This window comes from Stenotrophomonas sp. (assembly GCF_036662295.1).
Classification (GTDB): domain Bacteria; phylum Pseudomonadota; class Gammaproteobacteria; order Xanthomonadales; family Xanthomonadaceae; genus Stenotrophomonas.
This window is the reverse complement of record NZ_JAVWXA010000008.1, coordinates 1-54,532: the sequence shown is the minus strand read 5'-3', so window position 1 is coordinate 54,532 and position 54,532 is coordinate 1. Positions and strand designations below refer to the sequence as shown.

Here is a 54,532-nt window from a genome sequence, read left to right as displayed (position 1 = left end):
TCAGGAAAAAGGTTGAAACAGTCGCAGGTAATCGCGGGGGCCGCCCCCCCCCACCCTTGGGGGGGGGGCCGGCCCCCGCCCCCCCCCCGCCACTACCAGTGCTTGGCAGGCAGGGACCAGGTACGCCGTTCCCGCCAGCGCCCCGCACCGCCCGTCAGATCACCGCGATCTTCGCCTTCGCCAACGCCTCGCGCACCATCCCGTCGTTGGCCTCGGTCACCGGGCGGGTCAGGTCCCACAGGAACTTGACCCGGAACCCGCACTTCACTGCGTCCTGCGCGCTCCACAGCACGCAGTAGTCACGTGCCAGCCCGCATACGTGCACCTCGCGGATGCCGCGCTCGTGCAGCCAGCCGGCCAGGCCGGTGGCCGGGCGGGTGCCATCGGGGCCGTGGTTCTCGCGGAAGGCACTGTAGGAATCCACGCCGCGGCGGGTGCCCTTGCGCAGGATCAGGTCGGCGGCGGTCCAGTCCACGCCCGGGTGCAGGGCCGCGCCGGCGGTGCCCTGCACGCAATGGTCCGGCCACAGCGTCTGCGGCTGGGCGTGCAGCAGGATCGCCTCGAACGGCAGGTGGCCGGGGTGCTGGTGGGCGAAGGAGGCGTGGTCGGCCGGGTGCCAGTCCTGGGTGGCCACCACGGTGCGGTACCGGCGCTGCGCCAGCAGCGCGGCGATCGGCGGCACCAGCGCATCGCCTTCCTCGCAGGCCAGCGCGCCACCGGGCATGAAGTCCGGCTGCAGGTCGATCACCAGCAGGGCCACGTCGGCGGGCAGGGCGGCGGTCATGGCAGGTCCAGCACATATCCAGGGGGCGCCCAGCGTGGCCGCCCCCTGCGCGCGCGTCAATCGCCCTTGGGCGCGTCGTTGTCCTGCCCGTAATACAGCAGGCCGATCCTGATGCGCTCGCGACCGGTCTGCCGGCGGTGCCGGTTGGCATCGCGCAGCGAGTAAACGCAGCCGCAGTACTCCTGCTGGTAGAACTGCTCGCGCTTGCTGATCTCCACCATCCGCGCCGCGCCACCGCCCTTGCGCCAGTTGTAGTCCCAGTACTGGATGCCGGGGTAATGCGCGGCGGCGCGATGGCCGCAGTCGTTGATCTGGGCCATGTCCTTCCAGCGCGAGATCCCCAGCGAGCTGCTGATCACCGCAAAGCCGTGCTCGTGCGCATACAGCGCGGTGCGCACGAAACGCATGTCAAAGCACATCGTGCAGCGGATGCCGCGCTCGGGTTCGTTCTCCATGCCGCGCGCACGCGCGAACCAGTGGTCGGTGTCGTAGTCGGCGTCCACGAAGGGCACGCCGTGTTTCTCGGCGAAGCGGATGTTCTCCTGCTTGCGCAGCTCGTACTCCTTCACCGGGTGGATGTTCGGGTTGTAGAAGAAGATCGTGTAGTCGATGCCGGAGGCGGTGATCGCCTCCATCACTTCGCCCGAACAGGGCGCGCAGCACGAATGCAGCAGCAGCCGGGTGTGGCCGTCGGGCAGGGCCAGGGTGGGGCGGTCGATCGGGGTCACGGGAGGCGGGGTCATGCGGGTCTCGTCGGCCGCATCGCCGGCAACGGCGGCGATGCGGTCCCTGGGGTCATGTGCGGATGGTGGGCTCAGGCGGCGTTGGCGTCGGCCGTCTCCGCGCGCAGCTCTTGCGCGGCGGCCACCAGGGCTTCCAGTGCGGCACGGGTCTCTTTCCAGCCACGGGTCTTCAGGCCGCAGTCGGGGTTGACCCAGATCTGCTCCGGGCGCAGCACTTCCGCCGCCTTGCGCAGCAGCGCCAGCATCTCCTCCTTGTCCGGCACGCGCGGGGAGTGGATGTCGTACACGCCCGGGCCGATCTCGTTGGGGTACTGGAAACGCACGAAGGCCTCCAGCAGCTCCATGCGCGAGCGCGAGGTCTCGATCGAGATCACGTCGGCATCCATTGCCGCCACCGAGTGGATGATGTCGTTGAACTCGGCGTAGCACATGTGGGTGTGGATCTGGGTCGCATCGCGCACGCCGCTGGCACTGATCCGGAACGCCTCCACCGCCCAGTCCAGGTAGTTGCGCCACTGCGCGCGGCGCAGCGGCAGGCCCTCACGGAGGGCCGGCTCGTCGATCTGGATCACGCCGATGCCGGCCGCTTCCAGGTCCAGCACTTCATCGCGCAGGGCGAGCGCGATCTGCCGGCAGGTGTCCGCGCGCGACTGGTCATCGCGCACGAACGACCACTGCAGTACCGTCACCGGGCCGGTCAGCATGCCCTTCATTGGCCGCTCGGTCAGCGACTGGGCGTACCGCGACCAGCGCACCGTCATCGGCTGCGGGCGGGTCACATCGCCATAGATCACCGGCGGCTTCACGCAGCGCGAGCCGTAGCTCTGCACCCAACCGTTTTTAGTGAAGGCAAAGCCATCCAGCTGCTCGCCGAAGTACTCCACCATGTCGTTGCGCTCGAACTCGCCATGCACCAGCACGTCCAGCCCGATCTGCTCCTGCACGCGCACGCAGTGCTCGGTCTGGGTGGCCAGGAAGGCATCGTAGTCGGCGTCGGACAGCCTGCCGGACTTGTGCCGGGCGCGCGCCTCGCGCACCTCCAGCGTCTGCGGGAACGAGCCAATCGTGGTGGTGGGGAAGCGCGGCAGCTTCAGCGCGCCGGCCTGGGCCAGGTGCCGCTGCGGGTAGCGGCTGTGGCGCTGTGCATCGGCGGGGGTCAGCGCGGCCAGGCGGGCGGCCACGGCCGGCTTGTGCACGCGCGGCGACTGCCGGCGCGAGTCGATCCAGGCGCGCGAGGCGGCCAGCCCGGCATCGGCATCGGCATGGCCGTCCAGCGCATCGGCCAGCAGGCGCAGCTCCTGCAGCTTCTGTCGCGAGAACGCCAGCCAGCCGCGCAGCTCGTCGTCCAGTTTCGTTTCCAGGTCGAGGTCGACCGGGCTGTGCAGCAGCGAACACGACGGGGCCAGCCACAGCCGGTCGCCGAGGTGGCCGTGCGCGTAGCGGGCCAGCACCAGGGCGTTGTCCAGGTGGGTGCGCCAGATGTTGCGGCCATTGACCAGGCCGGCCGAGAGCACGCGGTCGGCCGGCAGCGCCTTCAGCACGGCATCCAACTGCTCCGGCGCGCGCACCAGGTCCACGTGCAGGCCCTCCACCGGCAAGGCCGCGGCCAGCGCGAGGTTGTCCTCCAGCGCGCCGAAATAGGTGGCCAGCAGCACCTTCGGCCGCGGCCCGGCCGCCAGCACCGCATAGGCGTGGTCGAACGCGGCGCGCGCGGTGGCGTCCAGGTCCTGCACCAGCACCGGCTCGTCCAGCTGCACCCAGTCCGCGCCTTCCTGCCTGAGGCGGTCCAGCAGCTCGGCATACACCGGCAGCAGGGCGTCGAGCAGGTCCAGCACGGGGCTGCCGTCCACGGTCTTGGACAGCAGCAGGAAGCTCACCGGCCCCAGCAGCACCGGTCGCGTCTGGATGCCCAGCGCCTTGGCTTCACGGTACTCGGCCAGTGGCTTGTCGCCACGCAGCGCGAAACCCTGGCCGGCCTGCAGTTCGGGCACCAGGTAGTGGTAGTTGGTGTCGAACCACTTGGTCATCTCCAGCGCGCGCAGGTCGTGCCCGTCGCGCTGCACCCCGCGGGCCAGCGCGAAATAGCCGGCCAGCGGGTCGGCATCGGCCAGCGCGCGGTAGCGGGCCGGGAGGGCATCGACCAGGAAGGCGGTGTCCAGCACCTGGTCGTAGAAGCTGAAGTCGTTGCTGGGCGGCACATCGACGCCGGCCTCGCGCTGCAGCGCCCAGTGGCGGGCACGCAGGGCCTTGGCGGTGTCCTGCAGCGACGCGGCGCTGCTTTCCCCGGCCCAGAAGGCTTCCAGCGCACGCTTGAGCTCGCGCTTGGCACCGATGCGGGGAAACCCCAGGTTGGTAACAGTGGTCATGGAACGTGTCCTCATTGCGTAGGGGCATTGAGGAACGAAGGAACTGCGGCCCGTCCACGGCAAGGTTGCCGTGCCCGCCCCGCCAGCGACCTTCGCCCCCGCGGGCGAACCGGATGCCACGAAGCGGACGCACGGGGGCAGCACCAGGCCGATGGCATGGCGGCAGGCCCCGGCAACCTCCCCGCGGACGTTCCAGGTCGAATCAGGGGACGGTCGTGTCCCCCGGCCGGGGCCGGTATTCGGGCTGATGGACACGGGCGCGAACGCCCACCTAATACCTGCCGCTTCCCAGGCGCAGGCCCAGTGCTGTTGGCAGGAGTCGTTTCCATTCACCGCTGCGGGGCAGCTCCGGAATGGGCGCGCAAGGCGCCTTCACCGGATTCCCGTTTAAATCCATCCCTTCATCTGCATGAAGCGATAGATACCTTCGGCGAACACAAGGTAGGCCGAAGGCGGGCGGTGGTCAAGGGGGTCTCAGTGATCGCTCAACCGCGCCGCGTCCGCCCGGTGGCGGATGTCGGCCAAGGTATCGTCCTGCAGCAGGCGTCCGTTTTCCCACACGGTGCGCATGGCGTCCTCATAGCCGGCCGGCAGGGCCGCCTCCTCCACGGCGACGGCGTCGGCGGGCACCGGCGCGGTGCGGAACTGGCCGTACTCGCGGTGGCGCAGCAGGCGCATGCGGCCGCGCTTGCTCTGCTTGCCGCTGTCGGTCACCGGGTCCTTGTAGACGTCGATCCACGTGCCATCCACGCGTGCGGCCGAGCACTTCAGCGCGAACTTCTGGGTATCGCGGTCCAGCCGCTGCAGCAGCGCGCCGCCCATGCCGAAGGCGAGGTTGTCGGCGGCGTAGCCGGCCTCGGTGATGCAGGCCAGGATCTGCCCGATGCTGGTCGGATTGACCCCGTCGCCCTGGATCACGCGCACGTGGTTGAGTACCCGGTAGCCCTTGCCGTTGACCACGTGGCCGAACGCTTCATCGAGCAGTTGCAGGCACTTGAGCACCACCGTCACCGGGTCGCCCGAGTCCGGGCGGATCACCACCGTGGCGCCCGAATCGATCACCTGCTGGCGCAGCGTGGTGCCCCAGTGCTCGCTGATGGCGTGGTAGATGTCGTAGCTGTCCGAGACCACCGCCACCAGCGCACCGGGTTTGGCGAACTGCGCCAGCATGTTGCGGTAGGCGTCCACTTCGCGCTCGCGGCCCCAGCTGGTGATGGTGCTGTGCTCGGCGGCGGGGATCGAGTAGCCGGCCATCGGCGCGTGGTAGAACGCTTTGGCGTACAGCAGGGCCGACACGGTGTCGGTGCCCAGGAAATTGACCAGGTGCGCGGCACCGCCGATGGCCGCCGACTCCAGGCTCGACACGCCGCGCGCGCCGAAGTCGTGCAGCTTGAACGGCAACTGGCCTTCCGGGTCGTCGCTGGTGCGCTGCAGGTACTGGCGAATCGTCTGCTTGGCCTGCCAGCTGGTGGTGGCCACCGTCACCGGGTACCACACGCGCAGCAGCATCGTCTCCAGGTAGGAGGGCACCCAGAACGCCTGCGGGTCGGTCGATTCGATGGTCATCAGCGCGTTGTGCACCGGCACCACCGTGCCCTCGGGCACCGCCCGGATGCGCACCGGCAGCAGGCCGCCGTGGGTGTCCACGATGTAGCGCCAGCCGGTCTCGTTGAACGGCTCGCCGTGGGCGGCGAAGAGGTCGCGCGCCACGTCGATGTCGGCGTGGGTGATCGGCGTGGTCAGGTACTGCTTGAGCAGCGCCTGCAGGCCGAAGAACAGCGTGCGGTCGTACACGCCACCGCGCGATTCCACGTAGAAGAAGGTGGCATCGGTGCCCGGCGGATACTGCAGCCAGTGGCTGGCCTTGTAGCTGTCGGTGTTGAGGAGAAGATTGTCGAGGTAATGCATGACGGGAAGCTCCTTCGCGTCGGGTGACGCCAGCGGTCTGTCCGCCGGCGGGAAGACCGGGATCAGCCCCGGCCCAGGAAGAACTCCAGGATGTGCAGGTGGTCTTCGTACAGCTTGGGGCCCATGTCCAGCGCTTCGCTGACCGGGATCCAGCGCGCCTTGTCGGCATCGTCGCCGCCGCGCACGGCGGGCAGTTCGCCGGCCGGGAAATCAAAGTGGAAGGCGTGGGTGATGGTGCGGCCGCGCTGGCTGCGTTCGGGGTGGTCGAACACATGCTGGCCCTTGAGCGAGCCCTTCAGCACCGGCGCGGGAATCTTCAGCCGGGTTTCCTCGCGCAGCTCGCGCAGGCAACTGTCCAGCAGCCCCTGCTGCGGGCCGACGAAGCCGCCGGGCAGCGCCCACAGGCCCTTGCCGGGCTCGGCACGGCGCCGCACCAGCAGCACGTGGCCCGAATGCACCACCACCGCATCGGTGGTGACGAAGGTGGGCGCGTACGGCGCGTCCTTCCAGGCCGCCTTGTACTGCTCGATGAACTGGTACTCGGCCACCAGCTGCGCATAGGCCGGCCCGCTCTTGCGGAACGCTTCGAGCATGGCGTACACCGGCGCCGGCACGTTGCCGCGCAGCATCAGCAGGGCGCCGTGGAAGTCCACGCTGCCGGCTTCGAACAGATAGCGCCGCAGCTCGGTGGCCGACAGCGTTTCGGTGTGCTGCACATCCACCAGCGGCCACTGCGGGAACTCGCGCAGGTAATAGCTGGAATCGTCCTTGTCCATCCCGACCAGGCCGATCGTCGGCACGCCTTCGTAGCCATCGGCACGCACCGCGTCGGCCACCGTGCGCTGCACGCCGGCGATCCACTGGGCTTCGTTGTACAGATGGTCCTTGAGCGGACGGATCAGCAGGCGATCGCCCGCCCCATCAAGCGCGGCCTGGATCATCACGGCGCGTTCGGCCACGGTCCAGGGATTGCGGAGGCTGCGGGGTGTATCGGCAGAACCGATCAGGAAGATCAGCTTGCGCGCCCGGCTCAGTGCGAGGCGGGCAACGGCGGCATGGCCGTTGTGGAAGGGCTCGAAGCGCCCGATGAATACCAGATAGTCATATTCCATGAGAATCCCCCATGTCGTTGCAGGTGCCGCGGGTCTATCCCTTGGCTGGTGCCAATGCTACTCCTTCGCCGGCACGCGTCAACCATGCCCAGCGTGGTCACCGAGCACGGCCAGCACCTGTGCCATGCGCTGTTCCAGCGTGCCGGACACCGCCGTAAACGGCATCGCGCGTGCCGCCAGTGCCTGTCGATACGCCCGGTGCTGCGCCTGGCGGAAGGCATCGTCGCGGCGGGTGCCATCCTGTACGAACGGGAAATCCGGCGCGCACAGGAACAGGTGCGTGTAGCGGCGCTGCGCCAGCACGTGCAGCGCTGGCTCGGCGCGGTCGAACATCGCATTGCAGTACAACAGCGTGGTCAGCGGCGTGGTATCGCAGACCAGCCACCGGTGGGCCTGCGCGGCCAGTGTGTCCTCGCGCCGCACCTGCACCTGGGCGATGTGCAGCAGGTCGTCGTAGCCGAGCGCGCCACCGCGCGCCTCCCAGTGCTCACGGCCGAACTCGGCGGCCCATGTTGTTTGCAGCCGCCCGGCCAGGGCGGCGGCGAGCGTGGTCTTGCCGCTGGATTCACCGCCGAGCAGGCCGATGCGGCCGACGAAATCAGCGTACACGCGCGGGTCGAGGTGGGCGCGCTGCGCATGCGGATCACGCCGCACGGCCGTGCCCGACACCGGCACGGTGCGGCGGGCCAGGTCCAGGCACACGTGGGCCACCGGCCACGACGTGCCGGCCTGCGCACTGAAGTGCGCGGCGAGGGCATCGGCAAAGCCATCGCCGTAGGCCTCGCTGGTGAACACCGCATCCACCCGGCACTGCCACAGCGTGCTGCACACCCAGGCCACGAACGCGCGCTGGCTGGCGTCGTCATCGCCGTTGTCCGGCAGCGGCCGCATCGGCACGCCGCGCTGGGCGCACAGCGCCGCCAGCCGCGCCGCATCCAGCACCAGCCGGTCCACCTGCGGGTACAGCGCCTGCAGCCACGCCTCGCGCCGGGCCGCCTCGCAGCCGGGCAGCTCGGGCTGGCTCCAGCTGAGCAGCAGCACGCGCTCGCAGCGGGCCAGGGCATGGTCGATCAGCGCCTGGTGGCCCCGGTGCAACGGGCTGAACTTGCCCACCACCAACCCGGTGCGGAAGCGCTCAGCCATGCGCGGTCTCGGCCGCCTGCGCGCGCATCAGCGCCCGCCAATGCCGCAGCGACACCAGCGCGTTGATCCAGAACACCGCGTACAGCACCGCGGTGAGGTGCAGCCCGCGGCTGGCATACAACGGCACCGCGATACTGTTGACCAGCAGCCAGAACCACCACGAATCCAGCTTGCGCCGCATCATCAGCAGCTGGGCCACCACGCTGAGCACCAGCACGGCCGAATCCAGGAACGGGGCGAAGGCATCGGTCCAGGTGTGCAGCAGCAGGCCGTAGCCGAGGCTGGCCAGCACCGCCGCCGGCAGCATCCAGGCCAGGCTGCGCGGCTGGACGCGGGTGATCGGCAGGGCATGGCCGTGGTCGCCGCGCAGCCACTGCCACCAGCCGATCACGCTGGTCAGCACGAACACGCCCTGCAGCACCACGTCGGCATACAGGCGCGCCTGGTAGAAGACCAGGCCGAACAAGGTGCAGCCGATGATGCCGGTCCACCAGGTATGCACGCTGTTGCGCCCGGCCAGCAGGATCGAGGCGGCCACGGTGAGGTTGGCGGCGATTTCCAGCGCGCTGGTCATGCCGGCGGGCCGGGCAGGGGCGGGGTCGGGTGGGGCATCGGCAGCGGGCAGCAGGCAACGGGGGCGCCAAGTCTACGCGGCGCCGCGCGGCTGCATCCGTCGCGCCGCTGGCTGCGTATCTGCTGGTGACCCCCACGCGGAGCCGGGCATGCGCCGATCCTTACTACCCTCGCTGTTGCTGCTGCTGTGCCCGGTGCTGCCGGCGACGGCCCAGCAGGTGCTGCGCCAGGAAGGCCGCGCCTACGCGCCGGCCAGCGGGCGCCTGCTCTACCGCGAGACCCACTGGCTGCAGGGCCCGCCCAGCGCGCGCTCGCGGCTGGTGCTGTACCGCTGCGCCGACGGCCGCCCCTTCGCGCGCAAGTGGATGACCCCGCAGGGCAGCGCGCAGACCCCGGACTTCGCCTTCGAGGACGCCCGCAGCGGCTATCAGGAGGGCCTGCAGGGCAGCGCCGCCACGCGCACGGTGTATGTGCGTGAAGACGCGCGCGCTGCGCGGGTCAGCCGTGCGCTGGCCATTCCACCGGACGCGGTGGTCGATGCCGGCTTCGACGCGGCCGTGCTGGGCCATTGGGATGCCCTGCAGGCCGGGCGCAGCGTGGCGTTCCAGTTCCTGCTGCCCAGCCGCCAGCGCCTGGTGCCGCTGCGCCTGCAGCGCAGTGGCGCGGTGACCTGGCAGGGCCAGCCAGCCGAGCAGCTGCAGATGCGCCTGGATGCTTGGTTCGGCTTCGCGGTGCCGGCGGTGACCCTGGTCTATGCCCGGCAGAGCCCGCGCCTGCTGCAGTTCACCGGCACCGGCAACGTGCGTGACGAGCGCGGGCGCTATCCGCAGGTGCGGATCGAATTCCCCGATGCGCCCACGCCGGCCAGCAGTGCCGACCTGCTCGGCGCGCGCCAGCAACCCCTGGTGGCCGCATGCGCCGGATGAAGGCCAACGGCCGCGCCCCCTTGCACCGGGCGCGCGCAGCGACGACGATGCGGGCTGTCTCCTTGCCGACGTTGAGCCTGCGATGCCTGAGCTGGACCCTGCCGACCCCGGCGCCGCACGGCGTCTGGACGCGCTGCTTGAGCAGGTCGCCACGGGCGACCGGCAGGCCTTCGAGGCGGTCTACCAGCTGGCCTCCGGGCGCCTGTTCGCGATCTGCCTGCATGTGCTGCGCGATCGCGGCGACGCCGAAGAGGTGCTGCAGGACGTCTTCACTACCGTCTGGCACAAGGCCGCGCAGTTCGATCGCGGCAAGGCTTCGGCCATGACCTGGTTGTCGATGGCCGCCCGCAACCGCGCGATCGACCGCCTGCGCGCCGCCCCGCCGCGGCCGCTGGAGGACATCGCCGTGGCCGAGGAGATCGCCGATTTCGCCCCGCAACCTGGCCAGGTGGCCGAACAGGCCTCCGACCGCGAGCGCCTGGACGACTGCTTGGACACCCTGGAGCCGCGCCGCCGTTCGCTGATCCGCCTGGCCTTCCTGGACGGGGCCAGTTATGAGGAACTGGCGCGCCGGATCGGCTCGCCGCTGGGCTCGGTGAAAAGCTGGATCCGCCGCGGCCTGGGGCAACTGCGGGTGTGCCTGGAACGATGAACATCCGCGACCTCCACGATCTGCAAGACGACGGCCAGCCGCCCAGCGCCGACATCCTGGCCGGCGAATACGTGCTGGGCGTGCTTGATGCCGCCCAGCGCCGCGAGGCCGAGCAGCGCATCGCCAGCGACCCCGGCTTTGCCCGGCTGGTGAACCAATGGGAGAACCGCCTGGCGCCCTTGCTGGCCTCGCTGGGCAGCGAACCGGTGCCGGCCCACCTGTGGCCGCGCATCCGCACCTCGCTGGGCTGGCCCTCGGTGGGCACGGCCACGCCGCGTGCGTGGCAGCGCACCGGGTTCTGGCAGGGCATGACCGCGCTGGCGGCCGTGGTGGCGCTGGTGGCAGTGTTCAGCCGGCGCGAGCTGGAGCCGGTGGCGCCGGTCGCCCCGCCGGTGGCGGTCACCCCGATCGCCCCGCCGACGCCGACCGAGCCCGAGCAGGCGACCAAGCCGGTCACCCCGCTGCTGCACGACGATGGCACGCCCGGTTGGCTGGCCTCGGTGGACAAGGCGCAGGGCAAGGTGCTGATGGTGCCGGTGCCGGCCGCCGCCGATGCGGCCGGGCGCGCGCCCGAGCTGTGGCTGATCCCGTCCGGCGGCGCGCCGCGCTCCCTGGGCCTGGTCTCCATCAACCGCGCCCACACCGTGACCGTGCCCGACGCGCTGCGTGAGGCCCTGGTGAATGGTTCTGTGCTGGCCATCACGCTGGAACCGTCCAGCGGCGCGCCGCAGGGCATTCCGACCGGCCCGATCATCGCCAAGGGCGACATCGCCACCCTGTAAGCGTTTTTTTTTCCGGATCCGTGCATCCGGAACGGCCCGCATCCCGTATCTCCTGACAAGAACGCCAGGAGATGCGCGATATGTCGGCCGGACCCGCCACTGCCCCCCCCCGCACCGCCCGACGTGGCCTGATGGCCACCGTGTGGCGCTGGTTCGACACCGGTGCCCAGGCCCCGGTCGCCGACGAGGCGGGCCAGCGCGTGGACTGGCTGCGGGCGATTCCGTTCGCGGCCATGCACCTGGCCTGCCTGGCGGTGATCTGGGTGGGCGTGTCCTGGGTGGCGGTGGGCGTGGCGGTGGCGCTGTATGCGGTGCGCATGTTCGCCATCACCGCCTTCTACCACCGCTATTTCGCGCACCGCACCTTCCGCACCTCGCGCGTGGTGCAGTTCGTGTTCGCGCTGATCGGCGCGTCCAGCGTGCAGCGCGGGCCGTTGTGGTGGGCCGCGCACCACCGCAACCACCATCGCCACACCGATACCGCCGCCGATCCGCATTCGCCGGGTGTGCATGGGTTCTGGTGGAGCCACATGGGCTGGTTCCTGACCACCGACGGTTTCCGCACCGACTGGGCGCGCATCCCGGACCTGGCCCGATTCCCCGAGCTGCGCTGGCTGGACCGCTTCGACACCCTCGTGCCGATCGTGCTGGCGGCCGCGCTGTTCGGGCTCGGTGCGCTGCTCGAACGCCTGGTCCCCGCCTGGGGCACCAGCGGCGGGCAGATGCTGGTGTGGGGCTTCTTCATCTCCACCGTGGTGCTGTTCCATGCCACGGTCACCATCAACTCGCTGGCGCACCGCTTCGGCCGGCAACGCTTCGCCACCGGCGATGACAGCCGCAACAACCTGTGGCTGGCGCTGCTCACCTTTGGCGAAGGCTGGCACAACAACCACCACTTCTTCCCGGGCACCGCGCGCCAGGGCTTCTACTGGTGGGAAATCGACGTGACCTGGTACGGCCTGCGCCTGATGGCGGCCCTGCGCCTGGTGCGCGACCTCAAACCCGTGCCGGCCTGGGTGCTGGCCAAGGCGGAGCACTGACATGCGCATCGCCGTGATCGGATCGGGCATCGCCGGCCTGGCCAGCGCCTGGTGGCTGGGCCAGCAGCACGAGGTGACCCTCTTCGAGGCCAACGACTACCTCGGCGGCCACACCCACACCCACCAGGTGCAGGTGGACGGGGCCAGCCACGCGGTGGACACCGGCTTCATCGTGTTCAACCCGCTGCACTACCCGCTGCTCACCGCGCTGTTCGACGAACTCAACGTGGCCTCCCAGCCCACCACCATGAGCTTCTCGGTGCACAGCGAGCGCAGCGGCCGCGAGTACAACGCCACCTCGCTGGACGGGCTGTTCTGCCAGCGCCGCAACCTGGTGTCGCCGCGTTTCTGGGGCATGCTGGCCGACCTGCGCCGCTTCTACCGCGAGGCGCCGACGCTGCTGCAGGGCGAGGACGAAGGCCCTTCACTGGGCGACTACCTGGCCGCTGGCCACTATGGCCGCACCTTCATCGACGAGCACCTCCTGCCCATGGCCTCGGCCCTGTGGTCCTCGCCCACGGCCAGCCTGGGCGCGTTTCCGGCGCGCTACCTGGTGCAGTTCATGGCCAACCACCAGATGCTGCAGGTGAGCGGGCGCGCGCCGTGGCGGGTCGTGCAGGGCGGGTCGGCCCGCTACATCGAGGCGATGCGCCGCCGCTGGCAGGTGCGTGAGCGGCTGGATTGCCGCGTGTTCGGCGTCGAGCGCCACGAACACGGCGTGCGCGTGCACAGCGCCGCCGGCCTGGAGGGTTTCGACCAGATGGTGCTGGCCTGCCACAGCGACCAGGCGCTGGCGCTGCTCTCCGATGCCGACCCCACCGAGCGCAGCGTGCTCGGGGCGATCCGCTACCAGCCCAACGAGGTGGTGCTGCACACCGATGCCAGCCTGCTGCCGCGCAACCGCAAGGCCTGGGCGGCATGGAACGCGCACGTGCCGGCCAATCCGCAGGCACCGTGCACGGTGAGCTACCTGATGAACCAGCTGCAGGGCATCGACACGCCCACGCCGCTGGTGGTCACCTTGAACCGCACCGATGCGATCGACCCGGACAAGGTGCTGCGCCGCCTGCAGTACGCCCATCCCGTGCACGACCATGCGATGGTGCGCGCGCAGCAGCGCTGGGCCGAGATCCAGGGCCGCCGCCGCACCTGGTTTGCCGGCGCGTACTGGGGCTGGGGCTTCCACGAGGACGGCATCCGCAGCGCGCGGCGCGTGGTGGATGCGTTGCAGGCACTGGATGCCGATGCCTACTGGCCGTTGGCGCAGGCGCAGCCGGCATGACCGCCAGCGCGCTCTACCGCGGCCGCATGCGCCACCGCCGGCACGCGCCGCAGCCGCATGCCTTCGGCTACCCGGTGGCGCAGCTGCTGCTGGACCTGGACGAGCTGGACACCGTGTTCCAGCGCCGCTGGCTGTGGTCGGTGGGCCGCCGCAACCTGGCCGAGTTCCGCCGCAGCGATTACCTCGGCGACCCCGCCCAACCGCTGGCCGACGCGGTGCGCGCGCGCATCACCGCCGCGCTGGGCCGCGCCCCGCAGGGCCCGATCCGCCTGCTCACCCACCTGCGTTACGCCGGCCATGCGTTCAACCCGGTCAGCTTCTACTACTGCTATGCCGCCGATGGCCGCACGCTGGACTGCATCGTGGCCGAGATCACCAACACCCCGTGGAAGGAGCGCCACGCCTACGTGCTGCCGGTGGCCGCCGCCGATGCCAGCGGGCGCGCCCTGGCCTGGGAGTTCGACAAGCAGTTCCACGTCTCCCCGTTCATGCCGATGGACTGCCGCTACCGCTGGCGTTTCACCGCCCCGGGCGAAGACCTGCACGTGCACATGCAGGTCTGGCGCGACGGCACCCGCCAGTTCGATGCGGACCTGGTCCTGCAGCGGCACCCGATCACCGGCCCCGGCCTGGCCGGGGTGCTGCTGCGGTTCCCGCTGATGACCCTGCAGGTGGTGGCCGCCATCCACTGGCAGGCGCTGCGCCTGTGGCTCAAGCGCAATCCCGTCCACGACCACCCTTCGCTTGCTGGAAAACGCCCATGAACGACATGACCCGGCCGATCGCCCTGCCGATGCCCAGCGCACTGGAGCGCTTCCTGCGCACGCGCCTGCTGGCCCAGCTGGCACCGCTGCACGACGGCTGCCTGCAGCTGCGCGATGCCGCCGGCGACGTGCTGCTGGGCGATCCCACCGCCGCGCTGCGGGTGACCGTCTGGGTGGATGACCCGGCGTTCTATCGCGCGGTGGCGGCGCAAGGCAGCGTCGGCGCCGGCGAGGCCTTCATCCGCGGCGACTGGCGCTGCAGCGACCTGGTCGGCCTGGTGCAGCTGCTGGTGCGCAACCGCGACCTGCTCGATGGCATGGAGCGCGGCGTGGCACGCCTCGGCGGCTGGCTGCTGCAGGGCTGGAACCGGCTGCGCCGCAACACGCGCGAAGGCAGCCGCCGCAACATCGCCGCCCACTACGACCTGGGCAACCCGTTCTTCTCCCTGTTCCTGTCGCCGGACCTGATGTACTCCTCGGCGTTGTATGCCGACCCGACCGATACGCTGGAGGCCGCCTCGCGGCGCAAGCTGGCGCGCATCTGCGAGCAGCTGCAGCTGCGTGCCGGCGACCACGTGGTGGAGATCGGTACCGGCTGGGGCGGTTTCGCCCTGTATGCGGCCGGCGAGATCGGCTGCCACGTCACCACCACCACCATCTCGGTGGAGCAGTACACCCTGGCCAAGGCGCGGGTGGAAGCGGCCGGCCTGCAGGACAAGGTGACGCTGCTGCTCAAGGATTACCGCGACCTGGAGGGCCAGTACGACAAGCTGGTCTCCATCGAGATGATCGAGGCGATCGGCGCGCAGTACCTGGACACCTACTTCGCCACGCTCACCCGCCTGCTCAAGCCGGACGGGCTGGCCCTGCTGCAGGCGATCACCATCGAAGACCAGCGCTACGAGCAGGCGCGGCGCAGCGTGGATTACATCAAGCGCTTCGTGTTTCCCGGCAGCTTCATCCCCTCCATCAACGCGATCATCGCCGCCAAGACCCGCAGCAGCGACCTGCAGCTGGTGGGCCAGCACGACTTCGGCCATTCCTATGCGCGCACCCTGCGCGCCTGGCGGGAACGCTTCCTGGCGCAGTTGCCGGCGGTGCGTGCGCAGGGCTTCGACGAGCGTTTCATCCGCATGTGGACCTTCTACCTGGCCTACTGCGAGGGTGGCTTCCTGGAGCGCTCCATCGGCGTCTCGCACCTGCTGATGGCGCGGCCGGGGTATCGCCCGCCCGGCGCGGACGCGGGCACCTGACGATGCTGCGCTTCTGGGCCAACGTGATCGGCAACCAGCTGGTCTGGCTGTGCGCGGTGATCGGCGCCGGCCACGACCTGCGCTGGCCCGCACTGCTGGCGGCGGCGGTCTACGTGGGCAGCCAGCTGGCGTGGTCGCCGCAGCCGGGCGTGGAGCTGCGGCTGCTGGGCGTGGCGGTATCGTGCGGGCTGCTGGTGGATGGGGTGGCCGCCGCCTCGGGCGCGGTGCACTACGCCGCCGGCAACACGCCCGGCTGGCTGGCGCCGGTGTGGATCCTGGCACTGTGGGCGGCGTTTGCGATGACCCTGACGGTGTCCATGGCCGTGCTGCAACGGCACCTGCGCGTGGCCGCCCTGGTGGGCTTGCTGCTGGCGCCACTGGCCTACCTGTCCGCCGCGCGCGGCTGGTCGGCGGTGACCTTTGCCGAGCCGCGCTGGCAGGGCGTGCTGCTGCTCGGCGTGGGCTGGGCGATGGCGTTGCCGCTGCTGGCGGCATGCGCGCGGCACTGGCAGGCCGTGCAGGTGCACGCGCACTCGGATCATTCGGGAGAACACGCATGAAGCTGTTGTGGTGGGTGTGGCTGTACGCGGCGGTGATCATGAGCGGGGGCTGGTGGTGGCAGCGCCGCCACCAGAACATCGGCGTGGTCGACGTGCTCTGGGCCAAGGGCGTGGGCGCCTCGGCGCTGCTGCTGGCGCTGCTCGGCAGCGGCGCGGCCGCCCCGCGCATCGCACTGGCGGTCCTCGGCGGATTATGGGGGTCGCGGCTGGCGCTGCATCTGTGGCATCGCGTGCGCAGCGAGCCCGAAGACGGGCGTTACCAGCACCTGCGCGCGCACTGGCAGGGCCACCAGGGCAAGATCTTCGGCTTCTTCCAGTTCCAGGCGCTGCTGATCGTGCTGTTCGCGCTGCCGTTCGTGGCGGTCGCGCACGCCCCGCGCCAGGACAGCCTGGGCTGGATGGTCGCGGCGGTGGCGGTGTGGCTGCTCAGTGTGGGCGGTGAAGCCCTTGCCGACCGCCAGCTGGCGCGCTTCCGCGCCGATCCGGCCAACAAGGGCAAGACCTGCCGGCAGGGCCTGTGGCGTTACTCGCGCCATCCCAACTACTTCTTCGAGTGGCTGCACTGGTTCACCTACGTGCTGCTGGCGGTGCACTCGCCGCTGTGGTGGCTGGCCTGGTCCGGCCCGGTGGTGATGTATGTCTTCCTGCGCTGGGTGAGCGGCATTCCGTTCACCGAGGCACAGGCGCTGCGCACCCGTGGCGAGGATTACCGCGACTACCAGCGCAGCACGCCGATGCTGTTCCCCTGGTTCCCTTCCCGCAACCCGCATCCCCCCAAGGAGCCTTCCCCGTGAATGCCGCCAGTGACTACCTGCCCGAGCCCGACTTCGCCACGGGCCTGACCGGCCTGGCCGAGCGCGGCATGCTGCCCGACCCGCTGCTGCGCCTGGGCATCCGCCGCCAGTGCCAGCAACGCCTGCACGAAGAGCTGGCCGGTGGCCAGCAGGCACAGTCCCGGCGCTACGCCGAGCGCATCGCCGCGTTGTCGCGCAGCGCCGTGGCCCTGCACGTGGATGCCGCCAACCGCCAGCACTACGAAGTGCCGGCGCGCTTCTTCGAGCTTTGCCTGGGCAAGCGCCTGAAGTACAGCAGCTGCTATTACCCCACCGGCAGCGAGACCCTGGACCAGGCCGAGGAGGCCATGCTGGCGCTGTACGGCGCGCGTGCCGAGCTTGCCGATGGCCAGCACATCCTCGAGCTGGGCTGCGGCTGGGGCTCGCTCACCCTGTGGATGGCCGAGCACTACCCCAACGCGCACATCACCGCGGTGTCCAACTCCAACAGCCAGCGCGAGCACATCCAGGCGCAGTGCCGGCTGCGCGGGCTGCACAACGTCACCGTGCTCACCCGCGATGCCAACCACCTGGTGCTCGATGCCGGCACGTTCGACCGTTGCGTGTCGATCGAGATGTTCGAACACATGCGCAACTACCAGCAGCTGCTGCAGCGCATCCACGGCTGGCTGCGCCCGCAGGGCAAGCTGTTCGTGCACATCTTCGTGCACCGCACGCTGATGTACCCCTTCGAGACCGAGGGCGAGGACAACTGGATGGGCCGCCACTTCTTCACCGGTGGCCTGATGCCCGCCGCCGACACCCTGCTGTGCTTCCAGCAGCACCTGCAGCTGCAGCAGCGCTGGCTGCTCGATGGCACCCACTACCAGCGCACCGCCAACCACTGGCTGGCCAACCAGGACCAGCATCGTGACGCGGTGCTCGAGCTCATGCGCCAGTGCTACGGCGCCCCGTCGGCGGCCTTGTGGGCGCAGCGCTGGCGCATGTTCTGGATGGCCTGCGCCGAGCTGTTCGGCTACCAGAATGGCCAGCAATGGCAGGTGGCTCATTACCTGTTCGCCCGTCCGTGATCGTCCCGCCCGCCATGAGGAGCCTGCCATGTCCGTCCGCACTCTCGTTCCGCTGCTGCTGGCCAGCCTGATGCTCGGCTGCGGCGGCAATGCACGTCCGATCCCCCCGGTGGCCAAGGTGGATGTACCGCGCTTCATGGGCGACTGGTACGTGATCGCCCACATTCCCAGCCGGCCCGAGCGCGAGGCCTTCGATGCGGTGGAGTCTTACGCACTGCGCCCGGACGGCCGCATCCAGACCACCTTCCGCTATCGCAAGGGCAGCTTCGATGCGCCCATCAAGACCATGCATCCCATCGGCACGGTCAAGCCGGGCACCAACGGCGCCGAATGGGGCATGCAGTTCATCTGGCCGATCAAGGCCGAGTACGTGATCGTCTACCTGGACCCGGACTACCAGCAGACCATCGTCGGGCGCAGCAAGCGCGACTACATGTGGCTGATGTCGCGCAGCCCGTCCCTGTCCGAGGCCGATTACCAGAAGGCGATGACCCGCCTCGCCGCCCTGGGCTACGACCTGTCCCAGGTGCGGCGCGTGCCGCAGTCGGCCGCCGGCACGCGCTGAAGGCGACGGGGGTCTCAGGCCCTGAGAAGCCCGTCGGCGATACTGTCCGCCTGGCCCGTCAACGCGGCACCGTCATCGGGCGGACCGCGGCGGGGGCCACACTGCAACGGCACGGAGGCAGTCACGGCCCACGGACGGGGGCATGCGCGGGCAGGGCGCGCGGACGACCGACAGAGGGCGCGACGTGGCGGACAAATACTGCGATCTGGTCATGAAGGGCGGTATCACCAGCGGCATCGTGTATCCCAACGCGGTGTTGTCGCTGGCCCGCCAGTACCGTTTCAAGAACATCGGCGGCACCTCGGCCGGGGCCATTGCCGCGGCGGTGGCTGCCGCCGCCGCGCTGGGCGACCGCCGCCGCTACAGCGGCCAGCCGGTGGGCGGTCAGGTCGGCTTTCCGGGGTTGGCGGCGGTGTCGGCGCAGTTGTCCACGCGCGGGTTCATCTACGGCCTGTTCCAGCCGGCCTATGGCGCGCGCACCGCCTACCGGCTGCTGGTGATGCTCACCGGCAAGTCCGGGCTGCCGCGCAAGCTGGCCTGCCTGCTGGCCGCGGTGGTGGCGATCGCGCCGCTGGAGGTGTTCGGCGCGCTGGTGGGGCTGCTGGGCATCGGCTGGCTGGCCGGCGGTCTGGCGGGGGTGTGGGCCACGCTGCTGCCATCGCTGCTGTGCGCCTATGGGGCCGGCGTGCTCGCGGCGGCGCTGCGGGTGGCGCGGGTGGCGCGGCGCAACCTGCTGGGCCTGTGCAGCGGCCGCGGCCAGGGCGACGACGCGCCGCCGGCCCTCACCGACTGGCTGCATGAGCAGTTGCAGCGGCTGTCGGGCAAGCCGCTGGAGGAACCGCTCACCTTCGGCGACCTGCACCAGGCGCCGCGCTATGGCGGCGAGCCGGGCGGTGCGCAGGCGATCAGCCTGCAGATGATCACCACCTGCATCTCGCATACCGAGCCGCGCACGCTGCCCTTCAGTGGAGCGCAGTTCTGGTTCCTGCGCGAGGAGTTCGAGCAGCTGTTCCCGGCCAGCGTGGTGGCCTGGCTGGTCGCCCGCGCGGGCACCCCGGACCACGTCGACGGGCGCGACTACTACCGCCTGGTCGATGGCGAGCAGTTGCCGGTGCTGGTGGCCACGCGCATGAGCCTGAGCTTCCCCCTGCTGATCAGCGCCGTGCCCCTGCACGAGCCGGCCCGTCGCGAGCGCCGCGGCGACACGCCGGCCGAGGCCTCGGCCGCGCCGGCCAACCCGCACGTGGCCGACAGCATGGAAGGGCTGACCAGCGCCGGGCAGCAGGGCGCCTCGCAGATCACCGCCTTCCGCGTGTGCTGGTTCTCCGATGGCGGCATCAGCAGCAATTTCCCCATCCACCTGTTCGATGCGGCGTTGCCGCGCTGGCCCACCTTCGGCATCAACCTGGTGTATCCGCGCCAGGCCGATGCCATCAGCGTGCTCGCCACCGACGAGGCGGCCGGCCAGGCGCAGATCGACCACGCCGTGTTCCTGCCCAGCGAGAACCGGCAGGGCTGGCAGCGCAGCTATCACGCCATCGCCCGGCCGCTGGCCGCGGCGGAGATGTCCGGCTTCCTGTTCTCCATCGTTTCCACCATGCAGAACTGGCGCGACGTGCTGCAGGCGCGCGCGCCCGGCTACCGCGACCGCATCGTGCACGTGGCGCTGCAGGGCGACGAGGGCGGCATGAACCTGGACATGCCGCAGGCCGTCCTCAGCCGCATCGCGGCCAAGGGCAGCGTGGCCGGCGAGCGCTTCTGCAGTTTCTCTTTCCACAACCATTACTGGATCCGCTGGCGCAACCTGGCCTCGGCCTACCAGCGCTACACCCTGGAGATCGCCCGCACCGACGATCCCGGCCAGCGCGTGGCGGCCTGGGCCGATGCCTACCAGAGCGTGGCCACCGGCGATCCGCCTCCCCCTTCCTACCGGCTGGCCTCGGAGGACAAGCGGCGCGAGTCGCAGCGCCTGTGGCGCGCGCTGGTGGACCAGGGCGAAAGCTGGGACGACCTCGGCCCCGACCTCACCGACGGTGCCCCGCGCCCGCTGCCGCAGATGAAGGTCACCCCGATCTACTGACGCCGGCGCTAGCCGCGCCCCGGCAGCGGCGCGAACGCGCGCTGCATGCAGTCCTCGCGCGGGCACACGCGGCAGCCGGGGCCGATGGACACCGAGTTGCCCGGGCTCTGGATGTCCAGGCCCCGCGTGTAGATCAATCGCTCGGCATGCTGCAGGTCGCAGCCCAGCGCGACGGCAAAGGTCTTGCGCGGCTGCCCGTGCCCCACCGGCCCACTGCTCACCTGCCGTGCCAGCCAGAAATGGCGGCGCCCGTCGGGCATCCGCGCGGTCTGGGTCAACACCCGCCCGGGCTGGTTGAAGGCCTCGTACACGATCCACAGCGGGCACGAGCCGCCCACCTGCGAGAAATGGAAGTCGGTGGCCGAATGCCGCTTGGACACATTGCCCGCGCGGTCCACGCGGATGAAGAAGAACGGCAACCCGGGCGCACTGCGCCGCGCCAGCGTGCTCAACCGGTGGCAGACCGCCTCGAAGCCCACCCCGAACCGGTGCGCCAGCGCGTCGATGTCATAGCTGGCCTGTTCGGCGGCCCGCAGGAACTGCGCGTACGGCATCACCAGCGCACCGGCGAAGTAGTTGGACATGCCGATCCGTGCCTGGGCCACCTGCTCGGCCTCGCGGAAGCCGGCGCGCGCGATCACCGCATCGATCTGCGCCGCATAGCCCAGCAGCGCCAGTTCGGCCGCCATCTGGAACGCCTGCTGGCCCGCTTCCAGGTAGTCGGGCAGCCACAGCGTGCGGCTGCCGCCGTCGTATACGCGCTTCTCGCGCCCGGCCTGCAGCGGCCCCACCTCCACCAGCACGCCGTGGCGGTCGGCCAGCAACTGGCGCAGCCGCGGCGCCACGTGCCCGGCCACCAGCCCCCATTCGCCGAACAGCTGCTCGGCCAGGTCGTCCAGCTCGGGCAGGTGGTTGTGCATGCGGTTGAAGAAGTCGCGCACCTGGTCGCCGGCCGGCAGCGCCTGCCCGGCGTGCACGTCGCCCAGCTGGAACTCCAGCGCGGCGGCGTGCTCGCGCAGCACCAGGTGACGGCGATGCAGGTCGAGCAGGGCGCGGCTCACCTGCGGCAGGTTGCCTGCCATCGCGCGCAGATCGGTGCCGCTCACATCGTCCAGGCCCAGGTCGCGCAGGGTCTGCCCCAGCGCCTCCTGCAACGCGCCGGGCTCATCCACCTCGAACAGCCCGGACACATCGCCCAGCACCGCGCGCAGCTTCTGCTGCACGGCCGGGGTCAACGGCCGCTTGTTGCGCTCGATCTGGTTCAGGTAGCTGGCCGACAGCCCCAGCGCCCGGGCCAGCTCGACCTGGCTGTAGCCGTGCTGCTCGCGCAGCTTCAGCAGGCGCAGGCCGATCTGGCGATGAGGGAGCTGGCTATTCACAGAATTAACAAAAATCGTGGCGGGCATTGGCCAGATTAAGCGTCTTCAGGCCGGAAATCGAGTCGGCGGCTGTGAATAATGCCAACAACTTTCGACCCGTCGGGATTGTCCATGACTGTTGCAGCGCCCCGTATCCGTATGTTGATCGACGGCCAGTTCGTCGAATCGGCCTCCTCGCAGTGGCAGAACGTGGTCAACCCGGCCACCCAGGACGTGCTGGCCCAGGTGCCGTTCGCCACCATGGACGAAGTGGACGCCGCCGTGGCCGCCGCCAAGGAAGCCTTCAAGACCTGGCGCAAGACCCCGATCGGCACCCGCGCGCGCATCTTCCTCAAATACCAGCAGCTGATCCGCGAGAACATGGGCGAGCTGGCCCACATCCTGTCGGCCGAGCAGGGCAAGACCGTGCCCGACGCCGAAGGCGATGTGTTCCGTGGCCTGGAGGTGGTCGAGCACGCCGCCGCCATCGGCAACCTGCAGCTGGGCGAGCTGGCCAACAACGTGGCCAACGGCGTGGACACCTACACCCTGCTGCAGCCGCTCGGCGTGTGCGCGGGCATCACGCCGTTCAACTTCCCGGCGATGATCCCGCTGTGGATGTTCCCGATGGCCATCGCCACCGGCAACACCTTCATCCTCAAGCCATCCGAGCAGGACCCGATGGTCACCATGCGCCTGGTCGAACTGGCGCTGGAAGCCGGTATTCCCAAGGGCGTGCTCAACGTCGTGCACGGTGGCGAAGACGTGGTCAACGCCATCTGCGACCACCCGGACATCAAGGCCGTGTCGTTCGTGGGCTCCACCCGCGTCGGCACCCATGTGTACAACCGTGCCTCGCTGGCCGGCAAGCGCGTGCAGTGCATGATGGGCGCCAAGAACCACGCCGTGGTGCTGCCGGACGCCAACAAGGAACAGAGCCTCAACGCCATGGTCGGCGCCGCCTTCGGTGCGGCCGGGCAGCGCTGCATGGCCGCCTCCACGCTGGTGCTGGTGGGCGAGGCGCGCGCGTGGGTGCCGGACCTGGTGGCCAAGGCGAAAACGCTGAAGGTCAGTGGCGGCAGCGTTGCCGGCACCGACGTCGGTCCGGTGATTTCCTGCGCCGCGCGCGAGCGTGTCGAAGCGCTGATCGCCTCGGGCGTGGAGCAGGGCGCCAAGCTCGTGCTGGACGGCCGCAACCCGCAGGTGGATGGCTTCGAGAAGGGCAACTTCGTGGGCCCCACAATCTTCGATGGCGTCACCCCGGGCATGCGCATCTACGACGAGGAAATCTTCGGGCCGGTGCTGGTGATCCTGGAGGCCGACACCCTGGAAGACGCCATCGCGCTGATCAACGCCAACCCCAACGGCAACGGCACCGCGCTGTTCACCCAGTCCGGTGCGGCCGCCCGCAAGTTCCAGGAAGACATCGACGTGGGCCAGGTGGGCATCAACGTCCCGATCCCGGTGCCGGTGCCGCTGTTCTCCTTCACCGGTTCGCGTGCCTCCAAGCTCGGCGACCTGGGCCCGTACGGCAAGCAGGTGGTGATGTTCTACACCCAGACCAAGACGATCACCTCGCGCTGGTTCGATGACGAGACGCTGGGCCACGGCGTCAACACCACGATCAGCCTGAAGTAACGGAGTTCGACCATGAGCCACTCGATGACGACGGAACTCGACGAAGCGCAGCAGGCCTATCGAGAGGCGGCGCGTGACTTCGCCCAGGCCGAACTGGCGCCGCACGCCGCGCGATGGGATGCGGAGGGCATCTTTCCGCGCGAGGCGATCGCCAAGGCCGGGGAACTCGGGTTCTGTGGCCTGTACATGGACCCCGAGGTCGGCGGCAGCGGCTTGAGCCGTCTGGACGCCGCCGTCGTCATCGAGGAGCTCGCCAACGTGGACCCGTCCACCGCGGCCTACGTCAGCATCCACAACATGGCCTCGTGGATGGTGGCCAAGTGGGGCCAGGAAAGCCTGCGCGCCGCCTGGGGCACCGACCTGTCCTCGGGCAGCAAGCTGGCCTCCTATTGCCTGACCGAACCGGGCGCCGGCTCGGACGCGGCCTCGCTGAAGACCACCGCCGCGCGCGATGGCGATGATTACGTGCTCAACGGCGCCAAGGCCTTCATTTCCGGCGCCGGTGCCACCGAGCTGCTGGTGGTGATGGCCCGGACCGGTGGCCCCGGCGCCGGCGGCATCAGCGCCATCGCGGTGCCGGCCGACCTGCCCGGCATCAGCTATGGCCGCAAGGAAGAGAAGATGGGCTGGAACAGCCAGCCCACCCGCGGCATCACCTTCGAGAACGTCCGCGTGCCGGTCAGCCACCTGCTCGGCGAGGAAGGCAGCGGCTTCAAGCTGGCGATGAAAGGCCTGGACGGCGGCCGCATCAACATCGCCGCCTGCTCGCTGGGTGCCGCCCAGGGCGCGCTGGATGCCGCACGCCGCTACATGGGCGAGCGCCGCCAGTTCGGCAAGGCGCTGGCCGAGTTCCAGGCGCTGCAGTTCAAGCTGGCCGACATGGTCACCCAGCTGGTCGCCGCCCGGCAGATGGTGCACACCGCCGCGCGCAAGCTCGATGCCGGCGCCAGCGATGCCAACGTGTGGTGCGCGATGGCCAAGCGGTTCGCCACCGATGCCGGCTTCAACATCTGCAACGATGCGCTGCAGCTGCATGGCGGCTACGGCTACATCCGCGAGTACCCCATCGAACGCCTGCTGCGCGACTCGCGCGTGCACCAGATCCTGGAAGGCACCAACGAAATCATGCGGGTGATCGTGGCACGCCACCTGCTCAACACCGAGGAAGAACTGCGATGATGGATTGGCGCACGCATGCACACACCGGCCTGGCCGTGGAGGCCGATGGCCACGTGGCCGTGGTGACCCTGGACAACCCGCCGGCGCATACCTGGACCGTGCACAGCCTGTCGGCGCTGCGCGACCTGGTGGGCGCGCTCAACGCAGACAAAGGCATCTACGCGCTGGTGATCACCGGCGGTGGCGAGAAGTTCTTCTCCGCCGGTGCCGACCTCAAGCAGTTCGCCTCCGGCGACAAGGCCGCCGCGCGTGAAGCGGCACGCCGCTTCGGCGAAGCCTTCGAAGCGCTGTCGGCGTTCCGTGGCGTCTCCATCGCCGCCATCAACGGCTATGCCATGGGCGGCGGCCTGGAATGCGCGCTGGCCTGCGACCTGCGCATCATCGAAGAACACGCCCAGGTCGCGCTGCCGGAGGCCACCGTGGGCCTGCTGCCGTGCGCCGGTGGCACCCAGAACCTGCCGCGCCTGGTCGGCGAGGGCTGGGCCAAGCGCATGATCCTGCTGGGCGAGCGCATCGACGCCGACACCGCCGTGCGCATCGGCCTGGCCGAGGAGAAAGTCGGCAAGGGCGAAGCCAAGGCACTGGCCCTGGCGTGGGCGCACAAGGCCGGCAAGCAGAGCCCCACCAGCATTGCCGCCTGCAAGACGCTGGTGCAGGCCACCCGCAGCGGCAGCCACGCCTCGGCGCTGGTGGCCGAGCGTGAAGCCTTCGTGGATCTGTTCGACAGTGCCGACCAGGCCGAGGGCGTCAACGCCTTCCTGGAAAAGCGCAGCGCGCAGTGGACCAACGCATGAGCGAGGTCGCCGCCCACGACGAGGCCCCGGTCCTGTTCGAAACGCGCGCTGCCGCCAACGGCACCCGCATCGGCATCGCCACGCTCAACGCACCGCGCACCCTCAACGGTTTCTCGCTGCCGATGGCGCACCTGCTGCGCGAGCGGCTGGAGGCCTGGGCAGCCGATGACGGCATCGCGATGGTGGTGCTGCAGGGCGCAGGCGAGAAGGCCTTCTGCGCCGGTGGCGACCTGCACAGCCTGTACCGCAGCATGGTCGAGCATCGCGAGGCGCAGAAGACCGACATCCGCGACAACGCCTACGCCGCCGAATTCTTCGACGTCGAATACCGCGTGGACTACGCCATCCACACCTACCCCAAGCCGATCCTGTGCTGGGGCCATGGCATCGTGATGGGCGGCGGCATCGGGCTGATGTCCGGCGCCAGCCATCGGGTGGTCAGCGAGCGCTCCAAGCTGGCCTTCCCGGAAATCACGGTCGGCCTGTTCCCCGATGTGGGCGGCAGCTACCTGCTGCCGCGCGTGCCGGGCAAGGGCGGCCTGTTCCTGGCGTTGACCGGCGCAGCGCTCAATGCGGGCGATGCGATCTATGCCGGCCTGGCCGACATCCACATCGCCGAAGCGCAGCGCGAGGCCGTCTTCAATGCGCTCACCGAGGTGCATTGGAGCGACGACGCCCGCCGCAATCACGACCAGCTCGATGCGCTGTTGCAGCAGCACGCCAGCGATGCGGCCACCGGCCCGCTGCTGCGCAATGCGGCCGCCATCGACGCGCTGTGCGTGGGCGATGACGTGCCGGCCATCGTGGCGGCCATCACCGCGCTGCAGACCGACGACCCGTGGTTGCAGGGCGCCCAGGCCACCCTGGCCGCCGGTGCGCCCGGCTCGGCCCGGCTAGCCTTCGAGCTGCAGCGGCGGGCCGCCGGCGCCTCGCTGGCCGAGGTCTACCGCATCGAATACATCGCCGCCCTGCACGCGGCCGCGCACGGCGACTTCGCCGAAGGCATCCGCGCGCTGCTGATCGACAAGGACCGCAACCCGCAGTGGCAGCCGCGTACGCTGGCTGACGCCACTGCCGAATGGGCCCAGACCTTCTTCGTCTCGCCGTGGTCGGACGCCGCGCATCCGCTGGCCGACCTCGGTACCACCGTCCCTGAAAGGAGCCACGCATGAGCCGTATTGCATTCATCGGGTTGGGCAACATGGGGGGCCCGATGGCCGCCAACCTGGCCAAGGCCGGCCATGCCGTGCGCGTGTTCGACCTGGTGCCGGCCGCCGTGCAGGCCGCCGTCGATGCCGGTGCCAGCGCCGCGCATTCCGCGCTGGATACCCTCACCGACGCCGAGATCGTGATCTCGATGCTGCCCGCCAGCCGCCACGTGGAAGGCGTGTACCTGGGCGATGACGGCCTGCTGGGCGACATTCCCGGCGGCGCGTTGCTGATCGACTGCAGCACCATCGCCCCGGCCAGCGCGCGCAAGGTGGCCGAAGCCGCCGCCGCACGCGGCCTGCAGATGCTCGACGCACCGGTCTCCGGCGGCACCGCCGGCGCGCAGGCCGGCACCCTTACCTTCATCGTCGGTGGCGAAGCCGACGCGCTCGAGCGCGCCCGGCCGATCCTGCAGGCCATGGGCAAGAACATCTTCCACGTCGGCGCCAGCGGTGCCGGCCAGGTGGCCAAGCTCTGCAACAACATGGCCCTGGGCGTGATCATGGCCGTCACCGGCGAATCGATCGCCCTCGGCGTGGCCCACGGCCTGGACCCGGCGGTGCTGTCGCAGATGATGGCGGTCAGCACCGGCCGCAGCTGGGCCACCGAAGTGTGCAACCCGTGGCCGGGCGTCCTGGAAAACGCGCCCGCCTCGCGTGGTTACAGCGGCGGCTTCGGCAGCGACCTGATGCTCAAGGACATGGGCCTGGCCGTGGAAGCGGCGATGAATGTCGGTGCCTCCATCCCGCTGGGCGAGCTGGCCCGCAACCTGTATTCGATGAACCACCAGGCCGGCCGCGGCAAGCTGGATTTCTCCAGCGTCGTGCAGCTCATCGCAAACGAAAAATAACCGGCACCGCCGGCCTAATCGCAAACGAAAAACAACAGGTAGTGCCGGCCGCTGGCCGGCAACCTCACAAACCCAAACCCGCCAGGTAGTGCCGGCCGCTGGCCGGCAACCCCACAAACCCAAACCCGCCAGGTAGTGCCGGCCGCTGGCCGGCAACCCCTCAAACCCAAACCCGGCGGAGCGCCGCCGGCCGCTGGCCGGCAACCCCACAAACCCGGACAAGACCAGGCAGGCAACAACCATTGGTCGTTGCCCCCACACCAGACGCATCCCGTGGGCATGCCCACAGGATCCACCGCGGTGGGATGGGCGGTTGCCAAGCTATCCAGCCAGGCAGCCGCCCATTTTTTTCATCACGTGGCAGCCGACCCTCGGCCGGCACGCCTCGCGCGTCAGACCACCGTCAGCGTCACATCGATGTTGCCGCGGGTCGCATTGGAGTACGGGCACACGATGTGCGCCTTCTGCACCAGGTCTTCCACCTGCTCGCGCGGCAGGCCCGGCACGCTGATCTCCAGCGCCACTTCGATGCCGAAGCCGGTCGGGATCTGGCCGATGCCCACCTTGCCGGTGATCGCCGTTTCGGCCGGCAGCGCAACCTTGGCCTGGCCGGCCACGAACTTCAGCGCGCCCAGGAAACAGGCCGAGTAGCCCGCGGCGAACAGCTGTTCCGGATTGGTGCCCGGGCCGCCGGCGCCGCCCAGCTCGCGCGGGGTCGACAGCTGCACGTCCAGCACCTTGTCGGAGGAGGTGGCGTGGCCTTCACGGCCGCCGGTAGCGGTGGCGGTGGCGGTGTACAGAACCTTTTCGATGGACATGGGAATCTCCTGGGGAGTGATCGGGGGAAAGCCGGATGGCAGGTGTACTTTGACCCGGATGGCGGTCGTTTGGGTTACATTTCGTCTATCAAACTTGATCGAGCGTCCGAAATGGTCGATCGCCTGCAATCCCTGCTCAGTCGCTTTGCGGTCACCGCCGAGGTCTTCCATGCCGGCCCGCTGTGCGGCATCAACGACCTCGCCGCCGATGCCGGGCGCGGCCAATTGCACCTGATCCGCGAGGGCCAGGTCCGCGTCGAGCACGCCGACGGCAGCGTGCTGCAGATCGACCGGCCCAGCGTGCTGCTCTACCCGCGGCCGCTGGCCCACCGCTTCGTCACCGATCCCGGGCGCGGTGCCGATTTCGCCTGCGCGCACCTGCAGTTCGAAGGCGCCGGCAACAACCCGGTGGCCGAGGCGCTGCCGGCGGTGATCTGCCTGCCGCTGGACGAACTCTACGGCGGCCAGCCGATCCTCGCGGTGCTGTTCGAAGAAGCCTTCAGCCAGCGCTGCGGCCGCCAGGCGCTGCTGGACCGGTTGTTCGAGGTGGTGGTGATCCAGATCCTGCGCGCGCTGATGGAGAACGGCCAGTTGCGCGTCGGCCTGCTGGCCGGCATGGCCCACCCGCGCCTGCGCCATGCGCTGGTGGCCATGCACGAAACGCCGGCCCAGGAATGGACCCTGGCCTCGCTGGCGCAGCGCGCCGGCATGTCGCGCAGCGCGTTTGCCGACAGCTTCCGCGACACCATCGGCAGCACGCCCGGCCAGTACCTGCAGGGCTGGCGCACGCGGCTGGTGCAGCAGGCACTGCGCAAGGGCCAGCCGCTCAAGCGCATCGCCATCGATGTGGGGTACGGCAGCGAAGCGGCCCTGTCGCGCGCGTTCAAGGCCCAGACCGGGCATTCGCCGCGGCAATGGAAGCAGGAACGGGTGGGCGCATGAGCATCGCCGACGCTACCGCCGCTGCCGCCATCGAACAGCTCATGGCGCAGGCCATCTATACGCCCCTGCCAACGGTGCCGGGCACCCGCCCGCGCACGCTGCCTGCCGACCTGGCCGCGTTCCATGCCCGGTTCGGCGCGGTCACCCTGTATCCCGATGCCGAGTACGGCTTCACCCTGGCCGCCGCCGACAACCTGCAACGCGCCGACGAGCATGTGGTCGGCGAAGACATCGACGAGCCGCTCTCGGCGCACTGGTACGTCATCGCCACCTGCGGCGACCAGACGATCGCGATCTGCCTGGCCGAGGGCCCCACCTTCGGCACGTGCTACGACGCCTACTGGGACTGCTATCCCACCGCCGACGCCAGCACCCGCATCGCCGGCTCGTTCACCGAGCTGCTGGCGCGGCTGGTCGCCGATGAAGGCCGCTCGCTGTTCTGGATCGCCGGCCACCGCTGAGGCGTTGCGGTCGCACTCAAATCGCCCACTCGCGATCGGTGGTGAACATGATCGTCAGCCAGCGGTCCGGTGACTCCTCGCCCAGCGCCTCGCCGATCTCATCGCGCAGGCGGTCCCATTCCAGCAGCGCCCGTGGCGGGTCGTCGGCGCGCACCACGAAGAACAGCTCGATCTGCTCGCCGCGCCCGACCTTGGCCACGTAGCTGCGGTATTCCAGGAAGCCATGGCGGGCCACGATGTCGCGCGCCACGGCATCCACGTGCGCCTGCAGGTCCGGCGGGGTCAGCAGCAGGATGTCGGCCAGCGCCTGGCGCACCGTGCCCAGCGGCGCCACCATCACGAACAGGCAGACCACCAGCAGGATCGCCGGATCGATGTAGGGCACCAGCCAGGCCCACGGCGTCCCGCCCAGCAGCCAGCCGCCGCCGAAGGCCACCAGGTAGGCCGCCGACATGCTCGCCGAGACCACCCAGTTCTTGCCGTCCAGCGCGATGAACTCCGAGCCGATGCGGCGGTTGACCCGGCGGATGAACAGCGCCAGCCCGATCTCGGCCACGATGGTCAGTGCCGCGAACAGGATCGCCGGCCCCAGCGCGATATCGCGCCCGCCGGACATCAGCGCGTCCACCGCATTGACCGCCGCATACAGCGCCGCGCCGATCATCAGCGTGCCGCTCACGCCCAGCACGATCGGCTCCAGGTGCCAGAACCCCATGGTGAAGCGCTGGTTCAAGCGCGACTGCAGGGTGTCCACGTGGGTGGACTGGCTGATCAGGCGCACCACCAGCAGCGACAGCCAGGTCATCACCACGTCGATCAGCCCGTAGATGCCGTCGAAGATGATCAGCGAGGAGTTGGCCAGGAAGCCGAACACCACCGCCGCGGCCGCCATCGCCAGCGAGGCGGCGATGGACAGGCGCAGCACGCCCTGTTCGGTGGTGGGGTCGAACCGGCGGGGGCGGGGCGATGGCATCGGGCATCTGGCGGGGCGGAATCGGGCATTGTCCCCTGTCGCGCCGGTCCTGGGCAGCAGGGGCCACGGCCGGGCGCGCACGGCACCCCTCGGGCAGCGTTCATTCCAAGCAGGTAAACTATTGATTGCGCTGGCAATGCCAGCAATATCCGACGCTCCGTCCCGATGACCCTGCCCAGCCCCGACGCCGCCGCGCGTTACGCCGCCTCCCTGCGTCTGTCCGTCGCCCCCATGATGGACTGGACCGACCGCCATTGCCGGTATTTTCACCGGTTGCTGGCGCCGGGTGCGCGGCTGTACACCGAGATGGTGCACGCCAACGCGGTGATCCACGGCGACCGCGAGCGCCTGCTCGGCTTCGACGGCAGCGAGCATCCGCTGGCCCTGCAGCTGGGCGGCAGCGACCCGGCGCTGCTGGCGCAGGCGGCGCGCATCGCCCAGGACTGGGGCTACGACGAGGTCAACCTCAATTGCGGCTGCCCCTCCGACCGGGTCCAGGCCGGGCGCTTCGGCGCCTGCCTGATGCGCGAACCGGCGCTGGTGGCCGAGTGCGTGGCGGCCATGGTGGCGGCGGTGGACATCCCGGTCACGGTGAAGTGCCGGCTGGGCGTGGATGAAGACAACGACTACGAAACCTTCGTCAACTTCGTCGATCAATCGGCCAACGCCGGCATCGCGATGTTCATCGTGCACGCCCGCAATGCCTGGTTGAAGGGGCTCTCGCCGAAGGAAAACCGCGAAGTGCCGCCGCTGCGCTATGACTGGGCGCACCGCCTCAAGGCCGACCGCCCGGCGCTGCAGATCGTGCTCAACGGTGGCCTGGCCACGGTGGAGGCGGCGCAGGCGCAGCTGCCGGCGCTGGACGGCGTGATGCTGGGCCGCGCGGCCTATCACGACCCCTATGTGCTGCATCAGCTGGAGGCAGTCCAGACCGGTGCGGCCGTGCAGCCACGCGAGGCGCTGCTGCGCGCCATGCGCCCGTACATCGAGGCGCAGCTGGAGCGCGGCCTGGCCCTCAAGCACATCACCCGCCACCTGCTGGGCCTGTTCCACGGCCAGCCCGGCGGCCGTGCCTTCCGCCAAGTGCTGAGCGAAGGCGCACACCGTCCCGGCGCCGACTGGGCGCTGATCGAGGCGGCGCTGGCGGTCACCCGCGCCCAGGCCGATCGCGTCGCTGCGTGAGGCGCATCACCTTGTCGGCTTGACAAGGCGCCCACTTTAGACGCCAATGTTCACTTAGATGAACGGCGCAAAGGGGCAAGCGGAAAAGTTCAGACCGGATTCACTGCGTAAAACCAAGAATTCGCTAAGGATTCGTAAATCGCCTGCCTCGGCTGGCGGTTCCGGATTTACAAATTTTGAACGTTTAGCCGCGCTCCGCTAGGATCAAACCGATGCTCTCCGTGACCTGCCAACGCCGTCTTGTCGTCCTCGCCCTGCTGGCGACGGGCGCCGCTGCCTCGATCGGCAGTGCCTCGGCGCAGGCGCCCCTCCCGGAGCAGGCGCGTGGCGAGATGATCCGTGCCTCGCGCGGGGCACCGCCGGAGCGTTCGCTGTCCGATGCGGTCCGCCGCGTCCAGCGCACCACCGGGGGCCACATCCTGGGGGCCGAGCGGGTGCCCTACGACGGCCGCGACATCAACCGGGTCAAGTACATGGACGACCGGGGCCGGGTCCGCTACATGGACGATCCCGCGCCGGCACGTTCACAGCCCCGCGCACCGCGATCGGATATGTCTTCACTACGCGGCGATAACCCCTGAACAGGGATAGTTGTCCGTCATAAACCGTATTCCACTGGCCCCCGGCCATACCCAGGACACTAGGGAGAGTTCATGCGTATCCTTCTGGTCGAAGACGAAGCCCCGCTGCGGGAAACCCTGGCCGCCCGGCTCAAGCGCGAAGGTTTTGCCGTCGACGCTGCGCAGGACGGTGAGGAAGGGCTGTACATGGGCCGCGAAGTGCCGTTCGACGTGGGCATCATCGATCTGGGCCTGCCCAAGATGTCGGGCATGGAACTGATCAAGGCCCTGCGCGACGAGGGCAAGAAATTCCCGGTGCTGATCCTCACCGCGCGCTCGAGCTGGCAGGACAAGGTCGAAGGGCTCAAGCAGGGCGCCGACGATTACCTGGTCAAGCCCTTCCACGTGGAAGAACTGCTGGCGCGCGTCAATGCGCTGCTGCGCCGTGCCGCTGGCTGGAGCAAGCCCACCCTGGAGTGCGGCCCGGTCGCGCTGGACCTCGCCGCGCAGACCGTGAGCGTGGCCGGCAGCAACGTGGACCTCACCAGCTACGAGTACAAGGTGCTCGAATACCTGATGATGCATGCCGGTGAACTGGTCTCCAAGGCCGACCTCACCGAGCATATCTACCAGCAGGATTTCGATCGCGACTCCAACGTGCTGGAAGTGTTCATCGGCCGCCTGCGCAAGAAGCTCGATGCCGACGGCGAACTGAAGCCGATCGAAACCGTGCGTGGCCGCGGCTACCGTTTCGCGATCCCGCGCAACGAAGGCTGAGCCGGTCGCTGGGCGAAGGAGTGTGATGTCAGGCCGTCTGTGGTTCTTTAAACGCTGGCGGCCGCGCTCCCTGCAGGCGCGCCAGCTGCTGGCCGCCTCGGTCAGCCTGGTGGCCTTCCTGGCCATTGCCGGCTACGCGCTGGATGCGGCGTTCGCCGATACCGCGCGGGCCAACCTGCGCGAGCGCCTGAAGAACTACGCCACCGCGTATGCGGCCGGGATCGACTTCACCCGCGACCGCTCGCTGTACATCCGCGAGCAGCCGCCGGACCCGCGCTTCGACGTGCCGGGCAGCGGCCTGTACCTGCAGGTGGTGATGCCCGACGGCAAGGGCAACTCGATGTCGGCCGAAGGCCCGATGCTGCCCACCGTGGGCGGCGGCCTGCTGGCACCGCGCCAGGAGGTGTTCGAAGGCCCGCTGCCGATGATCCAGATCGATGGCAGCCAGGGCTCGGTGTATCGCTATGGCCTGGGCCTGGTCTGGGATGCCGACGCCGATCCGGCCACTGAATTCCCCTACACCATCTACGTGATGGAAGACTCGCGCGCGCTGGGCGCGCAGCTGCGCGTGTTCCGCGGCCGGGTCTGGTTCTGGATGGGCGGTGCCGGCCTGATCCTGCTGATGCTGCAGACCGTGATCCTGCAGTGGAGCCTGCGCCCGATGCGGCGGGTGATCACCGAGCTGACCAAGGTGCAGCGCGGCGAGACCGAGCGCATGAGCGAACGCCATCCGCGCGAGCTGGAGCCGTTGACCGACAGCATCAATGCCTTCATCGAGAGCGAGCGCGAGAACCTGGAGCGCCAGCGCAACACCCTGGCCGACCTCGCGCACAGCCTCAAGACGCCGCTGGCGGTGCTGCGCACCCAGCTGGACAGCGGTGCCCAGGACCAGGACCTGCGCCAGGAGTTCGACGTGCAGCTGCGGCGCATGAACAACCTGGTGTCCTACCAGTTGGCACGCGCGGCGTCGTCGGGGCACAAGCTGTTCTCCGCGCCGCTGCCGATCGAATCCAATGCCGAAGAGATCGTGCGTGGCCTGGAGAAGGTCTACGCCGGCAAGGGCGTGCTGTGCGAGTTCGACATCGACGAGGCCGCGCGCTTCCACGGCGAGCCGGGCGACCTGCAGGAACTGCTCGGCAACCTGCTGGAGAACGCGTTCAAGTGGGCCAACCGGCGCGTGCTGCTGACCGCCAAGCCATTGCCGGCGCCCGGTGCACGCCGCGCCGGGCTGGTGCTGTCGGTGGATGACGATGGCCCGGGCATTGCCCCGGAAGACATCGCCAAGGTGCTGCAGCGTGGCGTGCGCGGCGACGAGCGCGTGCAGGGCCACGGCATCGGCCTGTCGATCGTGCAGGACCTGATCAAGGATTACCGCGGCGAGCTGCAGGTCAAGCGTTCGCCGGAACTGGGCGGGGCGCGGTTCGAGGTGAAGCTGCCGCCCGGGCCGTGAGCGCGGCGCGGTATCGAAGCAAAGGTGATGGGCAGGCGCGTGCGCGCCATGCATCGACCCACGGTGGGTGCCTGCCGGGCGTGACCCGGGAAGCGATCAACGCCCGCCGGTAGGTACCGGCCGCTGGTCGGTACCCGACATTCGTGGTGGCTCGCCGTAGAACCGGCGCAGGTGCGCGGCAACCGTGGGCATCGCCTCGGCCAGCACCGCTGGCGCGGAGAAGTGGTATTCGGTCACCACCGCGAAGAACTCCTCCGGTGCCTCGGCCGCATACGGGTCGATCAGCGTGTCCCGGCCGCGATCCACCTCGTCGCAGAACGCGTCATACGCGCGCTGGAAATCGGCGGCCCATTCGCGCTGCCAGTCGCGCGGCAGCGGCGGGGTGCCATCGATCGCTCCGTCCAGCGCATCGATCTTGTGCGCCATCTCGTGCACGGCCACGCAGTAGCCGGCGTGCGGGTCGGCGATGTCGGCCTGGATGTCGGCCCAGGACAGGATCAGCGGGCCGCTGTCCCAGGATTCGCCGATCAGCTCGTCATCCCATTCGTGCAGCACGCCGGCCGCATCGACGTGGCTGCGCTGCACCCGGAACGCGTCCGGGTACACGATCAGCTGCGACCAGCCGCGCAGCCCGATCTCGCCCAGTTCCAGCAACGGCAGGCAGCACAGCGCGGCCAGCAGCACGCCATCGGCAGGCGCCAGCTGCAGCTCGCCGACCGGGCTGATGGTTTTCTCGTGCAGGAAGCGGGCGCTCAGGGCGCGCAGGCGCTCGCGTCGCGCATCGTCCAGGCCATGCAGCCACGGGGCACGCGTGCAGCAGTGCTGCCACACCGTCGGATCGATCTCGCGCGGCGTGCGCCGCAGCCAACCCCACATGCGTTCGATCAGCGGAACATGCCCGGCAGGAAGCTGTGCCACTTGGGCGCGCGCAGGCGCGGCAGCACGTCGTCATCGCCACCGCCGCCGCTGCTGGTGCCACTGGCCGCGCTCGGCTTCACCGCCGCTGGCGCGCGGGCCGCCGGCGCCGCGGCCTGGGCGGTGCGTTCGGTTTCGGCCGGCGAATACACACAGCCACCCCGCCCCGTGCTGGTCAGCGCATCGGAAGCGTGCGCGGCCAAGGGGGCCATCAGCAGGATCAGGCAATGGGCGAACGGGCGCATCGTCGACATCCGGAAGGCGGGTCAGTCTTCGATTCTAGCCCGATTCAGCGCCCGCATTGGAACCCCCGCCGGCAGGCAGTGGGTGCGGCTTTGCCGCATAATTTTCCCGATTACCTGATGGAAGCTGCCGTGGACGACCGCCAACTGCTGGCCAAACTGGGCGCCGGGCGCCTGTCCGGCGATGCGCTGGCCCAGGAACTGGGCGTGACGCGCGCCGCGATTTGGAAGCGGATTCAAGGACTTAGGGCGGCCGGGATCGAGGTGGAAGGGCGTGCCGGCGAAGGCTACGGGCTCACCCGCCCGCTGGACCTGCTCACCCCGGAGGCCATTCGCGCCGGCCTGCCAGAGGACGCGGCGGCGCTGCTGAACGCGCTGCAGGTGGCCTGGACGGTGGACTCCACCAACGCCGAATTGCTGCGGTGCAGCGCGCCTGAGCAGGGCGTTCGCGTCCTGCTGGCCGAGCGCCAGACCGGTGGACGCGGTCGTCGCGGACGGACCTGGGCCTCGCCGCTGGCCGCCCACGTGTACCTCTCGGTGCTGCGCCTGTTCTCCGGCGGGCTGGTGCGCCTGAGCGGCCTGAGCCTGGTGGCCGGCATCGCGGTGGCCGAGGCCCTGCATGACCTGGGCTATGTGCAGGCCCGGCTCAAGTGGCCGAACGATCTCATGGTGGACGGGCACAAGCTGGTGGGCCTGCTGGCCGAGGGCGGTGGCGAATATGCCGGCCCGGCGCGTGCGGTGATCGGTATCGGCATCAACGTGCACATGCCGGCCGCCTTCGCCGCCGACATCACCCAGCCCTGGACCGACCTGGACACGCTGGCCGGCAGGCCGGTGGACCGCAACACGGTGGTGGCCGCGGTGCTGGCGCATCTGCTGCCGGCGCTGGAACTGTTCGACGCGGAGGGGCTGGCACCGTTCCTGCCGCGCTATGCCGAGCTGGACCTGCTGCGCGGCAAGACCGTGCGCGTGGAGCAGGGCGGGCAGTGGCGCGAGGGCGTAGCGCTGGGCCTGGCCGATGACGGCGCGCTGCGCGTGCGCATCGATGGGGTGGAGCAGCACGTGCATGCCGGCGAAGTCAGCGTGAGGGCGCAATGAGCGACTGGTTGTTCGACCTGGGCAATTCGCGGTTCAAGTTCGCCCCGCTGCAGGACGCGCGTGCCGGTGACGTGCAGGCCTGGCCGCACGGCGCGGAAACCATGCCCGCCGAGCTGCTGCAGGCGCTGCCCAGCGGTGATGTCGCCTACGTGGCCAGCGTTGCCGCGCCCACGCTCACCCGCAGCATGCTGGCGATCCTGCAGGGGCGCTTCCGCCACGTGCGCGTGGCCCGGACCGAGGCCACGTGCGCCGGCGTGCGCGTGGCCTACGCCGATCCGGCCCGGTTCGGCGTGGACCGCTTCCTGGCGCTGCTGGCCGCGGCCGAGCGCGGCGAGGCGGTGGTGGTGGCGGGCGTGGGCACTGCCTTGACCATCGACCTGCTCGACGCCGACGGCCTGCATCACGGCGGCCGCATCGCCGCCTCGCCCACCACCATGCGCGAGGCCCTGCATGCGCGCGCGGTGCAGTTGCCGGCCAGCGGTGGGGACTACAGCGAGTTCGCCAACGACACCGCCGATGCGCTGGCCTCCGGCTGCGACGGCGCGGCGGTGGCGCTGATCGAGCGCAGCGTGGCCCAGGCCGCACAGCAACTCGGGGTCACGCCGCGCCTGCTGGTGCACGGCGGCGGTGCGCCCGCGCTGCTGCCGTTGCTGGCGCAGGCGCACTTCCAGCCGGCACTCGTGCTCGATGGGCTCGCGCGCTGGGCCGTGCACTCGCCGGCACACGCAAGGTAGGATCCCCGCATGCTGACCCGTGCCCTGATCGTCGTGCTCGCCATCCTCAACCTGGGGGTGGCGCTGTGGTGGATGCTGCGTGGCGAACCGGCGCCGGCACCGCCCGCGCCCACCACCGGCGTGGCCCAGTTGCAGCTGCTGCCGGCCACTGCCGCGCCGCCGCCCACCGCCGCCGTTGCGCCGACCCAGGCCCTGGATGACCGGACCCCGGCCGCTGCGCCGGCGCCCGCAGCGGAGCGCCCGGCACCACCGCCGCCGGTGGCCGCCGCACCCACGCCCACGCCCGTCGAGTCCGCGCCCGCCGCGGCCGTGCCTGCGGCCCCGGCCCCGGCCCCGGTGGCCGCCGCACCTGCACCGCCTGCCGCGCCCGCGCAGTGTCTGAGCCTGGGGCCGTTCGCCGATCGCGCCGCGGCCCAGGCGGCGCAGGCCAAGGCGGGCACGCTGCTGCGCGGCGCGCGCCTGCGCGAGGTGGCCGATGCCGGCGCCACCCGCTACCGGGTGATCCTGCCGCCCGCCGCCAGCCGGGAAGACGCGCAGGCCACGGTCAAGCGGATCGTCGCGGCCGGGCTGAGCGATTACTACATCATCGGCCAGGGCGAGGAAGCCAATGCCATCGCCCTGGGCCAGTACCGCAACCGCGAAGGCGCCGACCGCCGCCTGGCCGCGCTCAGCGCCGCCGGCTTCAACGCCCGCCTGATCGCCAGTGGCGGTGACGGCAGCGCGCAGTGGTGGCTGGACGCGACGCTGGCCGAGCAGGCCGAGCCGGCCGCCGCCCGCCAGCGCAGCGGCGCGGCGCAGCACCGCTCGCTGGACTGCGCGCGGGTGCGTTAGAATCGCCCGGCGCCATGCCGCTTTAGCTCAGTTGGTAGAGCAACTGTCTTGTAAACAGTAGGTCATCCGTTCGATTCGGATAAGCGGCACCATGCTCCGCTCCGCTGGCATCCACCGGTGCCCACGGCGCGCAATCAACCCGCCGACATGGCGGGTTTTTTTGTGCGTGGCTGTCGCCGGTCACCCCTGCGCCTGCGCGAGGTGATCAGGGGTACACCTGCCGCTCACCATCGGCACTCACCATGACCACGCGCGCGGCATCGAAGGGAAGGTGCACTTCCCCCTGCCAGCGATCGTCCAGCGGGATGACCGATTTCGCCATCGGCGCGCAAGCGGACCCGACGGTGCAGCGTTTGATCACGATGCGAAGCGCATCGCCAACCCGCTCGAAATCAACGCCCCCGGCGTAGTGGCGGGTTTCGGGGCGAACCTTGTAGCGGACGGCAATCTCGGTAGCCGAGCGCTTCTCAACGCTGACCGGCTCGACCATCGACTGTGGGTACACCGGCGTCATCCCTGCATCCGTGCAGGCGACCAGGGTGGACGACAGCGACAGCAGCACCAGCAGCGGCAACGCCGTCTGTCGGTGCAACCTCAGCGATCTGGTGGGCATGCAGGCACTCCGTTTTCCGCGCCATGTCATCGCCATCCTAACCTGCAGGCTGGCCGCGCAGCAGCGGCACGCCTCCTGCCTGCCTTACTGCGTCTCGGCAAACCGATACGACAACAGCGACTTCACCAGGAACGTCACCTGCGTGGCCGAGCGCGCGTCCACGCGCATCACCGGCAGGCGGAAGCCGGCATCCAGCAACGCCTGGCGCACATCGGGAATCAGCAGTTCGGGGAATTCATCGGTGCGGGTAATGCCCACCGCCAGGCTGGCGTCGGGCGCGATCCGCGAGAACTCCTGCAGCAGTTCCACCGTGGAGGCGATGGGGTCGGGCTGGCGGGCGCTGACCAGCACGATCACGCCCAGTGCGCCGTCGCAGACCATCGGCCACATGAAGTCCAGGTAGCGCTGGCCGGGCACGCCGTAGACGTGCAGCAGCTCGCCGTCGTCCAGCTCGATGGAGCTGTAGTCCAGCGCCACGGTGGTCTCCACCTTGTCACCGTAGGCGTCTTCGCTCAACGGCATTTCGGTGCTGACCGGCTCCACGTCGGAGATGGCGCGCACCGCGGTGGTCTTGCCCGCGCCCATGCCGCCGACGAACACCAGCTTGTTGGCCGGCAGGCTCATGATGCCGCCCCCGCGAAGAGGGTGAGGCCGAAGCGTCGCGCCACCCACGAGAAGAAGCGCGAGTCGGTCGGCGTTTCGCGGCGTGGGGTCGGGGTCACGGGGGCATCCTGGGTCAAGGCGAGGCCGCTGGCCACGGCGGCGGAAAACAGGCTCTGCGCGGCGTCCTGCGGGATCCGGCAGGCGTTGGCCAGCGCGATGGCGCGCCAGGGCCGCGCATGCAGGCGGGCGATGGCCAGCAGCCAGGGGCCGGGCACGTCGTCGGCGCTGAGGTCAGGCCACTGGCGCAGCTGCAGCGAGGCCTGCGCGGCCGGCGCCGGCATCAGCTCCGGGCGATGGCGGGCGATGCAGAAGAACAGCGCTTCGAACGAATGCCGCTGCGGCAGGCGGTAGGCGTACTGGTGCTGGAAGGTGTCGGCATCGATCGCGGTGAGCGACCAGGTGCTGTCATCGAGCTGGGCGGCCACCTCGGCCAGCGGGGTGGCCAGGGGCAGGGCGATGCTGCGCGTGGCCGGGTCCACCAGCAGCGTCATCGCACCGCGCTGCAGCAGGTGCATGCCGGCCGGCTGGGCATCGTGGCGGGCCAGCTGCATCAGCAGCGGCGTGCCCTGCACCGCGTTGGGCGCATCGGGCGTGGCCAGCAGCAGCGTGGAGAGCTGTTCGTTGATGTCGCGCACGGTGGCGCCATGCGGCAGCTCGCCGCGTGCGATGGCCGCCACGCGCCGGGTGATCGACAGGGTGGGCACGCCAAGCGCGCGCGCCTGGGCCTGCGCGTCGGCGCTGGCCGGGTGATCCAGCCCGATCACCAGCAGGTCCACCGGCTGGCCGGACCAGTCCCGCAGGGCCACGTCCATGCGCTCGGCCAGCAGCAGCGAGCTGGCCAGCTTGAGGCGGGTGTGGTGCAGCACGTCCAGGCCGGTTGCGGCGATCTGGAAGGAACGAATGGGGGTTTTCATCGGGGAGCCACGGTGCGGCCGGTCATCGCGTGCGTGCACGCGGCGGCGCGAGCGTCCGGCGCAGCCTGCGCTGCGCCGGACCAGGGGGCGATCAGCTGAAGTCCAGGGTCTTCTCGAAGGCCTTCAGCTCATGCCGCGACATCGCCAGGTTGGCCTTGCTGCGGTCCATTACCACGTACAGGAACAGCAGCGGGTTGCTTTCCAGCGGGCGGATCAGGTGGTACTGGCTGGTCAGCGTGATCAGCAGGTCTTCCAGCGTATCCGACAGGCCCAGCTGCTCGGCCACGCGGCGCTTGGCGCGGACCACTTCGGTGTTGCCGGCCGCGGCCAGTTCCAGGTTGATGTTGCCACCGCCGACCATGGCCAGGGCCATGCCGCTGTCACCGTCGACCAGGGCGGCACCGACGAAACCGGCCAGCGAATTGAGCTTTTCCAGATTGAGATTGGGCACGTAAATCCTTTTTTCTTCAGGCAATGGGAGGGCAGGCCGGAGGCCTGCCGCAAGGGCACAACGAAAAAGAAGGCGGCTCAGCCCGCGCGCGGGCGCAGCACCGGGTCCAGGCGGGTGGCGCACTCGCGCGCATGGAACAGCAGCACGGCCATGTTGACCTCGTGACCGGCCACGGCGGTCAGGGTGAGCGGCTTGTCGCCCTGGATGCGGATCAGCACCACGTTGCCCTGGCGGGTGCAGATCGTGGCGTAGTCGGCCTCGCTCAGCGCCAGCTCGCGCGACAGGGTCTCGCCCAGGGTCAGGAAGGAGTTGGCCATCGCGGCCAGGCGCCGTCCGTCCACGTCCAGCGCCGAACTCTCGGCCACGGCACGGCCGTCGGCGGTGGACAGCATGAGCAGGCTCAGCCCGCGCTCGCGTTCACGGCTGTGGGCGAAGACGGCATGGATGCCGTCGAGGTCGAGCGACGGGCGCGCCGGCTGGCTCGCGCCGCTGGCATCTCGAACGATCTGGTGGATGGCACTGCGTTGCACTTCCCTGCCCCCTGGCACACAACGAAACGCGACCAATCCGTCTGGATTAGTCAATCAGTACTGCGTCGAAGTGTGAAATGTAGCACGTTATTTTTACCTTCATGGATAACGCAGGATGAACCGCGCGTTGTCTTTCGATTGTGTCAACTGATTGACGCACAAGGGTTTCCGCCTGCGTCGTGATCCGACGCGGGCGGTCAACGGGTGCCCTGTGGGGTCAGGGCCGCCCCGCTGCTGCACCGCCGCGAGTGGGCCTGCAGGCGGGTGGCTAGACTGTGGCTCTTTTTCCGTATTTGCAGGAGGCACCCATGGCCACGTATCCCCCCGTTTCCCTGATCGGCGTACCCACCGACGTCGGGGCCGGCCATCGCGGGGCCGGGCTGGGGCCGGACGCGCTGCGCATCGCCGGGCTGGCCGAGGCACTGGAGGCGCGCGGCGTGGACGTGCGCGACCTGGGCAACCTGGATGGCCCGCGCAACCCGTGGACCGCGCCGGTGCAGGGCTATCGCCACCTGGACGAGGTGGTGGCGTGGAACCGCGCGCTGATGGACGCCACCTACGCCGCGCTGCAGGCCGGGCGCATGCCGATCATGCTGGGCGGCGACCACTGCCTGGGCATCGGTTCGATCACCGCGGTGGCGCGCTGGTGCCGCGAGCAGGGCAAGACGCTGCGCGTGCTGTGGCTGGATGCGCACTCGGATTTCAACACCAGCGAGGTGACCCCGTCGGGCAACGTGCACGGCATGCCGGTGGCCTGCCTGTGCGGGCTGGGCCCGGACGCGCTGACCCGGCTGGGTGGCGACGCACCGGCGATCCGCCCGCAGCAGGTGCACCAGATCGGCATCCGCTCGGTGGACCAGGAAGAGAAGCGGCTGATCAAGCAGCACCAGGTGGACGTGTACGACATGCGCTACATCGACGAGGCCGGCATGAAGCGCACGATGGAAGCGGCGCTGCAGGGCATCGACGACAACACCCACCTGCATGTCAGCTTCGACGTGGATTTCCTCGACCCGAGCATCGCGCCTGGCGTGGGCACCACGGTGCCGGGCGGGGTCAACTACCGCGAGGCGCAGCTGGTGATGGAGATGATCGCCGACACCGGGCGCATGGGCTCGCTGGACATCGTGGAACTGAACCCGCTGCTGGACAACCGCAACAGCACGGCGGTGCTGGCGGTGGATCTGGTGGAGAGCCTGTTCGGCAAATCCACCCTGATGCGCGACTGACAGCGGCCCGCCACGCGGGGCTTTCCTGCGGATGGCTGAACGCTGCGCCGATGCGTTCACATTCGCTGCACGCCGCTGCCGCCAGATTGCATCCACGCGGCGGCGGTGCCGGAAACGGCCACGACGTCACCGCGATCAGGAAGAGGGGCCGCCTCGCGCACCATGCGCCGGCGGGCCCATCTGACAGGTGGGACCGGATTGCCGGTGTCGACGTAGATCAACCAGGAGAACCCCATGAAGCGTGTTATTGCACTGATGCTGTTGTCGATGTTCTCGGTGGCCATGCTGTCCGGCTGCAACACCGTTGCCGGTGCCGGCAAGGACGTGCAGAAGGCTGGCGAGAAGGTTGAAGACGCCGCCAAGACCAACTGATCCCCGCGATCAGCTGGCAACGGAAAAGGCCGGGATCTCCCGGCCTTTTTCGTGGGCGCGACCTCACGCTGCATTCAAGCAGGTGAGCATGGGTTTCATCCGCGCTTGACCGGGGACGAACGCGCGCCCCTGCATGCTGTGGTCACGGCGACAGTGCCGTTGCAACCGAGGAATCGAACCCATGAACAAAGACATCATTTCCGGCAAGTGGACGCAGCTCAAGGGCAAGGCGCAGGCCAAGTGGGGCGACCTGACCGACGACGATTTCAAGGTGGCCGAAGGCAACGCCGAGTACCTGGCCGGCCGTCTGCAGGAGCGCTATGGCTGGGCGCGCGACCGCGCCGAGACCGAAGTGAAAGACTTCGAAAAAGCCATGCACAAGGATTACCCCGATTTTCATTGAGTACCGCCGCGCCTGACCGGGCGCGGTTGCTTCACCGGGTGTATGAAACACGAAGGGCCGCGCAAGCGGCCCTTCGTGTGTGTGTCGGCGTGGCTGGCGCTCAGCGCAGGCGGCTGTCGCGCGGCGGGTCGGGCACGTACTGGGAGGGGAAGGCGCGGGGGGCGCTGTCCGGGCGCGGGGTGGGCGCGGGCAGGATGCCGCGCGCGCGCAGGTTCTGGGCGCTGTCGTAGCGCAGCTCCACCTGCTGGACCGGTGTGCTGCTGGCGCGTTCGAAGGCGGTGTCGCGCACGCGCGAGGTCTCGCGTGCGCCGTGGCCGGTGCCCAGGCGCTGGGCCGGCGCGGCCGCGGCGCTGCGCGTGGCGCTGTCGGCCATGGCCGATTCGGCCGCCGCCGGTGCCGGTGGCGCCGCTGGTGCTGCGGGCCCGCCGGCCAGGCTGCGGCGCCGCTCCACCGCCGGGGACAGATCGCGAGCGATCGCCCCGGCCTCGGTGAACACCGCCATGCCGATGACCCCGATGTTGTCCGGGCGGCCGGTGCGGGCCGCGTAGCTGCGCCCAGGCGTGGTGAACACGAACTGCGCCACTTCCTCGGACGATTTGCGCCAGCCGCTGATGTCCGCGGTCTGCCAGGGGTTGAGCACGTAGCCGGTCTGGCCGGGCGCGGCCACCTGGCCGGTGATCGCGTTCAGGCCGTCCACCGACACCACCACCAGCACCCGCTCGGCGCTGGCGTTGCGCAGGCGCACACTGTAGCGATGGCCCTTTTCGCCCGCGATCCAGCGCTGATCGCCGTCGCTGTAGGCGCGCAGTGCGCCGTCGCCGTCGCGGTCGATGACGGTCAGGTAGACCGGGCCGGCGGGGGTGTGGGGCAGGGGCATGGGGCGGAAGCCGCACAGGACCAGCACGGCGAACAGGGGCAGGATCAGGCGTTTCATGGCAGTGCTCGGCGATGGAGTGACAGGTTCAACGGGCGGGCGGGTGCGACGGGGTTGGGCCGGGGCAGGTAAACTGGCGCGGTTCACCTGTCCGTAATGATCCCCCCATGACCACCCGCGTTCTTACCGGCATCACCCCCTCCGGCACGCCCCACCTGGGCAACTATGTCGGCGCCATCCGCCCGGCCATCGCCGCCAGCCAGGCGTCCGATATCGAGAGCTTCTTCTTCCTGGCCGACCTGCACAGCCTGATCAAGGCGCAGGAGCCGGAGCGGACCCAGCGCTCGACCCTGGAGATCGCCGCCAGCTGGCTGGCCTGTGGCCTGGACCCGGACAAGGTGTGGTTCTACCGGCAGAGCGACATTCCCGAAACCACCGAGCTGATGTGGTTCCTGACCGCCATCGCCAGCAAGGGCATCCTCAACCGCGCCCATGCCTACAAGGCGGCGGTGGACAAGAACCGCGAAGAGCAGCAGGACGAGGACGCCGGGATCAGCGCCGGGCTGTTCATGTACCCGGTGCTGATGGCCGCCGACATCCTGATCTTCAAGGCCAACCAGGTGCCGGTGGGGCGCGACCAGATCCAGCACATCGAGATGGCGCGTGACTTCGCCCAGCGCTTCAACCATGTCTACGGCAAGGCGTACTTCCCGTTGCCGGAGGTGGTGATCGACGAACAGGTGGCCACCCTGGCCGGCCTGGACGGGCGCAAGATGAGCAAGAGTTACCACAACACCATCCCGCTGTTCGCCCCGCGCGCGGAGCTGAAAAAGCTGGTGTCGAGCATCCTCACCGACTCGCGCGCGCCCGGCGAGCCCAAGAGCACCGAGGGCTCGGCGCTGTTCCAGATGTACCAGGCCTTCGCCAGCGCCGAGCAGACCGCCGCCTTTGCCCAGGCCTTCGCCGAGGGCATCAGCTGGGGCGATGCCAAGCAGCAGCTGTTCGAGCGCATCGATGCCGAGCTCACCCCGCTGCGCGAGCGCTATGAGGCGCTGATGGCCGAGCCGGAGAAGATCGAGGCGCTGCTGCGTCGCCGCGGCCAGCAGTTGCGCGAGCAGTACGCCATTCCACTGCTGAAGGAACTGCGCCACGCCGTGGGCCTGCGCGATCTGTCCAGCGCCGGCGACATCGCCGGCGAGGCCGGCACCGAGGCGCGCGCGGCACCGCCGCTGTTCAAGCAGTACCGCGAAAAGGACGGCCGTTTCTACTTCAAGCTGCAGGCGGGCGATGGCAGCCTGCTGATCCAGAGCCAGGGCTTCGATTCGCCGCGCGACGCCGGGCAGGTGATCGGCGTGCTCAAGCAGACCGACCATGGCGATGGCCTGCAGAGCGAGCTGTTCAAGATCGAGGCCGAGGTGGACGTGGTCCTGGCCGCGCTGCAGGCGCTGCGCGGGTAGTGCCGGCCGCTGGCCGGCCACCAGGCAACGGCGGCGATCCATGCAGCCGGCCAGCGGCCGGCCCTGCCGGAACCGGGCGCGTGGCATGATGCGGTCATCCTGACGGGAGGCGGCGATGGCCTGGTTGTCGTTGGTGTTGTTCCTGCCCTGGTTCCTGCTGCTCGGCACCCTGTACTGGCTGTTCCCGCGCCAGCCCCGCGATGCGCCCCGGCGGCTGTTCGACGCCACCGCCCTGGTGCTGGCCTTCGTGCTGAGCATCGTGGCCATGCTGTGGGGCCACCACATCGGCGTGGTGCAGGACGATGCGGGCCCGATCTGGCGCCAGGTGCTGGCGGTGCTGTACGCCTACGGTGCCTTCCTGGCGGTGCTGGTGGGCGCGCTCCTGCTGCGCGGGGCGTGGCTGGCCCGGCGTGCGACCAAAGCCGCATCGAAGCCGGTGCCGGGTTCGTCCTAACATGGTGGGGTAATCCGCCAGGGAGGGACCGATGTCTTTCGACCCCAGCATCCACACCATCGATACCGGCTTCATGGCGCGCGGCGACTTCGACGCCGCCTACCTGGTGGTGGAAAACGGCCGCGCGGCCTTCATCGACTGCGGCACGGGGCTGGCGGTGCCGGCGATGCTGGCCGCACTGGACCGTGCCGGCCTGGACGTGGCGGCCGTGGACTGGCTGGTGCTCACCCACGTGCACCTGGACCACGCCGGCGGCGCCGGCCTGCTGATGCAGCAGCTGCCGCACGCGCAGCTGGTGGTGCACCCGCGTGGCGCACCGCACATGCTCGATCCCACCCGGCTGATTGCCGGCGCGACCGAGGTGTATGGCGCGGTCGAGATCGCACGCAGTTACGGGCCGATCCTGCCGGTGCCGGCCGAGCGCGTGGTGGTCGCCGAAGATGGGCACCGCGTGGACCTGGCCGGGCGCAGCCTGCTGTGCCTGCATACCCCCGGCCATGCCCGCCACCATCTGTGCGTGTGGGACGCGCGCAGCCGCGCCTGGTTCACCGGCGATACCTTCGGCCTGTCCTACCGCGAGCTGGACAGTGCGCGCGGCGCCTTCATCGTGCCCACCTCCTCGCCGGTGCAGTTCGAACCGGAGGCGCTGAAGGAGTCGATCGCGCGCCTGCTGTCCTACGCGCCACAGGCGATGCTGCTCACCCACTACGGCCGCGTGGAGGACGTGGCGCGGCTGGGCGCGGACCTGCTCGAACAGATCGATGCGATGGCCGACATCGGCCGCCAGTGCGATGGCCGGCCCGATCGCCACCGCTGCCTGGTCGCTGCGCTCACTGCGTTGTACCTGGAACGCGCGCAGGCCCATGGTTGCCCGCTCGACGATGCGGCGGTGACCGCGGTGCTGGCGATGGATATCGAGCTCAACGCCCAGGGCCTGGCCTGCTGGCTGGACCGCGACAAGCGCTGAGGCGGCACGCGCACGGCGCGCGGTCATGCAGGTGTCACGTTACACTCCCAGGCCCCTGCTTTCCGTCCTGGTGTCTGCCGTGAATCCGATGCGCATGCTGCTGCTGTCGTCCTGCCTGTTCATGGGCGGCCTGGCCCACGCGGCCAATGACCTGCCCGGCGGCGGCATCGATCCGCAGGCGCTGTCGCGGCACGTGCGCATCCTGGCCTCGGACGAATTCGAGGGCCGCGCGCCGGCCACCGCCGGCGAAGCGCGCACCGTGCAGTACCTCATCGAAGAGTTCAAGAAGTACGGCCTGCAGCCCGGTGGCGTGGATGGCAGCTGGGTGCAGCCGGTGCCGATGGTGCGCGCCCAGGTGGACGGGCCGGTGCGTGCGCAGCTGCGCCAGAAGGGCAGGACGCGCGCGCTGGTCAACGGCGAGGACGTGACCCTGCAGAGCCTGCGCCCGCAGCAGGCGGTGGACATCCGCAATGCGCCGCTGGTGTTTGTCGGCTACGGCATCGATGCCCCCGAGCGCCACTGGAACGACTACAAGGACGTGGACCTGCACGGCAAGATCGCCGTGGTGCTGATCAACGACGCCGATTTCGAGGCCGACCCGCCTGGCGCGTTCGACGGCAAGGCGGTGACCTACTACGGCCGCTGGACCTACAAGTTCGAGGAAGCCGCGCGACGCGGCGCGCAGGGCGTGCTGATCGTGCATGAGACCGCGCCGGCCGCCTACGGCTGGGCCACGGTGAAGAGCTCGGGCACCTCGCCGCTGTTCGACATCGAGCGCAGCCCCGAGCAGGCATTGGCGCAGCACGTGCCGGTGCGCGGCTGGATGCAGCGGCACCTGGCCGAGCAGCTGTTTGCCGACGCCGGCCTGGATTTCGAGGCGGAAAAGCGCAAGGCGATGACGCCGGCGTTCAAGCCGGTGGCGCTGGGCGATGCGCAGCTGTCGGTGGGGTTCCGCCTCAAGCGCGAGCAGGTGGTCACCCGCAACGTGGTGGCCAAGCTGCCCGGCGGCGCGCACGCCGACGAGGCGGTGATCTTCTCCGCGCACTGGGATGCCTTCGGGATCGGCCAGCCCGACGCCAAGGGTGACCGCATCCGCCGCGGTGCGATCGACAACGCCACCGGCGTGGCCACCGTGCTGGAACTGGGCCGGGTGTTCGCCGCCGGCCCGCAGCCGCAGCGCACGCTGTATTTCGTGGCGCTGACCGCTGAAGAGAAGGGCCTGCTGGGCGCCAGCTACTACGCCGCCCACCCGCTGGCGCCGCTGGACAAGACCGCCGCGGTGCTCAACATCGAGATGTTCAGCCCCGATGGCCCCACCCGCGACATCGCCTCGTGGGGCAACGGCCGGGTCTCGCTGGAAGGCGACCTGGCCCGCGTGGCCAAGGCGCGGGGGCGCACGTACTCGCCGGACCCGAACCTGGAAGCGGGCTTCTTCTACCGCGCCGACCACTTCGCCTTCGCCCGCCTGGGCGTGCCGGCCATCACCATCGGGCCGGGGCTGGACATGCGCGAGGGCGGCGTGGAGAAGGGCCGTGAGCTGCGCGATGCGTACTTCGCGGCCTGCTATCACCAGGCCTGCGATGCCTGGACGCCGGACTGGGACGCCAGCGGCCACGCCGCCGATACGCTGCTGGTCTACGACCTGGGCGCCGAGCTGGCCAACAGCCGCCGCTGGCCGCACTGGGAAGAAGGGTCCGAGTTCGGCAAGGTGCGCGAGCAGAGCGAAGCCTCGCGGCGCTGAGCCGGTTCAGCGGCGGCGTGGCACGCGCCTGGGTCCACGCCGCGGCAGCGGGTTCGGGGCCGGCCAGGGTCGCCCCATGTTCAGCACGGCCCACGCGACGCCGAGCACGGCCAGCGCGATGGCCGCTTCGACGCACTGCTGCACGGAAAACGCCAGCGGCGACTGTTCGTACCAAAGCCAGCGCGGCGGCCCGCGCAGGTGGGCCAGGGTCACGCCGCGGTAGATCGCCACGCCGATCTTGAGCAGCATCCAGGCAGACAGCGCGTGCAGCGCCACGAAGGCATAGCCGCCCGCGCGGCCGCGATGGCGCCAGCGCCATTGCCGGAACAGCGTGACCGCGCACAGCAGGGCCGCGCCCAGGATCACCGCGGTCAATGTGTGTTGTACCGGTCGCAGCCAGGGCCGCAGGCGCTGGTCCTGCCGCGCCAGTCGTTGGCAGGCCAGCGTGTGGGCCTGCCGTTCCTGCGCGGTGGGCATGACGGCGATGCTGCCGGGATGGCGGTCAGGCACCGGCTGCCCGGCACGGCATTCGCGGGCACCGCCCACGGCCGGGAGCAACAGCCCCAGCCCGATCAACATCCACAGGATCCTTCCCCGCACCGGCCACGTCCCTCTGCTGCCTCATCCAGTGCCCTGCGCCGCTTCATGGGCGCAGGGTCACGGGGAAGGGTACGCGATCGATCGGCCGGGATTGAAGCGCGGGCCGCGCGTGCGGCCCGCCATGGCCTCCCGCTTACGGCTGGGTGCGCGTGCCGTCCAGCCAGTTGGGGCCCTTGTTCTTCAGGCAGAACACGTACACCACCAGCGATACCGCGATGATGGCGGTGACATACCAGGCAAACTGACCCACCCGGTCGGTGGTCTTGGCCGCCTGGTAGAGCAGCGGCGCGGTGCCACCGAACAGTGAGTTGGCGATGGCATAGCCGAAGCCCACGCCCAGTGCGCGCACGTGGGTGGGGAACAGCTCGGCCTTCACCACCGCATTGATCGAGGTGTAGCCGGTGAGGATCACAAAGCCGATCGCCAGGATCACGAAGGCCATCAGCGGGTCGTGCTGCTGCGGCAGTGCGGTGATCAGGTAGTGGCTGTACAGCACCCCGCCCACGCCGAAGAACACCAGCAGGCTCTTGCGCCCGACGATGTCCGACAGCCAGCCGCCGATGGGCTGCAGCAGCATCAGGAAGGTCAACACGCCCAGGTTGATCAGCGTACCGGTCATCACGTCGGTGCCGGCAAACGCGCTCTGGATCATCTTCGGGCCGTTCACCGAATAGGTGTAGAAGGCCACGGTGCCACCGGCGGTGATCAGGAAGCACAGCAGCAGCGGGCGCCACTGGTGCACGAACAGTTCGTACATCGAGCCGGACGCCTTGGCCCGCCCTTCCTTGGCCGCCTCGATGGAATCCTCGCCCAGCGATTCGTCCATCGTGCGGCGCAGCCAGAACACCACGATGGCGGCGATGCCACCGATGCCGAAGGCGATGCGCCAGCCCCATTCGGAGATCTGAGGCTTGTCCCAGAAGCTGAGCATGGCCAGCAGGGTCAACTGGGCCAGCACGTGGCCGCCGACCAGGGTGACGTAATGGAACGAGGACAGGAAGCCGCGCCGGCCGGGGATGGCCGCCTCGGACATGTAGGTGGCACTGGTGCCGTATTCACCGCCGGTGGCGAAGCCCTGCAACAGGCGCGCGAACAGCAGGATCACCGCCGCCCAGATGCCGATCTGCGAGGCGGTCGGGGTGATGGCGATCAGGAACGAACAGCCGGCCATCACCGTGACCGACACGGTCAGCGCCAGGCGGCGGCCGTAGCGGTCGGCGAAGCGGCCGAAATACCACGCCCCGATCGGGCGCATCAGGAAGGTGGCGGCGAAGATCGCCCACACGTACATGGTGGAGTTCTTGTCGGCGGCCGAGAAGAACTGGGACTCGAAATAGACCGCAAACACCGAGTAGACGTAGACGTCATACCACTCGACCAGGTTGCCGGCCGAGCCTTTGAGGGTGTTGGAGATCGAGCGCCGCAGCGCGGCGCGCTCGGGATGGGCGGCGGCGGAGGGGGTGGAAGTACTCATGCAGGAAGGATGTCCTCACGGGAAAACGGTGCGGGTGGGCAAGGAGCCGCAAGCGGTCCTTGGCGCTGGAGGCCTTCCTGGCATCGCAGCGCATGGGCAAGAGGGTAACCACTTCCTGCGACAGAATGCGTGAGCGCAGGCCAATGGCCGGATGTCCGCGCTGCCGCCAGCCCCGCAGTGGCCTAGAATTCCCCTTCCCCCGGATGGTGCCGTGCCATGTCTTCACCTGAACCCGTAGCGGCTGCTCCCCGGAGCGGCCTTGTCGTACTGGCCCTGTTGCTGGTCTACGTGGTCTGGGGGTCCACCTATCTGGGTATCCGCCTGGCGCTGGAAGGCGGCGCGCTGCCGCTGACCATGGTGTCCGGCGCGCGCTTCATCATCGCCGGCTCGTTGATGTATGCGGTGCTGCGCTGGCGCGGGATGCCCGCGCCGACCCGGCGCCAGTGGCGCAACCTGGCGATCATGGGCCTGACCATGCTGGTGCTGGGCAACGGCATGGTGGTGCTGGCCGAGCGCACGGTGTCCTCGGGGCTGGCGGCCACGGCGGTGGCCTCGGTGCCGCTGTGGATGGCGCTGTTCGGTGCGATGCGCGGCACCCACGCCAGCCGTGGCGAATGGCTGGGCATCGCGATCGGTTTCCTGGGCGTGGTCTGGCTCAATGCGGGCAGCAGCCTGACCGCCTCGCCGCAGGGCCTGATCCTGTTGCTGATCGCGCCGATCGGCTGGGCGTTCGGCTCGGTCTGGGCGCGCGGGCTGGACCTGCCCAACCCGTTCATGACCGCCGCCGGGCAGATGCTGTGCGGCGGGGTGATGCTGGTGGCGTTGGGGCTGGCCACCGGTGAGCGGCCCACCACCTGGCCGAGCACGGACGGCCTGCTGGCGGTGGCCTACCTGTGCATGTTCGGCTCGATCGTGGCCTTCACCGCATACGTGTGGCTGCTGCACAACGTGCGCCCGGCCCTGGCCGCCAGCTACGCCTACGTGAACCCGGTGATCGCGGTGCTGCTGGGCGCGCTGATCGGGCACGAGCGCTTCGGCGCGCACGACCTGCTGGCGATGGCGGTGATCCTGGCTGGCGTGGTGGTGCTGACCCTGGCGCGGACGCGCGCGAAATGAGCGCGCTGCCCTCCACGCACCTGCAGGACCAGCGCCGCGGCCTGGCGATCACCGCCTTCACCTTCACCTTGTGGGGGCTGGTGCCGGTGTACTGGCACCTGCTCAAGGCAGTGCCGTCGCAGCAGATCATCGCGCACCGGATCATCTGGAGCACGGTGCTGGTGGTGGCCTGGCTGCTGTTGAGCGCCGGCACCGGCTGGTGGCGGGGCATCGCCGCGCAGAAGCGCGCGCTGCCCACGCTGGCCCTGAGCAGCCTGGCCATCGCCTTCAACTGGGGGCTGTACATCTGGGCGATCAACGCCGGGCACGTGATCGAAACCAGCCTGGGCTACTTCATCAACCCGCTGGTGAGCGTGGTGCTGGGCGTGGTGGTGCTCAAGGAGCGCCTGCGCGGGCTGCAGTGGCTGGCGGTGGGCTGCGCGGCGCTGGGCGTGGCCTGGCTCACCGTGGACGCGGGCACGCCGCCGTGGATCGCGCTGGGGCTGGCATGTTCGTTCGGCTTGTACGGCTTGCTGCGCAAGCTGATCTCGGTGGACCCGGTGGCCGGCCTGGGGGTGGAGAGCCTGTACCTGTTCCTGCCGGCGATCGGCTTTGCGCTGTGGAGCGAGAACGGGCACGGCGGTGGGTTCTTCGGCGGCTGGGGCTGGAAGAACGATGCATTGCTGATCCTGGGCGGCGCGGTGACGGCCCTGCCGTTGATCGGCTTCGCCTACGGGGTGAAGCGGATCCCGCTGTCGGTGGTGGGCATCCTGCAGTACATCGCGCCGAGCCTGGGGCTGCTGCTGGGCGTGTTCTTCTTCCGTGAGCCGTTCGATGCGGGCAAGGCCGTGGGCTTTGCGGCCATCTGGACGGGGCTGCTGCTGTTCATTGGCGACAACCTGTGGGCGATGCGCGCCAAGCGATAGACGTGGTGCGACAAGGGCCGGCGCGCGGTTGCCTGCATTCCATTCCGATCCGATGGCACCGGCGGGACCGGCTCTGCTGCAATGGAGGATCATCCATTGCAGGCCTGTCCCATGAACAAACTGTTGCCCCTGTTGTTGCTGCTGCTGGCACCGCCGTTGGCAGCCGCGCAGGCCGATGATCCGGTTGCCCACGCGTGCTACTTCTGCACGGCGCCGGAAATGCAGCAGGTGGCCGTGGGCCTGGGCGAGGGCACGCACTATGTCTACGACTTCGACGCGCTCAGCATCGACGGTTACACCGTCAGCGCTGCCTCGGGCCAGCGGGTGGCGACGCGCTTCGAGGCCGAGGACTGGGTGAAGCGGCAGTTCCTGTCGCTGGCCGAGCACTACATGCCCTCGGCGGGGGTGGTGAAGTACTTCGAGCGGGTGCGACTGTACGCACCCGGGTCGGACCACGGCATGCGCACCCTCGAGGAGCAGTACATCCTGGGGCATCACCTGTCGGCGTTGCACCCGCGGCACGCGCAGGCGCGCGAGACGGTCGTCCGCTACCTGCAGCGTCACGGCAACTTCGGTTTCCTGGATACGCGCGATTCCGGCGGCCGGCTGTTGCAGCTGCAGGTGATGCGCGAACGCGGTTACCCGGTGATGGCACTGTTGGCCCTCAACGACGGTAACGGCAATTCCGCCCGGTTTCACTTCGATTACCTGCATCGGCAATGGGCATTTGCCGACGCTACCGAACCTGGCCAGAGCGGAAGCGTCCAGAACACGGCAGAGGACTTCCTGCCGGGCCAGGTAGCGTCCATGAGCTACCATTTTTCCTGGTTGAACCGCTGGTTCGCCGATGCCTTCGTCGATCGGGCGCGTTGGGCAGGCATCGAGGTGTTGGGCGAAGCGCCGACGCAGACCGGAAACGTGACGGTCCTGTGCCAACGGCTTGAGAGCGGTGCGGTGGGGTGCCGCTACCAGTAGAGAGGGCTGACACGAACGCGCGAAGCCCCAAAAAAGAGGTTCTTCGCCCATCTGCGTGGTAAAGGCTTTGCTGAAGCACGCGCGTGCATGCCTTGTCGCTTGGGGCGGGTACGGGCGGGGGTGCGGGACACGCTGCAAGTACGTCCCTGTAAGCTCGACATACGCCATCCATGGCGTATGACGGTCCCGCACCCCCACCCGTACCCGCCCTTGGACAGTGGGCCGGTGCGCACCGAAAAAGCCGGTAGTGCCGGCCGCTGGCCGGCATCCCACAGCCACCCTTGTTCCCAACGACGACCGACCAACAGCCCGTGACGCGGCAGTTGATCTGCTGCGGGCCACCGGCCAACTGTCGGGGGTGGGGGTGTGCGGGTTCGCGGGACCGT

56 protein-coding genes, 1 tRNA gene and 1 riboswitch are annotated in these 54,532 nt (G+C 69.6%); of the genes, 37 read left to right on the top strand and 20 right to left on the bottom strand.

The features are described 5' to 3' along the window. Window positions 1-154: 154 nt before the first annotated feature. From pncA to pnuC, 7 genes are all read right to left on the bottom strand, one after another. Window positions 155-784, bottom strand: a complete 630-nt coding sequence (pncA, locus tag RSA25_RS03095) for a bifunctional nicotinamidase/pyrazinamidase (protein ID WP_332807450.1) — start codon at window positions 782-784, stop codon at window positions 155-157. Between the two features lie 56 nt (window positions 785-840). Beyond that, on the bottom strand, window positions 841-1,527 hold the full coding sequence (locus tag RSA25_RS03090) for an epoxyqueuosine reductase QueH (protein WP_332807449.1): 687 nt from the start codon (window positions 1,525-1,527) through the stop codon (window positions 841-843). Between the two features lie 71 nt (window positions 1,528-1,598). Next, window positions 1,599-3,893 (bottom strand): 5-methyltetrahydropteroyltriglutamate--homocysteine S-methyltransferase, encoded by a 2,295-nt coding sequence (metE, locus tag RSA25_RS03085; RefSeq protein ID WP_332807448.1) that lies wholly within the window; start codon window positions 3,891-3,893, stop codon window positions 1,599-1,601. Between the two features lie 212 nt (window positions 3,894-4,105). Next, window positions 4,106-4,337, bottom strand: a riboswitch (cobalamin riboswitch). A gap of 30 nt (window positions 4,338-4,367) precedes the next feature. After that, complete coding sequence (locus tag RSA25_RS03080; RefSeq protein ID WP_332807447.1) at window positions 4,368-5,801, bottom strand: nicotinate phosphoribosyltransferase; 1,434 nt, start codon at window positions 5,799-5,801, stop codon at window positions 4,368-4,370. 62 nt (window positions 5,802-5,863) lie between these two features. Continuing rightward, on the bottom strand, window positions 5,864-6,919 hold the full coding sequence (locus tag RSA25_RS03075) for a bifunctional nicotinamide-nucleotide adenylyltransferase/Nudix hydroxylase (protein WP_332807459.1): 1,056 nt from the start codon (window positions 6,917-6,919) through the stop codon (window positions 5,864-5,866). Window positions 6,920-6,991: 72 nt separating this feature from the next. After that, window positions 6,992-8,056 (bottom strand): AAA family ATPase, encoded by a 1,065-nt coding sequence (locus RSA25_RS03070; protein WP_332807446.1) that lies wholly within the window; start codon window positions 8,054-8,056, stop codon window positions 6,992-6,994. Beyond that, complete coding sequence (pnuC, locus tag RSA25_RS03065) at window positions 8,049-8,630, bottom strand: nicotinamide riboside transporter PnuC (RefSeq protein ID WP_332807445.1); 582 nt, start codon at window positions 8,628-8,630, stop codon at window positions 8,049-8,051. The genes RSA25_RS03070 and pnuC overlap by 8 nt, the downstream gene beginning before the upstream one ends. 148 nt (window positions 8,631-8,778) lie before the next feature. On the opposite strand from pnuC, the gene RSA25_RS03060 reads away from it, so the two are divergent. The 12 genes from RSA25_RS03060 (at window position 8,779) to RSA25_RS03005 (ending at window position 20,397) form a co-directional block, all read left to right on the top strand. Further along, window positions 8,779-9,555, top strand: coding sequence for a hypothetical protein (locus tag RSA25_RS03060; protein ID WP_332807444.1), 777 nt, complete (start codon window positions 8,779-8,781; stop codon window positions 9,553-9,555). An 82-nt stretch (window positions 9,556-9,637) separates the two neighbouring features. After that, window positions 9,638-10,207 (top strand): sigma-70 family RNA polymerase sigma factor, encoded by a 570-nt coding sequence (locus RSA25_RS03055; protein WP_332807443.1) that lies wholly within the window; start codon window positions 9,638-9,640, stop codon window positions 10,205-10,207. Then, on the top strand, window positions 10,204-10,989 hold the full coding sequence (locus RSA25_RS03050; RefSeq protein ID WP_332807442.1) for an anti-sigma factor: 786 nt from the start codon (window positions 10,204-10,206) through the stop codon (window positions 10,987-10,989). The genes RSA25_RS03055 and RSA25_RS03050 overlap by 4 nt, the downstream gene beginning before the upstream one ends. A 131-nt stretch (window positions 10,990-11,120) precedes the next feature. Then, window positions 11,121-12,029: an acyl-CoA desaturase gene (locus tag RSA25_RS03045; protein ID WP_332807441.1), complete on the top strand. Its 909-nt coding sequence runs from the start codon at window positions 11,121-11,123 to the stop codon at window positions 12,027-12,029. 1 nt (window position 12,030) lies between these two features. Continuing rightward, a complete protein-coding gene (locus RSA25_RS03040; protein ID WP_332807440.1) occupies window positions 12,031-13,311 on the top strand; it encodes an FAD-dependent oxidoreductase in 1,281 nt (426 codons plus the stop codon). Continuing rightward, window positions 13,308-14,075 carry a DUF1365 domain-containing protein gene (locus tag RSA25_RS03035; RefSeq protein WP_332807439.1) on the top strand — a complete coding sequence of 256 codons (768 nt, stop codon included), beginning with the start codon at window positions 13,308-13,310 and terminating at the stop codon, window positions 14,073-14,075. Before RSA25_RS03040 ends, RSA25_RS03035 begins: the two co-directional genes overlap by 4 nt. Next, entirely contained in the window at window positions 14,072-15,328 is a 1,257-nt protein-coding gene (locus RSA25_RS03030; RefSeq protein WP_332807438.1) for a cyclopropane-fatty-acyl-phospholipid synthase family protein, read from the top strand. Before RSA25_RS03035 ends, RSA25_RS03030 begins: the two co-directional genes overlap by 4 nt. Window positions 15,329-15,330: 2 nt before the next feature. Next, window positions 15,331-15,888 carry a DUF2878 domain-containing protein gene (locus tag RSA25_RS03025; RefSeq protein ID WP_332807437.1) on the top strand — a complete coding sequence of 186 codons (558 nt, stop codon included), beginning with the start codon at window positions 15,331-15,333 and terminating at the stop codon, window positions 15,886-15,888. Further along, on the top strand, window positions 15,885-16,682 hold the full coding sequence (locus RSA25_RS03020) for a DUF1295 domain-containing protein (protein WP_332807436.1): 798 nt from the start codon (window positions 15,885-15,887) through the stop codon (window positions 16,680-16,682). Before RSA25_RS03025 ends, RSA25_RS03020 begins: the two co-directional genes overlap by 4 nt. After that, entirely contained in the window at window positions 16,679-17,752 is a 1,074-nt protein-coding gene (locus RSA25_RS03015; RefSeq protein ID WP_332807435.1) for a cyclopropane-fatty-acyl-phospholipid synthase family protein, read from the top strand. Before RSA25_RS03020 ends, RSA25_RS03015 begins: the two co-directional genes overlap by 4 nt. Window positions 17,753-17,780: 28 nt before the next feature. After that, on the top strand, window positions 17,781-18,317 hold the full coding sequence (locus RSA25_RS03010; RefSeq protein WP_332807434.1) for a lipocalin family protein: 537 nt from the start codon (window positions 17,781-17,783) through the stop codon (window positions 18,315-18,317). A gap of 211 nt (window positions 18,318-18,528) precedes the next feature. Beyond that, the gene (locus RSA25_RS03005; RefSeq protein WP_332807433.1) at window positions 18,529-20,397 is read left to right on the top strand and encodes an RpoH suppressor; all 1,869 of its coding nucleotides are present in this window, start codon (window positions 18,529-18,531) and stop codon (window positions 20,395-20,397) included. Between the two features lie 8 nt (window positions 20,398-20,405). Here the strand turns inward: RSA25_RS03005 and RSA25_RS03000 are convergent, their stop codons facing one another. Then, a complete protein-coding gene (locus tag RSA25_RS03000) occupies window positions 20,406-21,803 on the bottom strand; it encodes a short-chain fatty acyl-CoA regulator family protein (protein ID WP_332807432.1) in 1,398 nt (465 codons plus the stop codon). An 84-nt stretch (window positions 21,804-21,887) separates the two neighbouring features. Between RSA25_RS03000 and RSA25_RS02995 the strand changes: the two genes are divergently transcribed. Genes RSA25_RS02995 through mmsB form a run of 5 tightly spaced genes read left to right on the top strand, consistent with a single transcriptional unit; the run spans window position 21,888 to window position 27,425 of the window. After that, window positions 21,888-23,393: a CoA-acylating methylmalonate-semialdehyde dehydrogenase gene (locus tag RSA25_RS02995; protein WP_332807431.1), complete on the top strand. Its 1,506-nt coding sequence runs from the start codon at window positions 21,888-21,890 to the stop codon at window positions 23,391-23,393. Window positions 23,394-23,405: 12 nt separating this feature from the next. Continuing rightward, window positions 23,406-24,572: an acyl-CoA dehydrogenase family protein gene (locus tag RSA25_RS02990; protein WP_332807430.1), complete on the top strand. Its 1,167-nt coding sequence runs from the start codon at window positions 23,406-23,408 to the stop codon at window positions 24,570-24,572. Continuing rightward, complete coding sequence (locus RSA25_RS02985) at window positions 24,569-25,366, top strand: enoyl-CoA hydratase (RefSeq protein ID WP_332807429.1); 798 nt, start codon at window positions 24,569-24,571, stop codon at window positions 25,364-25,366. Before RSA25_RS02990 ends, RSA25_RS02985 begins: the two co-directional genes overlap by 4 nt. Further along, window positions 25,363-26,538 carry an enoyl-CoA hydratase/isomerase family protein gene (locus RSA25_RS02980; protein WP_332807428.1) on the top strand — a complete coding sequence of 392 codons (1,176 nt, stop codon included), beginning with the start codon at window positions 25,363-25,365 and terminating at the stop codon, window positions 26,536-26,538. The genes RSA25_RS02985 and RSA25_RS02980 overlap by 4 nt, the downstream gene beginning before the upstream one ends. Continuing rightward, complete coding sequence (gene mmsB / locus RSA25_RS02975) at window positions 26,535-27,425, top strand: 3-hydroxyisobutyrate dehydrogenase (RefSeq protein ID WP_332807427.1); 891 nt, start codon at window positions 26,535-26,537, stop codon at window positions 27,423-27,425. The genes RSA25_RS02980 and mmsB overlap by 4 nt, the downstream gene beginning before the upstream one ends. Window positions 27,426-27,817: 392 nt before the next feature. On the opposite strand, the gene RSA25_RS02970 is transcribed toward mmsB, so the two are convergent. Beyond that, complete coding sequence (locus RSA25_RS02970) at window positions 27,818-28,243, bottom strand: organic hydroperoxide resistance protein (RefSeq protein ID WP_332807426.1); 426 nt, start codon at window positions 28,241-28,243, stop codon at window positions 27,818-27,820. Between the two features lie 111 nt (window positions 28,244-28,354). Between RSA25_RS02970 and RSA25_RS02965 the strand changes: the two genes are divergently transcribed. Both RSA25_RS02965 and RSA25_RS02960 read left to right on the top strand, forming a co-directional pair. Further along, entirely contained in the window at window positions 28,355-29,185 is an 831-nt protein-coding gene (locus tag RSA25_RS02965) for an AraC family transcriptional regulator (protein WP_332807425.1), read from the top strand. After that, window positions 29,182-29,646: a hypothetical protein gene (locus RSA25_RS02960; protein WP_332807424.1), complete on the top strand. Its 465-nt coding sequence runs from the start codon at window positions 29,182-29,184 to the stop codon at window positions 29,644-29,646. The genes RSA25_RS02965 and RSA25_RS02960 overlap by 4 nt, the downstream gene beginning before the upstream one ends. 16 nt (window positions 29,647-29,662) lie before the next feature. On the opposite strand, the gene RSA25_RS02955 is transcribed toward RSA25_RS02960, so the two are convergent. Next, the gene (locus RSA25_RS02955) at window positions 29,663-30,619 is read right to left on the bottom strand and encodes a cation transporter (protein WP_332807423.1); all 957 of its coding nucleotides are present in this window, start codon (window positions 30,617-30,619) and stop codon (window positions 29,663-29,665) included. Between the two features lie 165 nt (window positions 30,620-30,784). On the opposite strand from RSA25_RS02955, the gene dusA reads away from it, so the two are divergent. The 4 genes from dusA to RSA25_RS02935 all read left to right on the top strand — a co-directional run bounded on the left by dusA (window position 30,785) and on the right by RSA25_RS02935 (window position 34,588). Then, window positions 30,785-31,801 carry a tRNA dihydrouridine(20/20a) synthase DusA gene (gene dusA / locus RSA25_RS02950; protein WP_332807422.1) on the top strand — a complete coding sequence of 339 codons (1,017 nt, stop codon included), beginning with the start codon at window positions 30,785-30,787 and terminating at the stop codon, window positions 31,799-31,801. A 212-nt stretch (window positions 31,802-32,013) separates the two neighbouring features. Beyond that, window positions 32,014-32,382 carry a hypothetical protein gene (locus RSA25_RS02945; RefSeq protein ID WP_332807421.1) on the top strand — a complete coding sequence of 123 codons (369 nt, stop codon included), beginning with the start codon at window positions 32,014-32,016 and terminating at the stop codon, window positions 32,380-32,382. 72 nt (window positions 32,383-32,454) lie between these two features. Beyond that, window positions 32,455-33,138 (top strand): response regulator transcription factor, encoded by a 684-nt coding sequence (locus RSA25_RS02940; protein WP_228884579.1) that lies wholly within the window; start codon window positions 32,455-32,457, stop codon window positions 33,136-33,138. Window positions 33,139-33,163: 25 nt separating this feature from the next. After that, a complete protein-coding gene (locus tag RSA25_RS02935; RefSeq protein ID WP_332807420.1) occupies window positions 33,164-34,588 on the top strand; it encodes an ATP-binding protein in 1,425 nt (474 codons plus the stop codon). A 96-nt stretch (window positions 34,589-34,684) separates the two neighbouring features. On the opposite strand, the gene RSA25_RS02930 is transcribed toward RSA25_RS02935, so the two are convergent. Next, window positions 34,685-35,464: a M90 family metallopeptidase gene (locus RSA25_RS02930; RefSeq protein WP_332807419.1), complete on the bottom strand. Its 780-nt coding sequence runs from the start codon at window positions 35,462-35,464 to the stop codon at window positions 34,685-34,687. 8 nt (window positions 35,465-35,472) lie between these two features. Further along, a complete protein-coding gene (locus RSA25_RS02925; RefSeq protein ID WP_332807418.1) occupies window positions 35,473-35,748 on the bottom strand; it encodes a hypothetical protein in 276 nt (91 codons plus the stop codon). Between the two features lie 129 nt (window positions 35,749-35,877). On the opposite strand from RSA25_RS02925, the gene birA reads away from it, so the two are divergent. The 4 genes from birA to RSA25_RS02905 all read left to right on the top strand — a co-directional run bounded on the left by birA (window position 35,878) and on the right by RSA25_RS02905 (window position 38,500). After that, entirely contained in the window at window positions 35,878-36,843 is a 966-nt protein-coding gene (gene birA / locus RSA25_RS02920) for a bifunctional biotin--[acetyl-CoA-carboxylase] ligase/biotin operon repressor BirA (protein WP_332807417.1), read from the top strand. After that, window positions 36,840-37,577 (top strand): type III pantothenate kinase, encoded by a 738-nt coding sequence (locus RSA25_RS02915; RefSeq protein ID WP_332807416.1) that lies wholly within the window; start codon window positions 36,840-36,842, stop codon window positions 37,575-37,577. Before birA ends, RSA25_RS02915 begins: the two co-directional genes overlap by 4 nt. A 9-nt stretch (window positions 37,578-37,586) precedes the next feature. Further along, window positions 37,587-38,408, top strand: a complete 822-nt coding sequence (locus RSA25_RS02910; protein ID WP_332807415.1) for an SPOR domain-containing protein — start codon at window positions 37,587-37,589, stop codon at window positions 38,406-38,408. A gap of 16 nt (window positions 38,409-38,424) precedes the next feature. After that, a tRNA-Thr gene (locus tag RSA25_RS02905) sits at window positions 38,425-38,500 on the top strand. Between the two features lie 113 nt (window positions 38,501-38,613). Here RSA25_RS02905 and RSA25_RS02900 read toward each other — a convergent pair. The 5 genes from RSA25_RS02900 to RSA25_RS02880 form a co-directional block, all read right to left on the bottom strand. Further along, window positions 38,614-39,021 (bottom strand): hypothetical protein, encoded by a 408-nt coding sequence (locus RSA25_RS02900; protein ID WP_332807414.1) that lies wholly within the window; start codon window positions 39,019-39,021, stop codon window positions 38,614-38,616. A gap of 84 nt (window positions 39,022-39,105) precedes the next feature. Continuing rightward, entirely contained in the window at window positions 39,106-39,645 is a 540-nt protein-coding gene (locus RSA25_RS02895; protein WP_332807413.1) for a GTPase, read from the bottom strand. After that, window positions 39,642-40,598 carry a hypothetical protein gene (locus RSA25_RS02890; protein ID WP_332807412.1) on the bottom strand — a complete coding sequence of 319 codons (957 nt, stop codon included), beginning with the start codon at window positions 40,596-40,598 and terminating at the stop codon, window positions 39,642-39,644. The genes RSA25_RS02895 and RSA25_RS02890 overlap by 4 nt, the downstream gene beginning before the upstream one ends. A gap of 91 nt (window positions 40,599-40,689) precedes the next feature. After that, complete coding sequence (locus tag RSA25_RS02885; RefSeq protein WP_332807411.1) at window positions 40,690-41,049, bottom strand: roadblock/LC7 domain-containing protein; 360 nt, start codon at window positions 41,047-41,049, stop codon at window positions 40,690-40,692. A 77-nt stretch (window positions 41,050-41,126) separates the two neighbouring features. After that, window positions 41,127-41,579, bottom strand: a complete 453-nt coding sequence (locus RSA25_RS02880; RefSeq protein ID WP_332807410.1) for a roadblock/LC7 domain-containing protein — start codon at window positions 41,577-41,579, stop codon at window positions 41,127-41,129. Between the two features lie 308 nt (window positions 41,580-41,887). Between RSA25_RS02880 and rocF the strand changes: the two genes are divergently transcribed. The 3 genes from rocF (at window position 41,888) to RSA25_RS02865 (ending at window position 43,583) form a co-directional block, all read left to right on the top strand. Next, the gene (rocF, locus tag RSA25_RS02875) at window positions 41,888-42,808 is read left to right on the top strand and encodes an arginase (protein ID WP_332807409.1); all 921 of its coding nucleotides are present in this window, start codon (window positions 41,888-41,890) and stop codon (window positions 42,806-42,808) included. A gap of 234 nt (window positions 42,809-43,042) precedes the next feature. After that, window positions 43,043-43,180 (top strand): entericidin A/B family lipoprotein, encoded by a 138-nt coding sequence (locus RSA25_RS02870; protein WP_038691079.1) that lies wholly within the window; start codon window positions 43,043-43,045, stop codon window positions 43,178-43,180. Window positions 43,181-43,361: 181 nt separating this feature from the next. Further along, entirely contained in the window at window positions 43,362-43,583 is a 222-nt protein-coding gene (locus RSA25_RS02865) for a CsbD family protein (RefSeq protein ID WP_332807408.1), read from the top strand. A 100-nt stretch (window positions 43,584-43,683) separates the two neighbouring features. On the opposite strand, the gene RSA25_RS02860 is transcribed toward RSA25_RS02865, so the two are convergent. After that, window positions 43,684-44,517, bottom strand: a complete 834-nt coding sequence (locus RSA25_RS02860) for a hypothetical protein (protein WP_332807407.1) — start codon at window positions 44,515-44,517, stop codon at window positions 43,684-43,686. Window positions 44,518-44,624: 107 nt separating this feature from the next. Between RSA25_RS02860 and RSA25_RS02855 the strand changes: the two genes are divergently transcribed. From RSA25_RS02855 to RSA25_RS02840, 4 genes are all read left to right on the top strand, one after another. Further along, on the top strand, window positions 44,625-45,914 hold the full coding sequence (locus tag RSA25_RS02855; RefSeq protein WP_332807406.1) for a tryptophan--tRNA ligase: 1,290 nt from the start codon (window positions 44,625-44,627) through the stop codon (window positions 45,912-45,914). Between the two features lie 115 nt (window positions 45,915-46,029). Then, complete coding sequence (locus RSA25_RS02850) at window positions 46,030-46,368, top strand: hypothetical protein (protein ID WP_332807405.1); 339 nt, start codon at window positions 46,030-46,032, stop codon at window positions 46,366-46,368. A gap of 31 nt (window positions 46,369-46,399) precedes the next feature. Then, window positions 46,400-47,335 (top strand): MBL fold metallo-hydrolase, encoded by a 936-nt coding sequence (locus tag RSA25_RS02845; RefSeq protein WP_332807404.1) that lies wholly within the window; start codon window positions 46,400-46,402, stop codon window positions 47,333-47,335. A gap of 88 nt (window positions 47,336-47,423) precedes the next feature. Next, a complete protein-coding gene (locus RSA25_RS02840; RefSeq protein WP_332807458.1) occupies window positions 47,424-49,076 on the top strand; it encodes a M28 family metallopeptidase in 1,653 nt (550 codons plus the stop codon). A 6-nt stretch (window positions 49,077-49,082) separates the two neighbouring features. On the opposite strand, the gene RSA25_RS02835 is transcribed toward RSA25_RS02840, so the two are convergent. Both RSA25_RS02835 and RSA25_RS02830 read right to left on the bottom strand, forming a co-directional pair. Further along, window positions 49,083-49,655: a hypothetical protein gene (locus RSA25_RS02835; protein WP_332807403.1), complete on the bottom strand. Its 573-nt coding sequence runs from the start codon at window positions 49,653-49,655 to the stop codon at window positions 49,083-49,085. A gap of 154 nt (window positions 49,656-49,809) precedes the next feature. Next, a complete protein-coding gene (locus tag RSA25_RS02830) occupies window positions 49,810-51,150 on the bottom strand; it encodes an MFS transporter (protein WP_332807402.1) in 1,341 nt (446 codons plus the stop codon). Window positions 51,151-51,366: 216 nt separating this feature from the next. On the opposite strand from RSA25_RS02830, the gene yedA reads away from it, so the two are divergent. The 3 genes from yedA (at window position 51,367) to RSA25_RS02815 (ending at window position 54,146) form a co-directional block, all read left to right on the top strand. Next, entirely contained in the window at window positions 51,367-52,266 is a 900-nt protein-coding gene (gene yedA, locus RSA25_RS02825; RefSeq protein WP_332807401.1) for a drug/metabolite exporter YedA, read from the top strand. Beyond that, entirely contained in the window at window positions 52,263-53,171 is a 909-nt protein-coding gene (gene rarD, locus RSA25_RS02820; protein ID WP_332807400.1) for an EamA family transporter RarD, read from the top strand. Before yedA ends, rarD begins: the two co-directional genes overlap by 4 nt. Before the next feature lie 132 nt (window positions 53,172-53,303). Then, entirely contained in the window at window positions 53,304-54,146 is an 843-nt protein-coding gene (locus RSA25_RS02815) for a hypothetical protein (protein WP_332807399.1), read from the top strand. Window positions 54,147-54,532: the final 386 nt, after the last annotated feature.

Coding starts and splice junctions, on each gene's coding strand:
- pncA (WP_332807450.1), bottom strand. CDS start 784: ATGACCGCCGCCCTGCCCGCCGACGTGGCCCTGCTGGTGATCGACCTG.
- RSA25_RS03090 (WP_332807449.1), bottom strand. CDS start 1,527: ATGACCCCGCCTCCCGTGACCCCGATCGACCGCCCCACCCTGGCCCTG.
- metE (WP_332807448.1), bottom strand. CDS start 3,893: ATGACCACTGTTACCAACCTGGGGTTTCCCCGCATCGGTGCCAAGCGC.
- RSA25_RS03080 (WP_332807447.1), bottom strand. CDS start 5,801: ATGCATTACCTCGACAATCTTCTCCTCAACACCGACAGCTACAAGGCC.
- RSA25_RS03070 (WP_332807446.1), bottom strand. CDS start 8,056: ATGGCTGAGCGCTTCCGCACCGGGTTGGTGGTGGGCAAGTTCAGCCCG.
- pnuC (WP_332807445.1), bottom strand. CDS start 8,630: ATGACCAGCGCGCTGGAAATCGCCGCCAACCTCACCGTGGCCGCCTCG.
- RSA25_RS03060 (WP_332807444.1), top strand. CDS start 8,779: ATGCGCCGATCCTTACTACCCTCGCTGTTGCTGCTGCTGTGCCCGGTG.
- RSA25_RS03055 (WP_332807443.1), top strand. CDS start 9,638: ATGCCTGAGCTGGACCCTGCCGACCCCGGCGCCGCACGGCGTCTGGAC.
- RSA25_RS03050 (WP_332807442.1), top strand. CDS start 10,204: ATGAACATCCGCGACCTCCACGATCTGCAAGACGACGGCCAGCCGCCC.
- RSA25_RS03045 (WP_332807441.1), top strand. CDS start 11,121: ATGGCCACCGTGTGGCGCTGGTTCGACACCGGTGCCCAGGCCCCGGTC.
- RSA25_RS03040 (WP_332807440.1), top strand. CDS start 12,031: ATGCGCATCGCCGTGATCGGATCGGGCATCGCCGGCCTGGCCAGCGCC.
- RSA25_RS03035 (WP_332807439.1), top strand. CDS start 13,308: ATGACCGCCAGCGCGCTCTACCGCGGCCGCATGCGCCACCGCCGGCAC.
- RSA25_RS03030 (WP_332807438.1), top strand. CDS start 14,072: ATGAACGACATGACCCGGCCGATCGCCCTGCCGATGCCCAGCGCACTG.
- RSA25_RS03025 (WP_332807437.1), top strand. CDS start 15,331: ATGCTGCGCTTCTGGGCCAACGTGATCGGCAACCAGCTGGTCTGGCTG.
- RSA25_RS03020 (WP_332807436.1), top strand. CDS start 15,885: ATGAAGCTGTTGTGGTGGGTGTGGCTGTACGCGGCGGTGATCATGAGC.
- RSA25_RS03010 (WP_332807434.1), top strand. CDS start 17,781: ATGTCCGTCCGCACTCTCGTTCCGCTGCTGCTGGCCAGCCTGATGCTC.
- RSA25_RS03005 (WP_332807433.1), top strand. CDS start 18,529: ATGAAGGGCGGTATCACCAGCGGCATCGTGTATCCCAACGCGGTGTTG.
- RSA25_RS03000 (WP_332807432.1), bottom strand. CDS start 21,803: ATGCCCGCCACGATTTTTGTTAATTCTGTGAATAGCCAGCTCCCTCAT.
- RSA25_RS02995 (WP_332807431.1), top strand. CDS start 21,888: ATGACTGTTGCAGCGCCCCGTATCCGTATGTTGATCGACGGCCAGTTC.
- RSA25_RS02990 (WP_332807430.1), top strand. CDS start 23,406: ATGAGCCACTCGATGACGACGGAACTCGACGAAGCGCAGCAGGCCTAT.
- RSA25_RS02985 (WP_332807429.1), top strand. CDS start 24,569: ATGATGGATTGGCGCACGCATGCACACACCGGCCTGGCCGTGGAGGCC.
- RSA25_RS02980 (WP_332807428.1), top strand. CDS start 25,363: ATGAGCGAGGTCGCCGCCCACGACGAGGCCCCGGTCCTGTTCGAAACG.
- mmsB (WP_332807427.1), top strand. CDS start 26,535: ATGAGCCGTATTGCATTCATCGGGTTGGGCAACATGGGGGGCCCGATG.
- RSA25_RS02970 (WP_332807426.1), bottom strand. CDS start 28,243: ATGTCCATCGAAAAGGTTCTGTACACCGCCACCGCCACCGCTACCGGC.
- RSA25_RS02965 (WP_332807425.1), top strand. CDS start 28,355: ATGGTCGATCGCCTGCAATCCCTGCTCAGTCGCTTTGCGGTCACCGCC.
- RSA25_RS02960 (WP_332807424.1), top strand. CDS start 29,182: ATGAGCATCGCCGACGCTACCGCCGCTGCCGCCATCGAACAGCTCATG.
- RSA25_RS02955 (WP_332807423.1), bottom strand. CDS start 30,619: ATGCCATCGCCCCGCCCCCGCCGGTTCGACCCCACCACCGAACAGGGC.
- dusA (WP_332807422.1), top strand. CDS start 30,785: ATGACCCTGCCCAGCCCCGACGCCGCCGCGCGTTACGCCGCCTCCCTG.
- RSA25_RS02945 (WP_332807421.1), top strand. CDS start 32,014: ATGCTCTCCGTGACCTGCCAACGCCGTCTTGTCGTCCTCGCCCTGCTG.
- RSA25_RS02940 (WP_228884579.1), top strand. CDS start 32,455: ATGCGTATCCTTCTGGTCGAAGACGAAGCCCCGCTGCGGGAAACCCTG.
- RSA25_RS02935 (WP_332807420.1), top strand. CDS start 33,164: ATGTCAGGCCGTCTGTGGTTCTTTAAACGCTGGCGGCCGCGCTCCCTG.
- RSA25_RS02930 (WP_332807419.1), bottom strand. CDS start 35,464: ATGTGGGGTTGGCTGCGGCGCACGCCGCGCGAGATCGATCCGACGGTG.
- RSA25_RS02925 (WP_332807418.1), bottom strand. CDS start 35,748: ATGCGCCCGTTCGCCCATTGCCTGATCCTGCTGATGGCCCCCTTGGCC.
- RSA25_RS02915 (WP_332807416.1), top strand. CDS start 36,840: ATGAGCGACTGGTTGTTCGACCTGGGCAATTCGCGGTTCAAGTTCGCC.
- RSA25_RS02910 (WP_332807415.1), top strand. CDS start 37,587: ATGCTGACCCGTGCCCTGATCGTCGTGCTCGCCATCCTCAACCTGGGG.
- RSA25_RS02900 (WP_332807414.1), bottom strand. CDS start 39,021: ATGCCCACCAGATCGCTGAGGTTGCACCGACAGACGGCGTTGCCGCTG.
- RSA25_RS02895 (WP_332807413.1), bottom strand. CDS start 39,645: ATGAGCCTGCCGGCCAACAAGCTGGTGTTCGTCGGCGGCATGGGCGCG.
- RSA25_RS02890 (WP_332807412.1), bottom strand. CDS start 40,598: ATGAAAACCCCCATTCGTTCCTTCCAGATCGCCGCAACCGGCCTGGAC.
- rocF (WP_332807409.1), top strand. CDS start 41,888: ATGGCCACGTATCCCCCCGTTTCCCTGATCGGCGTACCCACCGACGTC.
- RSA25_RS02870 (WP_038691079.1), top strand. CDS start 43,043: ATGAAGCGTGTTATTGCACTGATGCTGTTGTCGATGTTCTCGGTGGCC.
- RSA25_RS02865 (WP_332807408.1), top strand. CDS start 43,362: ATGAACAAAGACATCATTTCCGGCAAGTGGACGCAGCTCAAGGGCAAG.
- RSA25_RS02860 (WP_332807407.1), bottom strand. CDS start 44,517: ATGAAACGCCTGATCCTGCCCCTGTTCGCCGTGCTGGTCCTGTGCGGC.
- RSA25_RS02855 (WP_332807406.1), top strand. CDS start 44,625: ATGACCACCCGCGTTCTTACCGGCATCACCCCCTCCGGCACGCCCCAC.
- RSA25_RS02850 (WP_332807405.1), top strand. CDS start 46,030: ATGGCCTGGTTGTCGTTGGTGTTGTTCCTGCCCTGGTTCCTGCTGCTC.
- RSA25_RS02845 (WP_332807404.1), top strand. CDS start 46,400: ATGTCTTTCGACCCCAGCATCCACACCATCGATACCGGCTTCATGGCG.
- RSA25_RS02840 (WP_332807458.1), top strand. CDS start 47,424: ATGCGCATGCTGCTGCTGTCGTCCTGCCTGTTCATGGGCGGCCTGGCC.
- RSA25_RS02835 (WP_332807403.1), bottom strand. CDS start 49,655: ATGTTGATCGGGCTGGGGCTGTTGCTCCCGGCCGTGGGCGGTGCCCGC.
- RSA25_RS02830 (WP_332807402.1), bottom strand. CDS start 51,150: ATGAGTACTTCCACCCCCTCCGCCGCCGCCCATCCCGAGCGCGCCGCG.
- yedA (WP_332807401.1), top strand. CDS start 51,367: ATGTCTTCACCTGAACCCGTAGCGGCTGCTCCCCGGAGCGGCCTTGTC.
- rarD (WP_332807400.1), top strand. CDS start 52,263: ATGAGCGCGCTGCCCTCCACGCACCTGCAGGACCAGCGCCGCGGCCTG.